Annotated in this window: 56 protein-coding genes (2 of these 56 only partly in view); 32 read left to right on the top strand and 24 right to left on the bottom strand. The window is 61.5% G+C overall.

The genetic code is table 11. The features are described from left to right. The 3 genes in view from truB to rbfA are tightly spaced (at most 57 nt apart) and all read right to left on the bottom strand, a layout consistent with a single transcriptional unit that may run on beyond the window. On the bottom strand, nucleotides 1-871 hold the 5' portion of the coding sequence (gene truB / locus ACOQOQ_RS03585; RefSeq protein ID WP_420568772.1) for a tRNA pseudouridine(55) synthase TruB. 41 nt of this gene lie to the left of the window's left edge; only the first 871 of its 912 coding nucleotides appear in the window; it begins with the start codon at nucleotides 869-871; its stop codon lies beyond the left edge, outside the window. Nucleotides 872-928: 57 nt separating this feature from the next. Beyond that, nucleotides 929-1,666 carry a phosphodiester glycosidase family protein gene (locus ACOQOQ_RS03580; protein ID WP_420568771.1) on the bottom strand — a complete coding sequence of 246 codons (738 nt, stop codon included), beginning with the start codon at nucleotides 1,664-1,666 and terminating at the stop codon, nucleotides 929-931. Then, nucleotides 1,663-2,067, bottom strand: coding sequence for a 30S ribosome-binding factor RbfA (rbfA, locus tag ACOQOQ_RS03575; RefSeq protein WP_420568770.1), 405 nt, complete (start codon nucleotides 2,065-2,067; stop codon nucleotides 1,663-1,665). The genes ACOQOQ_RS03580 and rbfA overlap by 4 nt, the downstream gene beginning before the upstream one ends. Nucleotides 2,068-2,155: 88 nt before the next feature. Here rbfA and dapB point away from each other — a divergent pair, with 88 nt between their 5' ends. After that, the gene (dapB, locus tag ACOQOQ_RS03570; RefSeq protein ID WP_420568769.1) at nucleotides 2,156-2,965 is read left to right on the top strand and encodes a 4-hydroxy-tetrahydrodipicolinate reductase; all 810 of its coding nucleotides are present in this window, start codon (nucleotides 2,156-2,158) and stop codon (nucleotides 2,963-2,965) included. Between the two features lie 36 nt (nucleotides 2,966-3,001). On the opposite strand, the gene ACOQOQ_RS03565 is transcribed toward dapB, so the two are convergent. Next, nucleotides 3,002-3,184, bottom strand: a complete 183-nt coding sequence (locus ACOQOQ_RS03565; protein ID WP_420568768.1) for a DUF1674 domain-containing protein — start codon at nucleotides 3,182-3,184, stop codon at nucleotides 3,002-3,004. A 64-nt stretch (nucleotides 3,185-3,248) separates the two neighbouring features. Here ACOQOQ_RS03565 and ACOQOQ_RS03560 point away from each other — a divergent pair, with 64 nt between their 5' ends. The 9 genes from ACOQOQ_RS03560 (at nucleotide 3,249) to ACOQOQ_RS03520 (ending at nucleotide 13,670) form a co-directional block, all read left to right on the top strand. Next, entirely contained in the window at nucleotides 3,249-4,529 is a 1,281-nt protein-coding gene (locus tag ACOQOQ_RS03560) for an RsmB/NOP family class I SAM-dependent RNA methyltransferase (protein ID WP_420568767.1), read from the top strand. Nucleotides 4,530-4,633: 104 nt separating this feature from the next. Beyond that, a complete protein-coding gene (locus ACOQOQ_RS03555; RefSeq protein WP_420568766.1) occupies nucleotides 4,634-6,367 on the top strand; it encodes a heparinase II/III family protein in 1,734 nt (577 codons plus the stop codon). 21 nt (nucleotides 6,368-6,388) lie between these two features. Next, nucleotides 6,389-7,975 carry a bifunctional phosphoribosylaminoimidazolecarboxamide formyltransferase/IMP cyclohydrolase gene (gene purH / locus ACOQOQ_RS03550; RefSeq protein ID WP_420568765.1) on the top strand — a complete coding sequence of 529 codons (1,587 nt, stop codon included), beginning with the start codon at nucleotides 6,389-6,391 and terminating at the stop codon, nucleotides 7,973-7,975. Between the two features lie 120 nt (nucleotides 7,976-8,095). Continuing rightward, nucleotides 8,096-8,566, top strand: a complete 471-nt coding sequence (lspA, locus tag ACOQOQ_RS03545; protein WP_420568764.1) for a signal peptidase II — start codon at nucleotides 8,096-8,098, stop codon at nucleotides 8,564-8,566. A 52-nt stretch (nucleotides 8,567-8,618) separates the two neighbouring features. Beyond that, nucleotides 8,619-9,131 (top strand): DUF3035 domain-containing protein, encoded by a 513-nt coding sequence (locus ACOQOQ_RS03540; RefSeq protein ID WP_420568763.1) that lies wholly within the window; start codon nucleotides 8,619-8,621, stop codon nucleotides 9,129-9,131. A gap of 89 nt (nucleotides 9,132-9,220) precedes the next feature. Beyond that, nucleotides 9,221-10,555, top strand: a complete 1,335-nt coding sequence (locus ACOQOQ_RS03535) for a M16 family metallopeptidase (protein WP_420568762.1) — start codon at nucleotides 9,221-9,223, stop codon at nucleotides 10,553-10,555. Then, complete coding sequence (locus ACOQOQ_RS03530; RefSeq protein ID WP_420568761.1) at nucleotides 10,552-11,862, top strand: M16 family metallopeptidase; 1,311 nt, start codon at nucleotides 10,552-10,554, stop codon at nucleotides 11,860-11,862. Before ACOQOQ_RS03535 ends, ACOQOQ_RS03530 begins: the two co-directional genes overlap by 4 nt. 51 nt (nucleotides 11,863-11,913) lie before the next feature. After that, nucleotides 11,914-13,023: a THUMP domain-containing class I SAM-dependent RNA methyltransferase gene (locus ACOQOQ_RS03525; RefSeq protein ID WP_420568760.1), complete on the top strand. Its 1,110-nt coding sequence runs from the start codon at nucleotides 11,914-11,916 to the stop codon at nucleotides 13,021-13,023. Between the two features lie 104 nt (nucleotides 13,024-13,127). After that, nucleotides 13,128-13,670, top strand: coding sequence for a VOC family protein (locus ACOQOQ_RS03520; RefSeq protein ID WP_420568759.1), 543 nt, complete (start codon nucleotides 13,128-13,130; stop codon nucleotides 13,668-13,670). A 46-nt stretch (nucleotides 13,671-13,716) separates the two neighbouring features. Here the strand turns inward: ACOQOQ_RS03520 and ACOQOQ_RS03515 are convergent, their stop codons facing one another. From ACOQOQ_RS03515 to ACOQOQ_RS03490, 6 genes are all read right to left on the bottom strand, one after another. Further along, entirely contained in the window at nucleotides 13,717-16,053 is a 2,337-nt protein-coding gene (locus tag ACOQOQ_RS03515; RefSeq protein ID WP_420568758.1) for an aldehyde dehydrogenase family protein, read from the bottom strand. Between the two features lie 4 nt (nucleotides 16,054-16,057). Beyond that, entirely contained in the window at nucleotides 16,058-17,026 is a 969-nt protein-coding gene (gene deoC / locus ACOQOQ_RS03510; RefSeq protein ID WP_420569727.1) for a deoxyribose-phosphate aldolase, read from the bottom strand. Between the two features lie 92 nt (nucleotides 17,027-17,118). Continuing rightward, on the bottom strand, nucleotides 17,119-17,808 hold the full coding sequence (locus tag ACOQOQ_RS03505; RefSeq protein ID WP_420568757.1) for a 2-dehydro-3-deoxygalactonokinase: 690 nt from the start codon (nucleotides 17,806-17,808) through the stop codon (nucleotides 17,119-17,121). A 35-nt stretch (nucleotides 17,809-17,843) separates the two neighbouring features. Beyond that, nucleotides 17,844-19,595 carry a SulP family inorganic anion transporter gene (locus ACOQOQ_RS03500; protein WP_420568756.1) on the bottom strand — a complete coding sequence of 584 codons (1,752 nt, stop codon included), beginning with the start codon at nucleotides 19,593-19,595 and terminating at the stop codon, nucleotides 17,844-17,846. A 24-nt stretch (nucleotides 19,596-19,619) separates the two neighbouring features. After that, a complete protein-coding gene (locus tag ACOQOQ_RS03495; RefSeq protein WP_420568755.1) occupies nucleotides 19,620-21,293 on the bottom strand; it encodes a TIGR01244 family sulfur transferase in 1,674 nt (557 codons plus the stop codon). A 181-nt stretch (nucleotides 21,294-21,474) separates the two neighbouring features. After that, nucleotides 21,475-22,824, bottom strand: coding sequence for a uracil-xanthine permease family protein (locus ACOQOQ_RS03490; RefSeq protein WP_420568754.1), 1,350 nt, complete (start codon nucleotides 22,822-22,824; stop codon nucleotides 21,475-21,477). Nucleotides 22,825-23,122: 298 nt separating this feature from the next. Between ACOQOQ_RS03490 and smpB the strand changes: the two genes are divergently transcribed. From smpB to ACOQOQ_RS03465, 5 genes are all read left to right on the top strand, one after another. Then, nucleotides 23,123-23,602: an SsrA-binding protein SmpB gene (gene smpB / locus ACOQOQ_RS03485; RefSeq protein WP_420568753.1), complete on the top strand. Its 480-nt coding sequence runs from the start codon at nucleotides 23,123-23,125 to the stop codon at nucleotides 23,600-23,602. A 115-nt stretch (nucleotides 23,603-23,717) separates the two neighbouring features. After that, entirely contained in the window at nucleotides 23,718-24,008 is a 291-nt protein-coding gene (locus ACOQOQ_RS03480) for a hypothetical protein (protein WP_420568752.1), read from the top strand. A 133-nt stretch (nucleotides 24,009-24,141) separates the two neighbouring features. Next, nucleotides 24,142-24,999, top strand: coding sequence for a 3-mercaptopyruvate sulfurtransferase (gene sseA, locus ACOQOQ_RS03475; protein WP_420568751.1), 858 nt, complete (start codon nucleotides 24,142-24,144; stop codon nucleotides 24,997-24,999). A 1-nt stretch (nucleotide 25,000) separates the two neighbouring features. Beyond that, entirely contained in the window at nucleotides 25,001-26,185 is a 1,185-nt protein-coding gene (locus tag ACOQOQ_RS03470) for an aromatic amino acid transaminase (protein ID WP_420568750.1), read from the top strand. A 211-nt stretch (nucleotides 26,186-26,396) separates the two neighbouring features. Further along, a complete protein-coding gene (locus ACOQOQ_RS03465) occupies nucleotides 26,397-26,603 on the top strand; it encodes a cold-shock protein (RefSeq protein ID WP_420568749.1) in 207 nt (68 codons plus the stop codon). Between the two features lie 70 nt (nucleotides 26,604-26,673). Here the strand turns inward: ACOQOQ_RS03465 and dapA are convergent, their stop codons facing one another. Beyond that, nucleotides 26,674-27,546 carry a 4-hydroxy-tetrahydrodipicolinate synthase gene (gene dapA, locus ACOQOQ_RS03460; RefSeq protein WP_420568748.1) on the bottom strand — a complete coding sequence of 291 codons (873 nt, stop codon included), beginning with the start codon at nucleotides 27,544-27,546 and terminating at the stop codon, nucleotides 26,674-26,676. A 157-nt stretch (nucleotides 27,547-27,703) separates the two neighbouring features. Between dapA and ACOQOQ_RS03455 the strand changes: the two genes are divergently transcribed. Continuing rightward, the gene (locus ACOQOQ_RS03455) at nucleotides 27,704-29,647 is read left to right on the top strand and encodes a lytic transglycosylase domain-containing protein (RefSeq protein ID WP_420568747.1); all 1,944 of its coding nucleotides are present in this window, start codon (nucleotides 27,704-27,706) and stop codon (nucleotides 29,645-29,647) included. Nucleotides 29,648-29,750: 103 nt separating this feature from the next. On the opposite strand, the gene ACOQOQ_RS03450 is transcribed toward ACOQOQ_RS03455, so the two are convergent. Further along, nucleotides 29,751-30,785, bottom strand: coding sequence for an NAD(P)/FAD-dependent oxidoreductase (locus ACOQOQ_RS03450; RefSeq protein ID WP_420568746.1), 1,035 nt, complete (start codon nucleotides 30,783-30,785; stop codon nucleotides 29,751-29,753). 64 nt (nucleotides 30,786-30,849) lie between these two features. Between ACOQOQ_RS03450 and mnmD the strand changes: the two genes are divergently transcribed. Next, nucleotides 30,850-31,518 (top strand): tRNA (5-methylaminomethyl-2-thiouridine)(34)-methyltransferase MnmD, encoded by a 669-nt coding sequence (gene mnmD / locus ACOQOQ_RS03445; RefSeq protein ID WP_420568745.1) that lies wholly within the window; start codon nucleotides 30,850-30,852, stop codon nucleotides 31,516-31,518. 27 nt (nucleotides 31,519-31,545) lie between these two features. Then, nucleotides 31,546-32,382, top strand: coding sequence for a DMT family transporter (locus ACOQOQ_RS03440; RefSeq protein WP_420569726.1), 837 nt, complete (start codon nucleotides 31,546-31,548; stop codon nucleotides 32,380-32,382). Here ACOQOQ_RS03440 and ACOQOQ_RS03435 read toward each other — a convergent pair. Continuing rightward, a complete protein-coding gene (locus ACOQOQ_RS03435) occupies nucleotides 32,379-33,182 on the bottom strand; it encodes an FAS1-like dehydratase domain-containing protein (protein ID WP_420568744.1) in 804 nt (267 codons plus the stop codon). The genes ACOQOQ_RS03440 and ACOQOQ_RS03435 overlap by 4 nt on opposite strands. 42 nt (nucleotides 33,183-33,224) lie before the next feature. On the opposite strand from ACOQOQ_RS03435, the gene ACOQOQ_RS03430 reads away from it, so the two are divergent. Beyond that, nucleotides 33,225-33,623, top strand: a complete 399-nt coding sequence (locus tag ACOQOQ_RS03430; protein WP_420568743.1) for a VOC family protein — start codon at nucleotides 33,225-33,227, stop codon at nucleotides 33,621-33,623. On the opposite strand, the gene ACOQOQ_RS03425 is transcribed toward ACOQOQ_RS03430, so the two are convergent. The 3 genes from ACOQOQ_RS03425 to ACOQOQ_RS03415 all read right to left on the bottom strand — a co-directional run bounded on the left by ACOQOQ_RS03425 (nucleotide 33,620) and on the right by ACOQOQ_RS03415 (nucleotide 35,865). Then, nucleotides 33,620-34,162: an NADPH-dependent FMN reductase gene (locus tag ACOQOQ_RS03425; protein ID WP_420568742.1), complete on the bottom strand. Its 543-nt coding sequence runs from the start codon at nucleotides 34,160-34,162 to the stop codon at nucleotides 33,620-33,622. The two genes, ACOQOQ_RS03430 and ACOQOQ_RS03425, sit on opposite strands and share 4 nt — an antisense overlap. A gap of 78 nt (nucleotides 34,163-34,240) precedes the next feature. After that, nucleotides 34,241-34,897 carry an OmpA family protein gene (locus ACOQOQ_RS03420; protein ID WP_420568741.1) on the bottom strand — a complete coding sequence of 219 codons (657 nt, stop codon included), beginning with the start codon at nucleotides 34,895-34,897 and terminating at the stop codon, nucleotides 34,241-34,243. A 134-nt stretch (nucleotides 34,898-35,031) separates the two neighbouring features. Then, nucleotides 35,032-35,865, bottom strand: coding sequence for a bifunctional helix-turn-helix domain-containing protein/methylated-DNA--[protein]-cysteine S-methyltransferase (locus ACOQOQ_RS03415; RefSeq protein WP_420568740.1), 834 nt, complete (start codon nucleotides 35,863-35,865; stop codon nucleotides 35,032-35,034). Nucleotides 35,866-35,974: 109 nt separating this feature from the next. Between ACOQOQ_RS03415 and nth the strand changes: the two genes are divergently transcribed. The 5 genes from nth to ACOQOQ_RS03390 all read left to right on the top strand — a co-directional run bounded on the left by nth (nucleotide 35,975) and on the right by ACOQOQ_RS03390 (nucleotide 42,368). Next, complete coding sequence (gene nth / locus ACOQOQ_RS03410) at nucleotides 35,975-36,619, top strand: endonuclease III (protein ID WP_420568739.1); 645 nt, start codon at nucleotides 35,975-35,977, stop codon at nucleotides 36,617-36,619. Next, nucleotides 36,616-37,599: an adenosine kinase gene (locus ACOQOQ_RS03405; RefSeq protein ID WP_420568738.1), complete on the top strand. Its 984-nt coding sequence runs from the start codon at nucleotides 36,616-36,618 to the stop codon at nucleotides 37,597-37,599. The genes nth and ACOQOQ_RS03405 overlap by 4 nt, the downstream gene beginning before the upstream one ends. A gap of 164 nt (nucleotides 37,600-37,763) precedes the next feature. After that, a complete protein-coding gene (locus ACOQOQ_RS03400) occupies nucleotides 37,764-39,728 on the top strand; it encodes a secretin N-terminal domain-containing protein (RefSeq protein WP_420568737.1) in 1,965 nt (654 codons plus the stop codon). Next, entirely contained in the window at nucleotides 39,715-41,163 is a 1,449-nt protein-coding gene (locus ACOQOQ_RS03395) for a GspE/PulE family protein (protein WP_420568736.1), read from the top strand. Before ACOQOQ_RS03400 ends, ACOQOQ_RS03395 begins: the two co-directional genes overlap by 14 nt. Further along, nucleotides 41,160-42,368, top strand: a complete 1,209-nt coding sequence (locus ACOQOQ_RS03390) for a type II secretion system F family protein (protein WP_420568735.1) — start codon at nucleotides 41,160-41,162, stop codon at nucleotides 42,366-42,368. Before ACOQOQ_RS03395 ends, ACOQOQ_RS03390 begins: the two co-directional genes overlap by 4 nt. A gap of 3 nt (nucleotides 42,369-42,371) precedes the next feature. Here the strand turns inward: ACOQOQ_RS03390 and ACOQOQ_RS03385 are convergent, their stop codons facing one another. Then, nucleotides 42,372-42,881 carry a type II secretion system protein N gene (locus ACOQOQ_RS03385; RefSeq protein ID WP_420568734.1) on the bottom strand — a complete coding sequence of 170 codons (510 nt, stop codon included), beginning with the start codon at nucleotides 42,879-42,881 and terminating at the stop codon, nucleotides 42,372-42,374. A 113-nt stretch (nucleotides 42,882-42,994) separates the two neighbouring features. Here ACOQOQ_RS03385 and ACOQOQ_RS03380 point away from each other — a divergent pair, with 113 nt between their 5' ends. Next, nucleotides 42,995-43,507, top strand: a complete 513-nt coding sequence (locus tag ACOQOQ_RS03380) for a hypothetical protein (RefSeq protein WP_420568733.1) — start codon at nucleotides 42,995-42,997, stop codon at nucleotides 43,505-43,507. A gap of 1 nt (nucleotide 43,508) precedes the next feature. Here the strand turns inward: ACOQOQ_RS03380 and gspM are convergent, their stop codons facing one another. From gspM to gspG, 7 genes are all read right to left on the bottom strand, one after another. Further along, nucleotides 43,509-43,997: a type II secretion system protein GspM gene (gene gspM, locus ACOQOQ_RS03375; RefSeq protein WP_420568732.1), complete on the bottom strand. Its 489-nt coding sequence runs from the start codon at nucleotides 43,995-43,997 to the stop codon at nucleotides 43,509-43,511. Beyond that, nucleotides 43,994-45,151 carry a type II secretion system protein GspL gene (gene gspL, locus ACOQOQ_RS03370; protein WP_420568731.1) on the bottom strand — a complete coding sequence of 386 codons (1,158 nt, stop codon included), beginning with the start codon at nucleotides 45,149-45,151 and terminating at the stop codon, nucleotides 43,994-43,996. The genes gspM and gspL overlap by 4 nt, the downstream gene beginning before the upstream one ends. Before the next feature lie 61 nt (nucleotides 45,152-45,212). Continuing rightward, complete coding sequence (gene gspK / locus ACOQOQ_RS03365) at nucleotides 45,213-46,127, bottom strand: type II secretion system minor pseudopilin GspK (protein WP_420568730.1); 915 nt, start codon at nucleotides 46,125-46,127, stop codon at nucleotides 45,213-45,215. After that, complete coding sequence (locus ACOQOQ_RS03360) at nucleotides 46,124-46,777, bottom strand: type II secretion system protein GspJ (protein ID WP_420568729.1); 654 nt, start codon at nucleotides 46,775-46,777, stop codon at nucleotides 46,124-46,126. The genes gspK and ACOQOQ_RS03360 overlap by 4 nt, the downstream gene beginning before the upstream one ends. Next, nucleotides 46,774-47,148 carry a prepilin-type N-terminal cleavage/methylation domain-containing protein gene (locus ACOQOQ_RS03355; protein WP_420568728.1) on the bottom strand — a complete coding sequence of 125 codons (375 nt, stop codon included), beginning with the start codon at nucleotides 47,146-47,148 and terminating at the stop codon, nucleotides 46,774-46,776. The genes ACOQOQ_RS03360 and ACOQOQ_RS03355 overlap by 4 nt, the downstream gene beginning before the upstream one ends. Then, nucleotides 47,136-47,591, bottom strand: coding sequence for a type II secretion system protein (locus ACOQOQ_RS03350; protein WP_420568727.1), 456 nt, complete (start codon nucleotides 47,589-47,591; stop codon nucleotides 47,136-47,138). Before ACOQOQ_RS03350 ends, ACOQOQ_RS03355 begins: the two co-directional genes overlap by 13 nt. Then, nucleotides 47,576-48,022 (bottom strand): type II secretion system major pseudopilin GspG, encoded by a 447-nt coding sequence (gene gspG / locus ACOQOQ_RS03345; RefSeq protein WP_420568726.1) that lies wholly within the window; start codon nucleotides 48,020-48,022, stop codon nucleotides 47,576-47,578. The genes ACOQOQ_RS03350 and gspG overlap by 16 nt, the downstream gene beginning before the upstream one ends. Before the next feature lie 146 nt (nucleotides 48,023-48,168). On the opposite strand from gspG, the gene ACOQOQ_RS03340 reads away from it, so the two are divergent. The 7 genes from ACOQOQ_RS03340 to ACOQOQ_RS03310 form a co-directional block, all read left to right on the top strand. Then, nucleotides 48,169-48,942, top strand: a complete 774-nt coding sequence (locus ACOQOQ_RS03340) for a prepilin peptidase (RefSeq protein WP_420568725.1) — start codon at nucleotides 48,169-48,171, stop codon at nucleotides 48,940-48,942. 85 nt (nucleotides 48,943-49,027) lie between these two features. Then, nucleotides 49,028-50,593 (top strand): tetratricopeptide repeat protein, encoded by a 1,566-nt coding sequence (locus tag ACOQOQ_RS03335; RefSeq protein ID WP_420568724.1) that lies wholly within the window; start codon nucleotides 49,028-49,030, stop codon nucleotides 50,591-50,593. 1 nt (nucleotide 50,594) lies between these two features. Next, a complete protein-coding gene (locus tag ACOQOQ_RS03330) occupies nucleotides 50,595-51,776 on the top strand; it encodes an SEL1-like repeat protein (RefSeq protein ID WP_420568723.1) in 1,182 nt (393 codons plus the stop codon). A gap of 144 nt (nucleotides 51,777-51,920) precedes the next feature. Continuing rightward, a complete protein-coding gene (locus ACOQOQ_RS03325) occupies nucleotides 51,921-52,334 on the top strand; it encodes a hypothetical protein (protein WP_420568722.1) in 414 nt (137 codons plus the stop codon). A gap of 107 nt (nucleotides 52,335-52,441) precedes the next feature. Then, a complete protein-coding gene (locus ACOQOQ_RS03320) occupies nucleotides 52,442-53,578 on the top strand; it encodes a hypothetical protein (protein ID WP_420568721.1) in 1,137 nt (378 codons plus the stop codon). An 81-nt stretch (nucleotides 53,579-53,659) separates the two neighbouring features. Further along, entirely contained in the window at nucleotides 53,660-54,295 is a 636-nt protein-coding gene (locus ACOQOQ_RS03315) for a sulfotransferase family 2 domain-containing protein (RefSeq protein WP_420568720.1), read from the top strand. Between the two features lie 24 nt (nucleotides 54,296-54,319). Next, nucleotides 54,320-54,755: the 5' portion of a hypothetical protein gene (locus tag ACOQOQ_RS03310; protein ID WP_420568719.1), read on the top strand. The gene runs 233 nt beyond the window's last position; 436 of the gene's 669 nt are visible here — the first part of the coding sequence; its start codon is at nucleotides 54,320-54,322; its stop codon lies off the right edge, out of view.

Genomic DNA, 54,755 nt, shown 5'->3' with positions numbered 1-54,755 from the left:
CTTGCAGTTGCCCCACGGCCAGAGGTTTGCCGTTGTAAGAGGCCCAGCAGTCCTCGCCCCACTCAACGTCATGCGCGATGACCATGCCGGGGTTTCCATTGCGCAGACGCACGGCGCCCTGATCGGTGGCCTTCACCTCGGGCAGATCGGCCAAGCCGTCCTCGACCGGGCGTAAGAATTCGTCCAGTTCGGGGGTTTTTGCCATCTCGTCGATCTGCTCGATGGTGATCCCGTCCTCATCTGCATCAAACGGGCCGGACCAGACGCGCCGCAGCCATTCCACGTGGCCATGACAGCCCAAAGCAGCCCCCAGATCCCGCGCGATGGATCGGACATAGCCGCCCTTGCCGCAGACCATCTCCAGCACCACGTGATCGGCGTCGGGGCGATCCTCCATCAACAGTTCCTCGACCCAAAGGGGACGGGCCGCGATCTCGAAATCCTCGTCAGCGCGGGCCAGTTTATAGGCGCGCTCTCCGTCGATCTTCACGGCCGAGAACTTTGGCGGTACCTGCATGATATCGCCCAGAAATTGCGGCAGGGCGTCCTTGATCTGTTCGTCGGTGGGACGATCAGCGCTTTCGGAAATCACTTCGCCCTCGGCGTCATCGGTGTTGGTGGACTGACCCAAACGCACGCAGAAGCGGTAAGCCTTAAGCGCATCGGTGATGTAGGGCACGGTCTTGGTGGCCTCGCCCAAAGCCACGGCCAGAACCCCGGTGGCATCGGGGTCCAGCGTGCCGGCATGGCCCGCTTTGTTCGCGTTGAACGCCCATTTCACCTTGTTCACCACGGCGGTGGAGGTCATGCCCGCAGGCTTGTCCACCACCAGCCAGCCGGAAATGTCGCGTCCCTTGCGTCTACGTCCCATGTGTCACCGATCCTGTTGCAGTCCGAGCGCGCGGGTTAGAGCATGCCGCGCGTACTGTCAATTTGCGGGCGCAACAACACCCACAATCGGCCCCAGCCAGAACCCAGGATCGTCGCGCCCAATCGCGGGTGCGTACATCCGCGAAACCTTGCCATCGAAATACAGCGCGTTGGGCAGGTCCAGCGTATCGCGGAACAGGCTGCCGAATTCATGAAACGTCACCGGGTTGCGCGAGATCGCAAAGACCACGCGTTTACCGTCGGCGGACGTACCCACCCCGTTGCGCACATAGCGCGAGCTACTGTCGGGCAGAAAACGGGGATGCAGCGCGCCGTTGATCACCAGCATCGGGCCGGATTGGGTGGCATCACGGCAGGCGGGTTTTTCGTCGACATAGCGCAGAGTCTCGATCACATCGGCGCGGCCCTGACGAATGCAGAACACTCCGTTGGGCAACAGGCCGAAATTACCGGGGCCGGCATTGGGGATCACCCGCATTTCCAGCTTGCCGTCCTGAATATACAGACCAACGGGCGAGCGGTCGTCGTGGTACATCCCAGCGTTCATGGCGAATTGCAGGGTTTGCCCGTCTGGCAGGCTGTTCTGAACGGCAGAAAACTGCCCCATCACATCCCCGGAGGAATCGCGCAGGAACAGGCGCAGGTTCTCGGCGGCTGCATCCACCTCGCAAATCGTGAAACGATTATAGTCCAGCTGCAGGTCGCGACACTCGACTGCGTTGGCTGCACCGGGCAGCAGGGCCAACAGGCAGAGGCTGGCCCAGGCGCGGATCATTCCTCGTCCGTGTCAAGGTCGCGGCGGACCTCGTCCTGGTTCAGCAGGCGACGAGTTTCCTCCATCCGGTCAAAGGTTTCGTCCAGACGGAACCGCAGCTCGGGCGCGTGTTTCAGTCCGCACTTCTTGCCGATCATGCGGCGCAGTTCCCACTGGTGGCTTGCCAGCAGCTTGACCGCGTCTTCTTTGCCCTCGCCGCCCAGGGGCAGCACGAACACAGTGGCGACGCGCAGGTCAGCTGACAGCCGCACCTCGCCCACGGTGATGGACATGCGGTTCAGATCCGGATTGTGGATCTCGCCACGCATCAGGATTTCGGACATTGTCCGGCGGATTTGTTCCCCCACCCGCAGCTGACGCATACCGGGTCCGGAACCGAAAGAGTTGTTACCTTTGGCCATGGCCTGCATCTACGCCTTCGCAAGGGCTTTGCCAAGCGCAACGCGACGGGCTAAGAGGGCGGGACCGCAGTTTTTTGGAGTAAGATCGATGACCAACCTGCCCGGAATTGTCGTGACCGGAGCCTCGGGCCGTATGGGCCAGATGCTGATGCGCACCATTTTGGACAGTGATAAGTGCAAACTTGTCGGCGCGGTCGAACGTAAAGGCCACGATTGGGTGGGCCGCGACGTGGGCGAATGCATGGGCGGTACGGCCGTCGGTGTGATCGTCTCGGATGATCCTCTGGAGACCTTCCTGCACGCACAGGCCGTGATTGATTTCACCGCCCCCGCCGCCACCGTGGAATTTGCCGCGATTGCCGCCCAGGCGCGGATCGTTCACGTGATCGGCACCACCGGCATGACCGAGGATGATCTGGCCAAGGTGCGCGCCGCCGCCCGTCATGCCACCATCGTGCGCGCCGGGAACATGTCGCTGGGTGTGAATCTGCTGGTGCAGCTGACCAAACAGGTCGCCGCGGCGCTGGACGAGGATTTCGACATCGAGGTGATCGAGGCGCATCACAACAAGAAAGTGGACGCGCCCTCGGGGACCGCGCTGATGTTGGGCGAGGCTGCTGCCGAAGGGCGCGGCGTGTCGCTGGAGGCTGTATCTGATCGTGGCCGCGATGGTATCACCGGTGCGCGCAAGAAGGGCGACATTGGCTTCACCGCCATCCGCGGTGGCGATATCGTGGGCGAACACGATGTTATGTTCGCCGCCGCAGGTGAGCGGATCGTGCTGCGCCATCTGGCCACCGACCGCGCGATCTTTGCGCGAGGGGCCGTGAAGGCCGCGCTGTGGGGCCAGGGTCAAAAACCCGGTGAATATGACATGGTGGACGTGCTGGGGCTGTAAATCCCAGGGAAGTCGTTGGAAAACAGGGCGCCGCGATCAGAAATCGATCGCGATGCCTTTCTTTTCCCAATCGCCAAAGCGAACGGGCTCGGGGCCGTCACGGCCACCCAGCTCCTTGGGCATGGAATTCGCCTCGGCCTCGGCCTTTTTGCGGCGCTCTTCGGCTTCGGCCAGGGCGCGGATGGCGGCGGGGGGCAGGTCCTTCTCAGGCGTGCTCATGGTCTCTTCCTTATACGGCTGCCTGTTGATATACGCCCCTGCAGCTTAATCGCAAGGATATCGGATGACCAAACGCCCCGCCCAATCGCCGCGCATGACCCCGCGCATGGCGGCTTTGAACCTGCTGAACCAGGTTCTGGTCGAGCATCGGATGATCTCTGAGGTGATGGGGCACACCCTGGCCAAGCTGGACCCGGCGGATCGCGCACGGGCACAACGGCTGGCCGTGGATACGCTGCGCGGGCTGGAGCGCGCCGACAAGCTACTGTCGCGTCACCTGAAAAAGAACCCTCCGATGGCGGTCCGTAATATCCTGCGGCTGGGCGCGGTTGAACTGGCCTTGGGCGGAGATGCGCATGGCGTGGTGAACGAGGCCGTCAACATGACCTCTCGCAACAAGCGCATCCAGTCGATGAAAGGCATGGTGAACGCCGTGCTGCGCCGCGTGGCCGAGAGCGCCACCGAGGATTGGGATAACCTGCGCGCCCCGCGCATGCCGCGCTGGCTGCGTGACCCCCTGATCGAGGGGTACGGCCCCGATGATGTCGCCCGGATGGAGCAAGCCCATTTCGCAGGTGCCCCGCTGGACATCTCAGCGAAGTCCGACCCGCAGGCCGTGTGCGACGCTTTGGGCGGGGAGCTTCTGCCGACGGGTTCAGTGCGTCTGGCGGATGCCGGTCAGGTCTCGGCCCTGCCGGGGTTCGAGGCGGGCGATTGGTGGGTGCAGGATGCCGCTGCCGCGATTCCCGCAAAGGTGTTGAAGGTGCAGCCCGGCGAGGCGGTTTTGGACATGTGCGCGGCCCCCGGTGGCAAGACGATGCAACTGGCTGCAGCCGGGGCGGACGTGACCGCACTGGATGTTTCCGCCAACCGGATGGAGCGTGTGCAGGAAAATCTGGACCGTACGGGGCTGACCGCGACCCTGATCACCGGCGACGCGCTGGAGCATACCGGTCAATACGATGCCATCCTGCTGGACGCGCCATGTTCCGCCACTGGAACGATTCGCCGCCACCCGGATTTGCCACACGCCAAGGACGGCTCGGATTTCTGGCAATTGTTCCAGCTTCAGGCGCAGATGCTGGACCACGCGGTCAGTCTGCTAAAGCCTGGCGGGCGGCTGGTCTATGCCACATGCTCGCTGTTGCCGGACGAGGGCGAATGCCAGATCGAAGAGGCCCTTTCGCGCCACAAGGGGCTGACCGTCGACACAGAAGCGCTTGATTTGCCGGGGATTGATCCCGATTGGCGCACACCCGAGGGCGGCTTGCGCCTGCTGCCCGGATATTGGCGCAAACAAGGGGGCATGGACGGGTTCTATGTCGCCTGTCTGCGCAAAGCCTGATCTGGTCTCGCGAATTCATGCCAGCGCTGCCATTCATCGGTGACAGGGCGCGCGGGTGAAGCTATTCTGTCTGCATCCCGCCGTCAGAGCGTGAGAGGCAGAGCATGTTCAAACCTGATCGGATGACAGCGCGGACGACGCGCTGGATGCACCGGCTGCACGCGCGGCTGGCCGGACGGGTGCGCCCTGCCACTGGCTTTGTCAGCCAGCCTGAACCCCGCACCATCGGCAGCTTTGCCCGTGGTCGGCAATTGCTGGCGGGGAATTTCCTGTTTGCGGGTCATTTGGTCGAAGCTCCGAAAACAATGCTGTGGGACATAGACCTGCCCGACGCTCCGTTCGAGGAAGAGCTGCACGGTTTCGTCTGGCTGGACGATCTGGCTGCGGTTGCTGACCACACAACGCGCGAACGGGCGCAGAATTGGCTGTTTGAATGGATCAACCGCTATGGTTCTGGCAAAGGTGCAGGCTGGAGCCCCGATCTGACCGGTCGCCGCATCATCCGCTGGATTCACCATGCCCTGTTCGTGCTGCGCGGTGCCGACAAGGACCAGTCGGACGGCTTTTTCCGCTCGCTTTCCAGGCAGACGGTTTTCCTGTCGCGGCGTTGGCATACCTGCTCGCCCGGGTTGCCCCGGTTCGAGGCGCTGACCGGGCTGATATATGCTGGCCTATCGCTTGAGGGGATGGATAGGCACGTGGACGGGGCCGTGCGGACCCTAGCCAGGGATTGCCAGTCGCAAGTGGATGCCGAAGGTGGCATTCCGACCCGAAATCCCGAAGAATTGCTTGAAGTGTTCACCCTGCTCACCTGGGCTGCTGCCGCGCTGATCGAGGCAGGCCGGCCCGTCCCCCCCGAGCTGCAGTCCGCAATCGAGAGGATCGCCCCGACCCTGCGGACCCTGCGCCATGCCGACGGCGGGTTGGCGCGTTTTCATGGCGGTGGGCGCGGTCTGGAGGGGCGTCTGGACACGGCATTGGCAGCTTCGGGGGTGAAAAACCGCTCGGCTGATGGGCTGGCCATGGGCTATGCGCGGCTGTCGGCGGGCCGAACTTCGGTGATCGTCGATGCCAGTGCACCGCCTGCCGGGCGGGCGTCGTACAACGCCCATGCCTCGACCCTTGCGTTCGAGCTGACCTCGGGGCGGCGGCCACTGGTTGTGAACTGCGGATCAGGCGCCATTTTCGGGGCCAAGTGGCGCAGGGCGGGTCGCGCAACCCCCAGCCATTCGACCCTGTGCCTGGATGGATATTCCAGTGCGCGTCTGGGTGGGCGGCGTGGTGGTGTGGATCTTTTGACCGACACGCCCAAGGAAGTCCCGATCGAGATCAGCCAAGCCCCGGATGGCGTGCGTTTCGAGGGCGGGCATGATGGCTATGGCAAACCTTATGGGCTGACCCATGCCCGCAAACTCGAGCTTACCTTTGACGGGCGCGGCATGGCCGGCGAGGACCTGCTGCTGACCGTGGACGACGCGGGCAAGCGCAGGTTCGATAAATCCCCGCAGATCGTGGCGCTGAAAGGCATCCCCTTCCACATCCGATTCCATCTGCACCCCGAGGTTGACGCGACGGTGGACATGGGCGGGACCTCGATCTCGCTTGCGCTGAAAAGCGGGGAATTGTGGCTGTTCCGGCACGAAGGGGTGGCCGAAATGACGCTCGAACCCTCAGTTTATCTGGAAAAAGGGCGTTTACGGCCCCGTGCGACCAAACAAATCGTTTTATCTGGGCGCGCGATGGACTATGCGACGCGCATCCGTTGGTCCCTGGCCAAGGCGCAGGATACCCCGATCAGTATCCGAGACCTGAACCGGGATGACCCGGACCTGACCTGAACAGATACAAAGAGCTGCCCTATGACTGACCTCTATCCCGTGCGCCGCGCGTTGATTTCCGTTTCCGATAAGACCGGCCTGACCGAGCTGGGCAAAGCCCTGGCCGCGCGCGGTGTGGAACTGCTGTCGACCGGCGGCTCGGCCAAGGCGCTGCGCGACGCGGGGCTTGAGGTGCGCGATGTGGCGGACGTCACCGGCTTCCCCGAAATGATGGACGGCCGTGTGAAAACGCTGCACCCCAAGGTCCACGGCGGCCTGCTGGCGCTGCGCGACAATGATGATCACGTCGCCGCCATGGATGAACATGACATCGGCGGCATCGACCTGCTGGTTGTGAACCTCTATCCGTTCGAGGCCGCCCTGGCCCGTGGTGCTGATTACGCCGAGATGATCGAAAACATCGACATCGGCGGCCCCGCCATGATCCGCGCCGCTGCGAAAAACCACGGGTTCGTCACCACTGTCGTGGATGTCGAAGACTACGACGCGCTGCTGGGTGAACTGGACGCCAATGACGGTCAGACCTCGTACGCGTTCCGTCAGAAGATGGCCCAGATCGCCTATGCCCGTACCGGCGCCTATGACGCTGCCGTTTCGACCTGGATGGCCGGTGCCATCGGTCAGGACACCCCGCGCCGCCGTGTCTTCGCAGGCGAGCTGGCCCAGACCCTGCGTTACGGTGAAAACCCGCACCAGTCCGCGGCCTTCTACAAAGACGGCAGCAGTCGTGCCGGTGTGTCCACCGCGCAGCAGCATCAGGGCAAAGAGCTGTCCTATAACAACATCAACGACACCGACGCCGCGTTCGAACTGGTCGCCGAATTCGGCACCGACGCGCCTGCCTGTGCGATCATCAAACACGCCAACCCCTGCGGCGTGGCCTCGGGCGCAACCCTGGCCGAAGCCTACAGCCGTGCATTCGACTGTGACCGGACCTCGGCCTTTGGTGGGATCATCGCGCTGAACCAGACGCTGGACGGGGCCACCGCGGAAGAGATCGCCAAGATCTTCACCGAGGTTGTCATCGCCCCTGAGGCCACCGACGAGGCCAAGGCCGTGTTTGCCGCCAAGAAAAACCTGCGTCTGCTGACCACTGGGGCACTGCCCGAGCCGAAATCGGTGATCACCACCTATCGTCAGGTTGCTGGTGGTTTCCTGGTGCAGGGCAAGGACAACGGCGCGATCACCCTGGACGACCTGAAGGTCGTGACCGAACGCCAGCCTACGCAACAGGAACTGACCGACCTGCTGTTCGCCTGGAAAGTGGCCAAGCACGTCAAATCCAACGCCATCATCTATGTCAAAGACGGTGCCACCGTCGGCGTCGGCGCAGGCCAGATGAGCCGCGTGGACAGCACCCGTATCGCTGCCCGCAAAGCCGAGGACATGGCCGAAGCGATGGGTCTGGACGCCCCGCTGACGCAAGGCTCGGTTGTGGCATCGGATGCGTTCTTCCCGTTTGCTGACGGTCTGATCACCGCAGCCGAGGCCGGCGCGACCGCGATTATCCAGCCGGGCGGCTCCATGCGCGACCAAGAGGTCATCGACGCCGCAAACGAGCGTGGTCTGGCCATGGTCTTTACCGGGATGCGCCATTTCCGCCACTAAGCAGGCATCACGAAAACGTATCCACACTAACCATTCCGGCGGGTTCATGCTAAACTCGCCGGAAAGGCATTTCTGAGACCCGGAAAACGGGTCCGTAACGGGGCAGAATAGGGCAGGCAAATGAGGCTGGTTTTCTGGGCAGGCTTCTGGACATTCATACTGGACCAAGCCAGCAAGTACCTGGTCGTGCATATGCTGGATCTGCGCACGCTGGGCGAACTGGACGTGGTACCGCCCCTGCTGAACCTTCGAATGGCATGGAATACGGGCGTTAACTTCGGTCTTTTTTCCGAACACGGAGACCTGCTTCGCTGGGCGCTGATCGTTCTGGCCCTGCTGATCGCGGGCTCGGTTCTGTGGTGGGTTTATCGCGACCCACCGAACAAGCTGGGCATGGCTTCGGCCGGGTTGCTAATTGGCGGGGCGCTGGGAAATGTCGTGGATCGTGTCCTTTATGGCGCTGTGGCCGATTTTCTGAACATGTCCTGCTGTGGTTTTGATAACCCCTATGCGTTCAACGTGGCCGATATCGCGATCTTTGTCGGCGCTTTTGGGCTTATCATGTGGGGCGGGGCGAAAAAGCCCTCGTGACCTTGGCCGAAGGATCGGCTAATGCTGGGTCGGAACGAACTGGAGGGTGGTGATGCGACTGTCGCGCGCGGTGATCTTGGTGGCAATTACGGCCCTTGCGGGTTGCAGTAACAGTGGCAAATTGCGCGACCTGCGTTCGTTCACGGGTGGGCCGGATGAATTCTTGGTTGCTCCTAGCAAGGAATTGACGCTGCCTGGCGACTATTCCCAACTGCCTGCGCCCACTCCTGGTGGTGTGAACCGCACTGATCAAGACCCCAAAGCTGATGCCGTGGCCGCGCTGGGCGGCAAACGTTCTGCGCTGGTTGCGACGGGTGTTCCCGCGACGGATGGTGCATTGGTCAATCACGTGGCTCGGAATGGCGTTTCGCCGACGATCCGCGCCGATCTGGCCGAGGAAGACGCGGCCTTCCGCAAGCGGCAGGCGCGATTCACCAACATCCGTCTGGTGCGTGTGGACCGCTATAACCAAGCCTATCGCCGTTTTCGTTTGGATGCCCGTAAGGAAGCCGCCCGTTGGCGCGCAGTTGGCATTCCGACCCCTTCGGCCCCCTATAGTCGCTAAATCTCACATCCGCGTCATGGGACCCGCCATTGGGCTTGAAGCCCTGACCAAGCGGCGTATCTTGCTGTGAAACCAACAGGAGAACGCCCATGATCCGTCTTGCCGTCGCCGCCTTGGCGACCCTGGTATTGACTTCACCCCTGCGCGCAGCCGAGCAGGTGACGGACTTTATGCTGGATAATGGAATGCAGGTCGTGGTGATCGAGGATCACCGTGCGCCCGTGGTGGTGCATATGGTCTGGTACCGCGCAGGCTCGGCCGATGAACCGCCGGGCCAGTCCGGCGTCGCGCATTTTCTTGAGCATCTTTTGTTCAAAGGCACCGATACCTTGGCGCCGGGCGAGTTTTCGGCCACCGTTGCCAAGAATGGCGGCACGGACAACGCTTTTACCAGCTATGATTACACCGCCTATTACCAGCGTGTCGCGGCTGACCGCTTGCCCCTGATGATGCGGATGGAATCCGACCGGATGAAGAATCTCCGCCTGTCCGAATCCGACATCGTCACCGAACGCGACGTGATCCTGGAAGAGCGGAACATGCGCGTGGAAAACAACCCCTCGGCGCTGTACCGCGAGCAGAAGAACGCGGTGCAATACCTGAACCATCGTTACGGCGTTCCGGTCATCGGCTGGAAACACGAGATGGAAGAGTTGAGCCTTGAGGACGCTTTGTCCTATTACGGCACCTATTATTCCCCCAACAACGCCATTTTGATTGTTGCCGGGGATGTGCAGCCAGACGAGGTTCTGGCCCTTGCGCAAGAACACTATGGCAAGATCCCCGCAAACCCCGATCTGCCGAACGAGCGGTATCGCAGCAGCGAGCCGCCCCAAACCGCCGAACGCCGCCTGACTTTCCGCGACGCCCGCGTCGCGCAGCCCTATGTCAGCCGGTCCTACATGGCCCCTGAACGCGACAGTGGCGCGCAAGAGGACGCCGCGGCCCTGACCATCCTGGCCGAGGTGCTGGGCGGCAGCACGACCTCGATCCTGGCCGAAAAGTTGCAGCACGAGGACAAGACCGCGCTTTACACTGCTGCCTATTACCGCGGTGGCTCGCTTGACGATACGACCTTTGATGTGATCGTCGTTCCCGCCCCCGGCGTGACCCTGCAACAGGCCGAGGACGCCATGGACGAGGTGTTACTGGACCTGATGGAGAACGGAATCGACAACGAACGGCTGGAGCGGGTGAAAATGCAGATCCGCGCCTCGCAGATCTATGCCCTGGACAACACCGAGGGATTGGCCAACCGCTATGGCCGCGCGCTTACACAGGGGCTGACCATCCGCGACGTGCAGGACTGGCCGCATGTGCTGCAGGACGTGACGGCTCTGGATGTTCTGTCGGCGGCCCGCATGGTCTTTGACCGCAAACAATCCGTCACTGGCTGGCTGATGAACGAGGAGGTGGGCCAATGATCCTGCGTACGGTTTTTGCCCTTGTTGTCAGTGTGATCGCTCTGCCCGCCTGGGCCGAGGTGAATATCCAAGAGGTCCGCTCGGACGGCGGTTTCACCGCTTGGCTGGTCGAGGACCACTCGATCCCATTTACGGCGCTGGAACTGCGATTTCGCGGTGGCGCCGTGCTGGACGAACCCGGAAAGAAAGGCGCCACCAACCTGATGGTCGGCTTGCTGGAGGAAGGCGCTGGTGATTTGGATGCCCGTGGTTTTGCCACCGCCACCGAAAGCCTGGCCGCGCGTTTTTCCTACAGCGTGTCAGATGACTTCGTCAGCATTTCGGCCGAGTTTCTGACCGAGAACGCAGATCAGGCCGTGGCACTGCTGCGTGACAGCCTGGTTGCCCCACGGTTCGATGAAGAAGCGGTTGAACGAGTGCGTCAGCAGGTCATCTCGGGGATCACATCCGATCAGAAAAGCCCACGTGACCTGGCCAGTCAGGCGCTGCGGCGGTTGATTTACGGTGATCATCCCTATGCCCAGTCCAAGGACGGCACTTTGGAGAGCGTCTCCGCCCTGACCCGCGCCGATCTGGTCACCGCGCATCAAAACGCGTTGGTGCAGGACAGGCTGTATATCGCCGCCGTTGGGGACATCACGCCTGACCAGCTGTCTGCGCTGATGGATAAACTGTTCATCGGGCTGCCAAAATCCGGCCCCGCGCTGCCCGGACCGGCCCAGCTGAACTTTCCGGGCGGTGCTCATGTTGAAAACTTCGAGACCCCTCAATCGGTGGTGCTGTTCGCCCAGCCCGGAATGGATCGCGAGGATCCGGACTTTTTCGCCGCATATATCCTGGACTTGATCCTGGGCGGCGGCGGGTTCGAAAGCCGCCTGATGACCGAGGTGCGTGAAAAGCGTGGCCTGACCTATGGCGTTTACAGCTATCTGGTCGACAAGGCGTCAGCGCAGCTGTGGATGGGTTCGGTCGCATCGGGCAACGACCGGGTCGGACAGGCGATCGAGGTTATCCGCGAAGAATGGCAGAAACTAGCCGAGCTTGGCGTTTCGGAAACCGAACTGGCGAATGCCAAGACCTATCTGACCGGGGCCTATCCGCTGCGGTTCGATGGCAACAGCACGATTGCGAACATCATGGTGTCCATGCAAACGGACAACATGCCAATCGACTATATCGCTACGCGGAATGACAAGGTGAATGCCGTCACGCTTGAGGACGTGAATCGCGTCGCCAAGCGCTTGCTGGACCCTCAGGCGCTGACCTTTGTCGTGGTGGGGCAACCCAAGGGGCTGATGGCGAACTGATCGGGGTAAAATCCGGTCGCTGTGCCGGCGCGAATGGTCTATGGCTGGGCCATGACTGATCGTTTTGAAATTTTTCTTGTGGCCACTCCGGGGCTGGAAGCCCCCCTGTGCGCCGAGGCCCAAGACGTCGGGTTTGCCGATGCTGCCGTGGTGCCGGGTGGTGTGACCCTTCAGGGTGGCTGGCCCGAGGTGTGGCGCGCCAACCTGATGCTGCGCGGGGCCACACGGGTGTTGGCGCGGATCGGCTCGTTTCGGGCGTTCCACCTTGCCCAGCTGGACAAACGGTCAAAGAAATTCGACTGGGGCGCTGTGCTGCGTGCGGACATGCCCGTGCGGGTCGAGGTGACGTGCAAAAAATCCAAGATCTATCACGCAGGCGCTGCGGCTCAGCGGATCGAGGGCGGTCTGACCGCCGCTGGCCTGACCGTGGCGCCGGACGCCCGGATGGTGATCAAGACCCGGATCGACGACAATCTGGTCACCTTCAGCGTCGATACCTCGGGTGAAAGTCTGCACAAACGTGGCCACAAAGAAGCGGTCAACAAGGCCCCCATGCGCGAGACTATGGCGGCGATGATCCTGCGCGAATGTGGCTACACCGAAGGAGAGCCGGTTCTGGATCCGATGTGCGGCTCGGGCACTTTCGTGATCGAAGCGGCCGAGATGGCCGCAGGTCTTGCCCCTGGCCGGACACGCAGTTTTGCGTTCGAACAGCTGGCCAGTTTCGACGCGAACGCCTGGGCTCAGTTGAAGTCGCAGGCGGCGCCCGAACCCTCTGACCCGTTGCAGCGTTACCATGGCTCCGACCGTGACGCGGGCGCGATCCGCATGAGCCAGGCCAATGCCGAGCGCGCGGGCGTGGCTGAATGGACTGATTTCCAGATGAAATCCATTGGTGACATCACCCCGCCTGACGGCCCCGCAGGGCTGGTGATCGTCAACCCGCCCTATGGTGCGCGGATCGGGAACAAGAAGCCCTTGTTCGGATTGTATGGGGCCATGGGCGCGGTTCTGAAAGAACGGTTCAAGGGCTGGCGCGTGGGCATCGTGACCTCGGATAATGCGCTGGCCAAGGCCACCGCGCTGCCCTTTGTGAACCCGGGGCCAACCATTGCGCATGGTGGTCTGAAAATCCGGTTGTTCCGCACCGATCCCCTTTAGGATGGTTTCTCTTTTCGGAAGATCGTCAAAAAAATGCGTTGATGGTTACAAATGTAACAATTATCCCCTCTCTCAACAGTCATCACACCCCGAGGAGAGGCCACATGAAAATCGAACAAATCCACCACGTCGCATATCGCTGTAAGGACGCGAAACAGACCGTCGAATGGTATCGCGACATGCTGAACATGGATTTCATCCTGGCAATTGCCGAGGATCACGTGCCCTCGACCCACGAGCCTGATCCCTACATGCACGTGTTCCTGGATGCGGGTATGGGCAACGTTCTGGCGTTCTTTGAACTGCCCACCAAGCCGGAAATGGGCCGCGATGAAAACACGCCTGTCTGGGTGCAGCACATTGCTTTCAAAGTAAAAGACCGTGATGAACTGGTTGCCTTCAAGGAAAACCTGGAGGCCAAGGGCGTCGAGGTTCTGGGGGTCACGGACCACTCGATTTTCCACTCGATCTATTTCTTTGATCCGAATGGTCACCGTATCGAGCTTGCCAGCCCCGATCCCGAAGAAGACGCGATGCTGGAGCGTCTGAACGAGGTAAAATGGGACATGCTGGAGGAATGGTCGCGCACCAAAAAGGCCCCCAAACACGCCGAATGGATGCACAAGAAAGAGCTGTCAGACGTCTAAGCGTCATTGTTCCGAATACCGAAGCCAGCCCTGAAACGGGCTGGCTTTATCCTTCGCCGTAGGGCACCCAGATCGTTTTCACCTCGGTCGCGGCATTCAGGAAGGTTTGCGCATCTGCCTTACCCCAATCACGCACCTGACCGTTATTGACCCAGGTGCGTTTCAGGTTCCCGGCGCTGGCGGCCTCGATCTGGGCGGAGAGGTCAGCGGACGAAAAACTCCACACCGCATCCACATCCATATGTTTCGCCAGCGTGTCGGCCAGATCACTGGCGGGACCGGTCAGGATGTTCACCACGCCTGCAGGCACGTCCGAGGTGTCCAGCACCTGATAGAAATCAGTCGCGGCCAGCGGAAAGGCCTGGCTGGCGGTCAGAACCACGCGGTTGCCCATCGCAATCGCCGGCGCCATCGTGGACACCAGCCCCAGCAGCGGCGCTTCGTCCGGGCAGATCACACCGATCACGCCGACAGGTTCGCGCATCGCCATCGCCGCTCCGCGCAGGGGCACGGGTTTCACTGCCCCGTCGAATTTGTCCGCCCAGGCGGCATTGGTGAACAGCCGGCTGATGGCGGCGTCGACCTCTTTGTGCCCTTGCCGCCCTCCGACCATCGCATCAATCCGGGCGGCAAATTCATCGGCGCGCGCGCTGAGGTTCTCCCCGATGTAAAACAGGATCTGAGCCCGAAGATGCGCCGTTGCCTTGGCCCAACCGGCAGCCCCGCGTGCGGCTTCGACCGCGTTGCGCACGTCCTTGCGGCTGGCAATCGGAACTTGACCCAGCAGCTTACCGGATTTGCTGTAGACCGATTTGGAATACCCCCCATCGGGCCGTGCCTGTTTGCCCCCGATATAGAGCTTGGGTGTGCGGTCCAGCCCCTCGGGGCCAGCACTGCCTTCGTGTGGCAGGATCGGGGACAAGGTCTTGGGTTTGCCGCTGGGTTTGGTATAGGCGCGCAGGCCTTCCCAGCCACCTTCACGGCCGAACCCGCTTTCGCGGACGCCCCCGAAACCGACGGCGGCGTCGAACAGGTTGGTGGCGTTCACCCAGACCACGCCCGCGATCAATTTCGGAGCGATATCCAGCGCAAGGTTCACATTTTCCGTCCAGACCGTCGCGGCCAGCCCATAGCGAGTGTTGTTGGCCAGCTGCACCGCCTCGGCCGGAGTGCGGAAGGTGCAGGACACCAAAACCGGACCGAAAATCTCGTCCTGCATCAGGGGATGCGCGGGTGTCAGGCCGGTAATCAGCGTCGGAGGATAGAAACAGCCCTCGGGCAGGTCCGTGTCGGCGCGAAAGATCTCTCCGTCCTCGCAGCTGTCCACCATGTCAGTGATTATTTGCAACTGCACAGGGTCCACCACGGCGCCCACGTCGATGCATTTGTCCAGCGGGTTGCCAATGCGCAGCGTGGCCATGCGGGCGCGGAGCTTATCATGGAACCGATCAGCAATGCCTTCTTGGACCAGCAGGCGGGAACCGGCGCAGCAGACCTGCCCCTGATTGAACCAAATGGCGTCCACCAGCCCTTCGATCGCCGAGTCGATATCCGCGTCATCGAACACGATATACGGGGATTTCCCGCCCAGCTCGAGCGTCAGGGCCTTGCCGCTGCCCGCCGTGGCGGTGCGGATCTGGCGGCCCACCTCGGTCGAGCCGGTGAAGGCGATTTTGTCGATATCCGGGTGCGCGGTGATCATCTGCCCCACGGCCCCGTCGCCGGTGATGATGTTCACGACCCCTTTGGGCAGACCGGCCTGACGGCAGATATCAGCGAACAGCAGCGCGGTCAGCGAGGTATACTCGGCCGGTTTCAGTACCACCGTGTTCCCCATGGCCAGTGCGGGCGCGACCTTCCACGCCAGCATCAACAGGGGGAAGTTCCACGGGATGATCTGACCGCAAACGCCGATGGGCGCGCGACCGGGCAACTCGTCCTCCATCAGCTGGGCCATGCCAGCGTGGTAATAGAAATGTCGCTGGGCCAGCGGGATGTCGATGTCGCGCGCTTCACGGATGGGTTTGCCGTTGTCCAACGTCTCAAGCACCGCGAACAGGCGGGCGTGTTTTTGCAGCAGCCGCGCCAAGGCATAGAGGTATTTTGCACGCCTGTGGCCGCCCAGTTTGGCCCATTTGCCCTGCGCCCTGCGGGCAGCGGCAACGGCGGCATCCACATCCGCTTGGGTGGCTTGGGTCAGCGTGGCCAGCGTTTCCCCGGTTGCGGGATTTTTTGACAAAAACCCATCGCCCGGTTCCGTGAATTCCCCGTCGATGAAATGGCCAAACCGGTCGCCCTGATCAATCAGCCAAGCCAGCGCGTCGGCGGCGCTTTCGGGGGCGGGGCCATAGTCCATACTTTCGAAAATATCTTTGACAGTCATGTGTTTAGCCCATTGGATGGCGGTACGAGGCGGAGTAGGCGCCGGTGACGTGGTGTTCCAGCTGACGTTCGATATCGCCCAGCAGGGACGAGGCGCCATACCGGAACAGGTCGGGTTGCAGCCAGCGGGTTCCCAGCTCTTCTTTGATCAGCGACAGATAAACCAGCGCGTCCTTCGCCTTGGAGATTCCGCCAGCTGGTTTGTACCCCACGCGGATGCCGGTACGCTGGTAATAGTCGCGGATCGCGCGGATCATCACCAGGCTAACGGGCAGAGTGGCGTTGATGCTTTCCTTACCAGTCGAGGTCTTGATGAAATCAGCCCCGGCCATCATGCAGACAAGCGATGCCCGCGCGACATTGCGCAGGCTGCCCAGCTCTCCGGTGGCGAGGATCGCTTTGACATGGGCATCACCGCAGGCGGCGCGGAAGGCCTGCATTTCGTCATACAGCGCCCGCCAATTGCCGGTCAGAACGTGGCGGCGCGAGATCACGATGTCGATCTCGTGTGCGCCGGCCTTTACGCTTTCCTCGATCTCGGCGATTCGCAGGTGCAGGGGCGACAGGCCAGCGGGAAAGCCCGTGGACACGGCAGCGACGGGGATATTGGTCCCCTCCAGCGCGGCGACGGCGGGGGCGACCATTTCGTGGTAAACGCAGACGGCCCCGGTGGTCAGGCCCTCCATTCCCAGCGCATTCAGAATGTCGGGGCGTACGGGTTGGCGGGCCTTGGCGCACAGCCGGGCAACGCGGCCAGCAGTGTCATCGCCCGACAGGGTGGTCAGGTCGATACAGGTGATGGCCTTACACAGCCACGCGGCCTGATAGTCCTTTTTCACACTGCGGCGGCCGGGCAGGGTGGCCGCGCGGCGCTCAATCGCCGAGGTATTGGCCTGCGCAGAACGGACCCACTCCAGATCCAGTTCCATCCCCGGATTGCGCGGTTCCGTCACCTGCGGCAGGTGAGTTTGCATCAGCTGGGTGTCGGTCTGCACCGTTGCCTCCCGTTACGGTTTCGCGGGCAGGGTGGCACGGGTGCGGGGCGCTGACAAGGCGGCGCGTGGGGTCAGGTTTGCGCACTGCGCAGCACGTACAGGCCGCGCGCGCTGGGATCATCGTGTTTGGAACAGGGAACGCCTTGGGCGGTCAGCCCAGCAGCATAGGATTGCGCCAGCGCTTGCGGGCCGATCAGCGCAACCTGCTGGCCCAGCCACCACGCGCGCGCGGCCCCCAGTTCGGCGCCGATCATGTGGCCGGTCTGGGCTGCGGGATTGTGCTCAGCGGCCGCCAGATGCGCCGCCAGACGTTCAGGCCGTGACAGGGTTTCGGCGGTAGCCTCGGCGTCCGCCGTTGCTGGTGCCGCCATGGCTGCGATCAAACGCGGAGTCAGAAAGGCCTGAAACCCTACCAGTTCACGGGCCGACAGAAGACACCAATAGGAGTGGGTTTCCGTCAGCAGCAGCACGACACCGTCCCAATCGGGGTGCTCGTCCTGAAAGCCCAGCAATTGCAGCCGCAAAGGCGCGGGCAGGCGCGAGGCACCGTCGATCATATCCAGAAAGGCGCCCTCGGGCAGCAGTTTTGCCGGCACTTTCTGCGTGGCGCGGGCGGGGGCGACGACGAACACGTCTGCCTCGCCCAGTTGCGCCAGAACCGCGTCTGTCGACAGGCCCGAGGCCGGGGTGATGCTGTCAGAGCCAAACCGCCACCCACGGGCGCCGGTCTGGTCTTCGATGATGCCGATCCAATCACTCATGCCCCGCAGATACGCCTTGCGGGGCATAGGGTCAATTATTGTGCGGCCAGCGGGTTCGGCTTGGTCAGTTTGACCACCGCGTCGTACTGGGCCAGAAACACCTCGCCAGTCAGCGCGTCCAAAAAGTGGCTGCGTTTCAGGCGGTCCATCACGGGCCCCTTGACCTCGGTCAGGTGCAAGGTGATGCCCAGATCGTCCAAGCGTTGGTTGATCTCTTCCAGACTTTCCAGCGCGGACATGTCGATTTCATTCACGGCCGAGCACATCAGGACCACATGCTTGATCGGCTCTTCGCAGGCGATGCGGTCAAAGATGTAATCCTCGAGGAAACGGGCATTGGCGAAATACAGGCTTTCGTCGATGCGCAGGGTCACGATTTCCGGATGGGTCGTCACCTCGTGCCGCAGGATATTGCGGAAGTGCTGCGTGCCGGGGACCAGTCCGACCTCGGCCACGTGAGGACGCGAGGTTTTATACAGGAACAGCCCGATCGACAGGATCACACCGGCGGACACGCCCATTTCGACACCAAAACCCAGTGTCAGGAAAATGGTCGCGGCCACTGCGGTGAAATCCACCTTCGAGTAGGTCCAGGTCTTCTGCAGGATAGTGAAATCAACCAAGGACAGAACGGCCACGATGATGGTGGCGGCCAGCGTGGCCTTGGGCAGGAAGAACAACAATGGTGTCAGCAGCAGCGCGGCCAGCAGAATGCCGACTGCGGTGAAGGCCCCCGCAGCTGGCGTTTCGGCGCCTGCATCAAAATTCACGACCGAGCGCGCAAAGCCGCCGGTAACCGGATAGCCGCCCGACATGGCGGCCGCGATGTTGGACGCACCCAGACCCACCAGCTCTTGATCAGGTACGATGCGCTGGCGTTTCTTGGCGGCCAGGGTCTGCGCGACAGAGACAGATTCAACAAACCCAATGATGGAAATCAAAACGGCGGACATGGCCAGCTGCGACCACAGCTCCATATCGAACGAAGGCATGGTCAGCGGCGGCAGGCCCATCGGCACGTCGCCCACGATTTTTACGCCCTTGTCTTGCAAGCCAAACACCCAGGTTACCAGGATGGTCACGGCCACTGCGCCCACGGGGCCGGCCTTGGCAAGGATATCCGCCAGACGCGGGTGCATCCCAAAGCTAAGTAGCAGAGGCTTCAACCCCTTGCGCACCCAGAACAGGAACGCGACCGAGCTAAGCCCGATGGCCAGCGTATAGGGGTTCACCAGGTTTTGATTGCGGAACAGATCGCCCCAAATCTCGATGATCGTGTGCCCGCTGGCATCCACGCCGATGATGTGTTTCAGCTGCGAGCTGGCAATCAGCACGCCCGAGGCCGTGATGAAGCCCGCGATCACCGGGTGCGACAGGAAATTGGCCAGGAAACCCAGTCGGAAAACGCCCATCACCAGCAGCATTACGCCCGAAATAAAGGCCAGCGTGATCGCGGCCATGGCATATTCCGCCGTTCCCTGCAGCGCCAGATTGCCTACGGCGGCGGCGGTCATCAGCGACACAACGGCCACCGGCCCCACGGCCAGCGCGCGGCTGGTCCCGAAAATGGCATAGGCCACCAGCGGCAGGATCGAGGCATACAGCCCCATTTCCGCTGGCAGTCCCGCCAGCAGCGCATAGGCCAGCGATTGCGGAATCAACATGATGGTCACGATGACGGCGGCCACCAGGTCGCTGGTCATCATGTCCTTGTCATAGGTTTTCGACCATTGAAGGATCGGCAGATGCCGTTCCAGCTGGGCGCGTTTCAGTTTGAGCAGACGCATAAGAGGGGTCCTTTGCTGCGGCGCTTAGCGGGCCGAGACTTTTTCAGGTTTCGCCAGCCATTCCTTGCCGCGCAGCATGGCTTTCCAATAAACGGGCGGCAGGATCTGCTCTTTAAGTATCCATGCGGCGCGGGTGGGTTTGGTGCCGTCCAGCAACCATTTCGGGAACGAGGGCAGCAGCGCGCCGCCATAGCCGAATTCGGCCAGAACGATCTTGCCACGTTCCACCGTCAGCGGGCACGAGCCATAGCCGTTGTAGATCGCCGTCGGGGATTTGCCGTCGATGTCATCGACCAGGTTTTCGGCCACAATAGGCGCCTGCATCCGCGCGGCGGCAGCGGTTTTGGCGTTGGGTGCGTTCATCACGTCGCCAAGCGACCAGATGTTGTCATACTGCGTGTGGCGCAGGGTTGCCTGGTCCACATCCACCCATCCCGCGGCATCGGCCAAGGGCGAGACGCGGATGAAATCGGGCGCGACCTGCGGCGGGCAGACATGCATCATGTCGAACTCGACCTCGACCCGTTCGACCGGAGTGTCAGGCTTGGCTACGTCAAACGAAGCCTTCTTCGCAGGGCCATCCACGGCCACAAGATTGTGGAAGAAGTTCAGCTTGGCGTCGTATTTTTCAACATATTTTTCCAGCGCGGGGACGTAGTCTTTGACCCCGAACAGAACGCCGCCCGCATTCATGAAGTTCACGTCGATATTGCTGATCGCGCCGTTCTTGAACCAGTGGTCACTGGACAGATACATCGCTTTTTGCGGCGCACCGGCGCATTTGATCGGCATGGGGGGCTGCGTGAACAGCGCGCGCCCGGATTTCAGGCCCTTGACCAGCTCCCATGTATAAGGCGCCAGATCATAGCGGTAGTTCGAGGTCACGCCGTTCTTGCCCAGCGTTTCGACCAGACCCTCGACCTGGTTCCAGTCCAGTTTCAGACCCGGACAGACGACCAGACGGTCGTATTTCACCACACGGCAGCCATCCAAAATGACGGCATTGTCTGCCGGTTCAAACGCGGCGACGGCGGATTTGATCCAATGCACGCCACTGGGGATCAGGCTGCCCATGGTTTTCGCGGTGGTCTGAGCGTCGAACACGCCGCCACCGACCATCGTCCAGCCGGGTTGATAATAGTGGATGTCCGCCGGGTCCAGAATGGCGATGTCCAGATCGGATTTGCGCGCCTTCAGGCTGGCGGCCACGGCGATGCCTGCAGCGCCGCCGCCCACGATCACCACGTCGAACTTGGCGTCACCTTCGTCGGTGGGAGTCTTACCGCCATTCACGATGCGGCGCACCACGCCTGCCATGTCATAACCAGCGGCTTTGGTCGCCTCGAGGATTTCCGAGGTCGGTTTCTCACCCGCCACGGCCAGCGACCACAGCGTGGTCGAGCGTGTCCCCGTGCGGCAATAGGCCAGTGTCGGGCCGGGCAGTTCAATCAGGGCCAGACCAAAGTCGTCTGCGTCCTCGTCCAGTACCTTGCCGGCGACGATCGGCAAATAACGGGTCTGCAGGCCGGCGGCCTGCGCGGCTGCGTCGATCTCGTCAAAAGTGGGCTGGTCAGCGGCTTCGCCATCCGGGCGGTTGCAGATGATCGACCGAAACCCGGCAGCGGCCAGCGCGGGGATATCCTCGGGGGTGATCTGTTCGGCGACAGACAGTTCTGCGGAGATTTTCTTGGGGTCCATGCGGAGGTGTCCTTTTGACGGGAGTCAGGATGCTTGCAAACATATAGAGTAATATGAATGTATAATTCAATGACTCTGGGCTGAATATTCTCGATTCAAGCGAAATATCTTCCAAAAAGAAAGGGCCCGCTGGAATAGCGGACCCTTTCACAGTGTTTTCTAGTGAATTTAGAGGCTGGTGTCAGTCCAGCTCTTCTGGCAGCACAAGGTTCAGAATGATCGACAGGCCAGCCGCTGGCAGCAGCCCGCTGGTCAGCAGGATCTGCGCGGTTTTCGGCATGTGCTGCAGAGCGGTCGGCACCAGTTGCAGGCCGAAACCAACCGACAGCGAGATCGCAAAGATCACCATGTTGCGGCGGTTCCATTTGACCTCGGACAGCATGTTGATACCGGCTGCGGCAACCATGCCGAACATGACGATCACACCGCCACCCAGCACGTTGATCGGCACGGTCGAGACGATGGCCCCGAATTTGGGGATCAACCCGCACAGGATCAGGAAAATCGCGCCGATGGTGACGACGTGACGGCTCATGACGCCGGTGATGCTGATCAGCCCGACGTTCTGGCTGAACGAGGTGTTGGGCAGGCCGCCGAACACGCCTGCGATGGCAGACCCCAGACCGTCCGCATAGGTCGCGCCCGAGATTTCCTTGTCCGTTGCCTCGCGGCCAGCGCCACCTTTGGTGATGCCGCTGACGTCACCCACGGTTTCGATGGCCGAAATGAAGGCCATGAAGCACATGCCGATGATCACGGCCGAGTTGAACTCGATCCCCCACTTAAAAGGCATCGGCAGGGCAAAAACGGCGGCGCGGCCGATGTTGCCAAAGTTCACCTGCCCCATGGCCAGCGCGACCAGATAGCCAGCAACCAGGCCGATCAGAACGGCTGCGACCGAGGTCAGCCCCTTAGTGAAAAACTTGAAACCCAGCGTAACGATGATCACCACCAGCGCAGGGGTCCACATGGCCAACGAGCCGAATTCGGGCTTGCCCATCAGCGGCACGCCGCCTGCAGCGTACTGGATACCGACCTTGACCAGCGACAGGCCGATCATCAGTACGATCAGGCCAGTGACCAGTGGCGGCAGGGCGAAACGGATCTTGCCGATTACCGTCCCCAAGAAGAAGTGGAAGATGCCTCCGATCACGATGCCTGTCATAAGTCCGGCCAGACCCGCTGTGCCTTGGCCCGCAACGGCGGGGATCATCACGGGCAGGAACGCGAACGAGGTCCCCTGCACGATCGGCAGACGTGCACCCACGGGGCCCATGCCGATAGATTGGAACAGCGTGGCGATGCCGGCGAACAGCATCGACATCTGAATCATGTAGATCAGGTTCGGAAAATCCGGGCTGTTCGAGCCGAAGCCAAAACCCGCCGCGCCCGCGACGATAATCGCCGGGGTCACGTTGCTGGCAAACATGGCCAATACGTGCTGAATGCCCAGCGGTACGGCCTTGGCCATCGGCGGCGTATAATTCGGATCCTTTAACTGGTCCGGAGTTCCTAGTGTGGTGTCAGTCATCCCTCGCTCCTGTGCAGGTGATCCCCTTGTTGGCCGGGGATTGATTGGTTTTGCAGACGCGCAGCCCGCGTAAGGGCCTGGAACGACCCTCAGTTCTTATGCAAAATGTTGTACGGCAGAAAAGTGCCGGGGCATTTTCAATTATTTTTTGAAGCACTTTAGCAGAAGGCCTGACGCAGGGGCGTGCCTAAGCAAGGGGCGCTGACAATTGCGGGTGCCTGATTAACGGGCGATCTGTGCGCCGAGCGATATGATCGGCCAATATGGACAGCGCCCCACGAGCGCGATAGGAGAGCGCATGGCCAAGCAAAACCAGAAATCAGACCCCAACTATAAGATCGTCGCCGAGAACCGTCGCGCGCGCTTTGACTATGCGATTGACGAGGATCTGGAATGCGGTGTGGTGTTGATGGGCTCCGAGGTGAAATCCCTGCGGGAAAACTCGGCCAATATCGCGGAAAGCTATGCCTCGGTCGAGGATGGCGAGCTTTGGCTGATCAACAGCTATATCGCCCCTTATGAACAGGCCAAAACCTGGAAGCACGAGGAACGCCGCAAGCGTAAGCTGCTGGTGTCGAAGAAAGAGCTGTCGCGCCTGTGGAACGCCACCCAGCGCAAGGGCATGACCCTTGTGCCGCTGGTGATGTACTTCAACCACAAGGGTCTGGCCAAGCTGAAGATCGGTATCGCCAAGGGTAAAAAGCACCACGACAAGCGCGCCACCGAGGCCAAGCGCGACTGGAACCGTCAGAAGCAGCGCCTGCTGAAAGATCACTGACGCCTTTCGCGGATTTTTCCCCTGACTTGTGTCCCGCCCCAGCGGATAGCGTTTGGCTGTCAGGGTACGGGTGGCCCGAAACCAAACACATAACGCCCGCATGGAAGGAAATCTTATGGAACTTCTGATCAGTCTGATCGCAGGGGCTGTCGGTGGCAATGTTGCTGGCGGAGTGATGAAGAACGCCAGCCTGGGTACACTGGGCAATTCGCTGGCCGGAATTCTGGGCGGGGGCCTGGGTGGTCAGGTCCTCTCGATGCTGGGTGCTGGCAGCATGGCCGGAATGGCCGGCAGCGCAGGCGGGTTGGATATCGGCGCGATCATCGGTCAGGTCGCCTCGGGCGGCGTTGGCGGCGGCGTGGTGATGGTTGTCATCGGCCTGCTGAAAAAGGCCTTGGCCAAGTAAGGCGCATCCGTAAACCAGCGCGTAACATTTCTATGAAAAACATGTCCGGTGCGGCCTTTTGAGGGGGCGTGCCGGGCTTGCCTAAGGCCCCCCTGCATTGTAGGCAGGGCAGAGCGGACAAATGGGGGCTCAAATGGCACTGGACGATCCCAAAACACTCGTTTCGACTGACTGGCTTGCAGCGCACAGCAAGGATCCGGACCTGCGGATTCTGGATGCCTCGATGTTTCTGCCGGGCACTGATCGTGATGCCAGGGCCGAATACGATCAGCAGCATATCCCCAATGCCCGTTTCTTTGATATTGATGACGTGAGCGATCACCGTTCAGACCTGCCGCATATGGTGCCCCCGGTTGAAAAATTCATGTCCCGCATGCGGGCCCTTGGCGTGGGCGACGGTCACCAGGTGGTGGTGTATGACAGCCAGGGCATTTTCTCGGCGCCGCGTGTGTGGTGGATGTTCAAGCTCATGGGGCAGGACAATATCGCCGTGCTGGATGGTGGTCTGCCCAAATGGATCGCCGAGGGCCGCGAGATCGAAGACTTGCCGCCCATCATCCGTGACCGTCACATGACCGTCCGCCGTCAGGCGCATATGGTCAAGGATGTCACGCAGGTGTCTTCGGCGGCCAAGCTGGGTGACTATGTTATCGTCGATGCGCGCTCGCCGGCGCGGTTCACCGGCGAGGCAGAAGAGCCTCGCGCCGGTTTGCGCTCGGGTCATATCCCCGGTGCGCGCAATGTCTACTATGCGGATCTTCAGAACGAAGATTGCACGATGAAATCCCCCGAGGAGTGCCGCGCCTTGTTCGAGGCCGCCGGCGTTGATCTGTCCAAGCCGATCATCACCTCGTGCGGGTCCGGCGTGACTGCCGCCGTGCTCTGCCTTGCGCTCGAGCGTATGGGGAAAAGCGATTACGCTATTTATGACGGGTCGTGGTCTGAGTGGGGGGCGTTCCCCACCTTGCCCGTCGCAACCGGAGAGGCCTGAAATGTTCGGTAACCTGAAAACCCAACCCGCTGACAAAATCCTGATGCTTATGCAGCTGTTCAAGGATGATCCGCGCCCTACCAAGATCGATCTGGGCGTTGGTGTCTACAAAAACGCAAAGGGTGAGACGCCGATTATGCGCGCGGTGAAGGCTGCGGAAAAACAGCTTTGGGAACAGGAAACCAGTAAATCCTACGTGGCGCTGGCGGGTGATCCCGGTTTTGCCGATGCGATGATCAACCTGGTGCTGGGAAACGCGGTTGATCGCGGCAATGTCTCGGCTGCGGCGACCCCTGGTGGAACCGGCGCCTGCCGTCAGGCGTTCGAGATGGCCCGCATGGCCAACCCCGATGTGCGCGTGTTCGTTTCCAACCCGACCTGGCCGAACCACCTGTCGATCCTGAAACATCTGGGCATCGAAACCGTCACCTATCGCTATTTCGACAATGGAACCCGTGGTGTCGACTTCGAAGGTATGCTGGAAGATCTGGCTCAGGCCAAACCCGGTGATCTGGTGCTGCTGCACGGCTGCTGCCACAACCCTACCGGCGCCAACCTGAACCTGGCTCAGTGGCAGGCCGTTGTGGACGTGTTGCTGAAAACCGGCGCGACCCCGATGATCGACATTGCCTATCAGGGCTTTGGTGACGGTCTGGAGGAAGACGCTGCAGCGACCCGTCTGGTGGCCTCGTCCGTGCCGGAAATGCTGATCGCGGCCAGTTGTTCCAAGAACTTCGGTGTCTACCGCGAGCGGACCGGCATCCTGATGGCGGTCACTGCGGACAAGGGCCTTAGCACCCTGACACAGGGCACGCTGGCCTATCTGAACCGCCAGAACTATTCGTTCCCGCCGGATCACGGCGCGCGTCTGGTGACGATGATCCTGAACGACGATGCCCTGCGCGCTGATTGGGCGGCCGAGCTGGAAGAGGTTCGCCTGTCCATGCTGGGGCTGCGTCAACAGCTGGCGGATGAGCTGCGGAAGCTGACTGGCTCGGACCAGTTCGGATTCATCGCCCAGCACCGTGGTATGTTCTCGCGTCTGGGGGTCTCGCCCGAGGTCGTGAGCCAACTGCGCGATGATCATGCAATCTATGCGGTAGGTGATTCCCGGATCAACATTGCCGGCCTGAACAAGGAAACCGTGCCCGCGCTGGCCAAAGCCCTGCACAAGTGCGGCGTATAAGTTTCTGAAATTATGTGAAAAGAGCGGGTCTTTGTGCCCGCTCTTTGTCTTTAAGCTTGATGTTATGCGGGGATGGCCCCATATCTTCTGGGCTTACGTTATCTATCTCGACCTACTGTTTCCTGCTTCAGCGGCGTTCAGTCTTCGATACAGACCGACTACGCCGGGCAGTCGCACCTACGCGGACTGCATAATCACAGGAGACTACGGAATGGCCACTGGCACCGTAAAATGGTTCAACACCACCAAAGGATATGGCTTCATCGCACCCGACGGCGGCAGCAAAGATGTGTTCGTGCACATCTCGGCTGTCGAGCGTTCGGGTCTGACCGGGCTGCAAGACGGTCAGAAGGTGACTTTTGATCTGCAAGAAGGCCGCGACGGTCGCGAATCGGCGATCAATCTGTCGGCTGAATAATTCGGCTCTATCGCTGAAACGAAAACGCGGCCCATTGGGCCGCGTTTTTTTGTTAAAGATCAGCGTTGGCTTAGATCAGGCCGGCGTGTTTCATAGCGGCATCAATCTGGGCCTTGGTGCTGTCCAGCAGACCGGTCAGCGGTAGGCGAACCTCTTCGCTGCACAGATCCAGTTTGGACATGGCGTATTTAACGCCTACCAGGCCGGGCTCGACAAAGATTGCCTCGTGCAGGGGCATCAGTTTGTCCTGATAGTCCAGCGCTTTCGCATAGTCGCCAGCCAATGTTGCGGCCTGGAACTCGGCGCACAGACGCGGCGCAACGTTCGCGGTGACCGAGATGCAGCCAACGCCGCCATGGGCGTTGAACCCCAGAGCGGTACCGTCCTCGCCGGACATCTGACAGAAATCAGGACCACAGGTGCGGCGCTGCTGGCTGACACGGTTCAGATCACCAGTGGCGTCTTTGACGCCCACGATACGAGGCAGCTTGGCCAGCTCCCCCATGGTTTCGGGCGTCATGTCGATGACCGAGCGTCCAGGGATGTTGTAGATGATGATCGGCAGCTCGCAACAGTCATGCAGCGCGGTGTAATGTGCGATCAGGCCCCGTTGCGTGGGCTTGTTGTAATAGGGCGTCACGACCAGCGCAGCATCAGCGCCGACTTTCTCGGCGTGTTGGATCAGGCGGATGCCCTCCAGCGTATTGTTGCTGCCAGCACCGGCAATCACGGGCACGCGGCCCGCGGCAGCCTTGACCACTTCTTCGACCACGGTCTCGTGTTCGCGATGGGTCAGGGTGGGGCTTTCGCCGGTGGTGCCGACGGGGACGAATCCATTGGTGCCTTCACCGATGTGCCACTCGATCAGCTTCTTGAGCGTCTCCAGATCCAGCTCGCCGTTCTTGAACGGCGTGACCAGGGCGGGAAAAGACCCTTTAAACATGACACGCTCCTTTCGCGTTGAGGCGGGTAGAGACCCGGAGAAAAAACAGGCAACCCTTCGCGCAAACCGGGAAACTGCCATCTTCGTGATTTGCAGGCGGTATGGCGCGGGATTAAGCTTGGGTTGTCTATCCTCTGTTCCTTCACAAAGGCAAGAGATGTTCCGCGATTTTGCCCTGTTTTTAGTCATTTGCCTGTCTGTTTCCCCCGGTTTTGCCGAGGGTCCGAAACCGCTTGCCAGCGCTTTGTCGGCAGCGCGCGACGGGAATTGGCAGAACGCTGCTGCCATCGCCGAGCGTGCGGGCCCGGCCGCCCTGAGCCTGATTTCATGGACCAGGCTGCGCAGTGGCGAGGGCACGCTGCCCGAAGTACTTTCGTTTCTGAAAAACCATCCTGACTGGCCCGGACTGGCATTGATGCGCAAGCGGGCCGAGGCCGGACTGGAGCAGGCAGACCCGACCCAGGTGCAGGCGTTGTTCAAGTTCGGACCGCCCCAGACCGGGGCGGGAGTGTTGGCATTGGCCCAAACGATGCAGGCGCAGGGGCAATCCCCTGACACGATGCTAATCAAGGCCTGGCAGGAAATGGATCTGGACGCAGATTCGCACAAGGCGTTGATCGCGCAATACGAAGCGCTTTTGCGACCCCATCACGAGGCCCGCCTGGACATGGCTCTGTGGCGCAATTTGCGCGGGGATGCGGCCTTGATGTTACCGCTGGTCGATGACGGCTGGCAGGCGCTGGCCAAAGCGCGCATGGGGCTGCGAAAACAGGCCAAGGGCGTGGACGGGCTGATCAGCGCTGTGCCCGCGCGACTGCGTGACGACCCCGGCTTGGCCTACGAAAGGTTTCAATGGCGCGTCCGCAAGGGACGTACGTCGGACGCGGCAAAGCTTGTAATCTCGCAAAGTCGTTCCGCATCGGCTCTGGGGCAACCGGCCCGCTGGGCAGGCTGGCGCCGGTATCTGGTCCGCGATCTGATGCGGGACGGTCAGTATCTTCAAGCCTACCAGGTTGCTCACGCTCATTTCATGACCCCCGCTGATGGCTATGGCTATGCGGATCTTGAATGGCTTTCGGGGTATCTGTCTGTCCGCTATCTGAACGAGCCCCAACGCGCACTGGACCATTTCCAGCGCTTCCGTTCTGCGGTTGAAACACCCATCTCTCTGGGCCGTGCCGGGTACTGGATTGGGCGCGCGCAAGAGGCCATGGGCAATGCCGAGGCCGCCCAGGCCGCCTATGCCGAGGGCGCACAGTACCAGACCAGTTTCTATGGCCTTCTTGCAGCGGAACGGGGCGGCGTGCCCTTTGATGAAAGCCTGGCGGGCGGACAAACCCCCGCCGATTGGCGGCAGGCCAGCTTTGCCCGTTCGGGCGTGTTTCAGGCCGGAATACTGGCCCTGAACGCTGGCGAATTGTCCCTGGCTGAACAGTTCTTCCGCCACCTGGCCGCCGGGCTGGATGCTGAAGGGGTGGCCCAGTTGGGGCAGATGGCCATTGATCTGAAAGAGCCGCACCTGCAGGTGATGATCGCCAAAACGGCCGCGCAGACCGGAGTGACCTTGCCGGGACCGTATTACGCCCTGCACCCGATGCAGCGTCTGAACCTGCCCGTTCCGATGGAACTGGCCCTGTCCATCGCCCGCCGCGAAAGCGAGTTTGATCCACAGGTGATCAGCGGCGCCGGGGCGCAGGGTCTGATGCAGCTGATGCCCGGCACCGCGCGGCAGGTCGCCCAAGGTCTGGGGGTTGAACATGAGCCCGCCAAAGTCCTGAGCGATTGGGGTTATAACGCCATTCTTGGCAGCACTTACCTGCAAACCCTGGCCGAGAAATTTGACGGGAATATCGTCATGATTTCAGCGGGTTACAATGCCGGACCCGGTCGCCCTGAGCAATGGATTGAACGGTTCGGAGACCCGCGAAACGGCAATGTCGACGTGATCGACTGGATCGAGAAAATCCCATTCACCGAGACGCAGAACTATGTGATGCGCGTGGCGGAATCGCTGCCTGTTTATCGCGCTCGGTTGGGAAAGGCGCCCCACCCTGTGCCGTTCAGCGCCGAGCTGACGGGCGCGACGATCCCCGTTCAGTGATTTCTCAAGGTGTCGTTAACCAGAATCAGGGTCTTCTGTCACGGCAGTCCCGCCGACGGTAAGCATCGACGCTTGTTCGACCGGCCCAAGGCGGGCGACGTGGTCAGAAACTTGCCTCGGGCTTAAAACCTTCGGGAATGGCGTCATGGTCGTTCAATATCAGATCGGCCATGACTTCCCCAACTTTCGGCGCCATGCCGAAGCCGATCTTGAAGCCGCCGTTCGCAATGAAATGCGCAGGGTTCAGAGGGTGCCGACCAAGAACCGGAGCACGCGATCGCGCGCGGGGGCGGACGCCTGCCCAGCGCTCTAGCACCGCGGCGTCCTCAAGCGCGGGCACGGCAGCGCGCGCGCGGATCAGGACGTCGTCCAGCTGAGCGTCCGTTGTGTTCGGGGCGTCATAGTCACGCTCGCTGGTCGAGCCGATGGCGACGGTGCCATCGGCATGGGGCACGATATGGACAGCGTCTGCGTAAAGCTGGGGAAGGTCGCGGCGGTCCAGTTGTAGCAGCGCAGCCTGGCCTTTCACCCCGTTGCCAAACGCGCGCGGCCGGGTCGCCGATATCCGCTCGAGGTCGGCAACACCGCAGGCCCAAAGGACGTGACCCTGGGCAGAACCGTCGGACAGAATCGCCGCGCCCTTCGCCTGCAACGCCGCGACCAGCGCCGCGCAGGCCATTCGGGGATGCATTCGGGCGCTGAGCGTATCGCGGATCAACCATCCCGTGGAGCTGAACGGCGCCCAATCGGCGCCTTCATCGGCAGGCATCACTTGCCAGTCGGCCTGGCCCTGCCACAGCTCCGCAGAGCTGGTTATGCGGGCGCGGGCAAGCTCAAGTGCGCGCGGGTCCGCGATGGGTTGCAGCCGTCCCAGCCGGGCATATCCGCTGCTTTTCCCGCCTGTTTCACTCACATCGGCCCAGTACTTTTCTGCCATGATCAGGCTTTCGAACTGGAATTGCTTCTTTTCGTTCCAGTTCTCGGGAACGTGCGGGGCCAGGGCGCCGACCAGGCCTCCGCTGCTGCCGGCACCGGGGCCATGCGGGTCGATCACCTGAACTTTTGCGCCGCGCTGCACGCAGGCCCATGCGACGGACAGTCCAAAGATCCCGGCCCCGTAAACGGTCACATCTACCATTGCCATTTCCCTCGGCTCTCTGCATTCTCGGCGCGTTTTCACCGGCTTTCTAAGGGATCAGCGGATGCAAGACCAGCGCGCCGAACTTGAGTGGCGGGAGGGCGGTATTCCCGTCTCGACCCGTTTTGACGATCCTTATTTCAGTCTCGAGAATGGTCTGGCCGAAACCAACTATGTTTTCCTGAACGGAAACACCCTGCCGGACAGGTTTTGCGATGGGTTTCATATTGCCGAGCTTGGGTTCGGCACGGGGCTGAACCTGCTGGCGGCAGTGAAGGCGTGGCGTGACAGTGGCCAGACCGGTACGCTGAATTTCACCACGTTCGAGGCATATCCCATGACCGGCCCCGAGATGATCCGCGCGCAAGAGGCGTTTCACGAACTGGGGGCGCTGCCGCAGGAATTTGCGCCGCATTGGCCTGCTAAACGACTCTCGCTGCCAGGGTTGGAGTTTCGGATGATCGTGGGCGATGCGCGGCAGACTTTGCCCGCGTGGGATGGCGTGGCGGATGCGTGGTTTCTGGACGGGTTTTCACCCGCCAAGAACCCCGAGCTGTGGGATCCCGCGCTGATGCAGGCGGTCCATGACCACACGGCCCCCGGCGGGACCGCAGCGACTTATACTGCCGCCGGCTTTGTACGCCGCGGGCTGGCCGATGCGGGTTTCGAGGTCGAGCGCCGCACTGGGTATGGCCGCAAGCGCCACATGACCGTCGCCCAGAGGAGCAGCTGAGTGGAACGCAACACGCGCCTGGGCATCATGCTGATGATCGCGACGACCTTTGTCTTCGCGATGCAGGATGGCATCTCGCGCCATTTGGCGGGCGAGTATAACACGCTGATGGTGGTAATGATCCGCTATTGGTTCTTTGCGGCTTTCGTGGTCGCCGTGGGTGCGCGCAGGGCTGGCGGCGTCAGGCAGGCCGCTGCGACCTCGCAACCCTTGTTGCAGACCTTCAGGGGCGTTCTTCTGGTGGCCGAGATTTGCGTGGCTGTTTGGGGGTTTACCGTTCTGGGCCTAGTCGAAAGTCACGCCGTTTTCGCCTGCTACCCGCTGATGATTGCCGCGCTTTCGGGGCCCGTTCTGGGCGAGAAAGTCGGGTGGCGTCGCTGGCTGGCGATCGGGGTTGGTTTCGTTGGCATCCTGATCATTCTGCAGCCCGGAGTGGGGGTGTTTGACCCCAAGGCGGTGATTCCGTTGCTGTCAGCGTTGATGTTCGCGGTTTATGGGCTGACGACCCGCTTTGCGGCGCGCAAGGACAGCGCGGCCACCAGTTTTTTCTGGACCGGGACCACGGGGATGGTGGCAATGACCGCCGTCGGTATCTGGTATTGGGAGCCGATGACTGGCGACGATTGGATTTGGATGGTGATTCTGTGCATCTCGGGCGCGTTGGGGCATTTCCTGCTGATCCGCTGCTATGAAGTGGCCGAGGCCAGCTCGGTCCAGCCTTTCGCCTTCTTGCAGCTGGTGTTCGCCTCGGCGCTGGGTGTCGCCGCCTTTGGCGAAGCGATCCACACCAACGTGGTGATTGGCGCATTGCTGATCGTGGCCGCCGGTCTGTTTACCTTCTGGCGCGAGCGGAGCGCCAGCTAGTGCGCCTCGGCGCTCATATGCATCTGACCGTCCGGGCCGCGCACCCACATCTGCGACCCCTTCATGCACAAAGTGGCCGAATGCGGAAGTGTCAGCGGCGCGGTCGCTCGGAAGCTGAACCGCCGCAGCTCCCCTAATTGCCGCTGGGCGAACAGCATCAGAAGCTGCGCCAATAACGGCCCATGGGTGACCAGATCGTCATAGCCCTCGACTGATCGCGCATAGGGCACGTCATAGTGAATGCGGTGCCCGTTGAACGTCAGCGCCGAGTATCGGAACAGCAGCGTTGGATTGAAATCGAAGGTCTGGCTGGCAGTTTCCCCGCGCGGCGCCTGGGGCAGCGCAGGCTTGGGCGCGGCCGGGTTGGGATCTTGGCGATAGACCAGATCCTGCCATTCAGTGACGCGAGTCAGCCCGGCCTGGATAATCTCGTGCCGAAGCGTCACAAAGCCCAGTGGGCCAGTGCGACCTTCTTTGCGGGTGACACTTTCAAGTGTGGTCAGCTTTTCAGCCGGGGTGCCGGCGTGCAGGGGGCCGTGAAATTCCAGCCGTCCGCCCGCCCACATGCGCCGCGGAAGACCCAGGTCGGGGATCAGGTCCAGCCCGGTCCGGGGATGCCCGTCGCGGCCAAGGTTTTCGGGTGGCTGCGGCGCCCAGAAATAGATCTGGTGGAAAAAGGGCGGCAGCGTGTCGCCTTGGCCTATCGTGACCGGCAGGTCCAATGTAGCCTCAAGCGCCCGGGCGCGGGCCGGGTCCATCACATCGCTTTGGCGGGTTTGGGTCAGGACGTCTTCTTGCATGGGCAAAGCGTAGAAACCAAGGGGCCAAGGGGCAATCGAGAAATGACACCCAAGCTGAAAACATTGGATCACCTGGTACTGACGGTTGCGGACATGGATGCCTCGATCCGGTTCTATCAATCAGTTCTTGGAATGCAGGCGCACGCGTTTCAGGCCGCAGATGGCGGCACCCGCTGGGCGCTGAGTTTCGGCCAACAAAAGATCAACCTGCATCAGCAGGGCGCCGAGTTCGAACCCAAGGCTCATCGCGCAACGCCCGGATCGGCTGATCTGTGTTTTCTTAGCGATACGCCGCTTGAGGTTTGGCTGGCCCATTTCGCGGACCATGAAATCGAGGTTCTGGAAGGCCCAGTGCGCCGGTCAGGCGCGACGGGGCCGATCCTCAGCCTGTATCTGCGCGATCCCGACCAGAACCTGATCGAGGTCTCGAACGAGGCTTAACTGCGGATGATCTCGGTCTTCAATGCTTGCATCAGCGCGGCGACATTGGCCACGTAGCGCTCGTTTTCAAGCTTGCCGCTTTCGAATTCCTTGGACGCGCTGGCGATCATCACGAATGGACCGTTGATCAGGCGCGGTTGCAGCGGGATCAGGCAGGCGCGGGTCATGTATTGCGCCGTCTCTCCGCCCGAGCGGCCGTTCGCAGCCGACATGAGGGCCACGGGTTTGTCCTTCAGCACCGACCCCTCGACGCGGCTGATCCAGTCCAGAGCGTTTTTCAGCACCCCGGTGATGCCCTTGTTGTATTCAGGGGACGAGATGATGATCCCATCGGCGTTCAGGATCTGCTGGGCCAGGGTTTGCACTTGGGGCGGGATGCCTTGTTCAGCCTGCAAGTCACCATCGAAAAGCGGCAGGCGCAAATTGGCATCGGTGACTTCGGCGGGGCCGAACTGGGCGACGGCCTCGGCCAGAAGTTTTCGGTTGAACGAGGTTTTGCGCAAAGACCCGCATAGGGTCAGCAATTTGGGGTCAGACATGGGAGCCTTTCATAAGAAAAGAAAACGCCCCGGTCCGGTGGGACGCGGGGCGTTTCGTGGACTTGGCCATATAATGGGTCAGTTTGCCAGGATGACAATCTCGACCCGGCGGTTTTGGGCACGACCTTCGGCGCTGAGGTTCGAGGCAACGGGATCGTCCTCGCCGCGGCCGATGGTCTGAACGCGGCCCGCGGACACGCCATTGCCGATCAGGATATCCGCAACGGCAGCTGCACGGCCCCGGCTGAGATCCTGATTATACGCGGCCGAGCCGGTGTTGTCGGTGTGGCCGATCACCTGCACCGTGGTGTCCGGGTAACGGTTCAGGCTTTCGGCGACGGATTGCAGGTCGTCGCGCAGCACCGATTGCACATAGGTGCTGTCGGTGGCGAACAGGATGTCCTGGGGCAGGGTCACGACCAGACGGTCGCCCTCGTTGATGATGCGCACGCGGCCGTCCAGGCTGTCGCGCAGTTCGGCCTCTTGCTTGTCCAGACTGGAACCGATGGCGCCGCCCGCAGCCGCACCGGCCACACCGCCCAGCAGCATGCCCTTTTTCTTGTCCTTGGCGATCAGCGCGCCCGAAAAAGCGCCCAGGATACCGCCCAGAACGGCGCCTTCCTTGGCATTCTTGTTGGGGTCGGTGCCGCTGAGATGTGCGGGGGTGGTGCATGCGGTGGTCAGCAGCAGGGCTGTACCGGACAGGATCATCACGGCTTTGTTGGCTCGGATCATTTTTTGCCTCGTATTATTAGGGTCCGATGATACGGATTGGCCGCAGTATACGCGGCCCCAAGCCGACCCCCAAGACACGTTTGTGTAACTCTGGGCGGGAAATCGCGCATGAGTTTCCCCTTATGAAAACCCGATCAAGGGGCCTCGGCCCGGGCGGTTTCAAAGGCCAGCATGGCGCGTTTGATTGGCAGACCCCAGTGATATCCGCCCAATCCGCCCGACTTGCGCAAGGCTCGGTGGCAGGGGATCAGCCAGCTGACCGGATTGCGGCCCACGGCAGTGCCGACAGCGCGGACGGCCTTGGGGTTGCCGATGGCATGTGCAATCTCGGAATAGGTCGTGACCTGCCCCGAGGGGATTTGCAGCAGCGCCTCCCATACCTTGATCTGGAAGGGCGCACCGATCATGTGCAGCTGGGTCTCGCCTTTTTGCGCAAAGGCCGCATCGACCCATGGCTTCAGGCGCATCGGGTCCTCGACGAAGTTCGCCTTGGGCCAGCGGCTGACCATGTCCTGCATCGCGGCCTCGGTTCCCGTTTCGGCGGCGAAGGCCAGCCCGCACAGGCCCTTGTCCGTGCCCATAACCAGCGCCAGATCGAACGGGCTGTCGTACCAGCCCCAATACACCGTGACCCCGTCGCCCGCGCGGGCATAGTCGCCGGGGCTCATGGCCTCCCACCGGATGAACAGGTCATGCAATCGGCCATTGCCAGACAAGCCCACGGAATGGCTGACCTGAAGCGTGGTCATATTCTGCTGCAACAGCGTCTTTGCGTGGTCCAGCGTCAGGTATTGCTGATAACGCTTGGGCGACACGCCGACCCATTGCGAAAACAGGCGCTGAAAATGCGAGGGGCTCATATCCATCCGCGCGGCCAGATCGGCCAGGGACAAGCCCGGTTCAGCGTCGATCAGATCGAGCGCCCGACGCATGACCTGATAGTGATAGCCTGCTTCCATATCCGACATGTGTTGCCCTTTCCTTTGGCGCGACGATACCGCCGCACAGCGGGCATATCGACCCGAAACTTGCGGGAAAGGGTTGAGCGGCGCGCAAGGCCGGGGCATAGGTGGGCGCATGGCAAAGCAGCTTGATTATCACACGATCCGCGAGATCTTTACCCGCTTTCAAAACAGCGAACCCGAACCCAAGGGCGAGCTGGACCACGTGAACGCCTATACGCTGGTGGTGGCCGTGGCCCTTTCGGCCCAGGCGACGGATAAGGGCGTGAACAAGGCCACGGCCGAATTGTTCAAGATCGCCGACACGCCGCAGAAAATGCTGGATCTGGGCGAAGAGCAGCTGATCGAGCATATCAAGACCATTGGCCTTTATCGCAACAAGGCCAAGAACGTGATGAAAATGGCCCGCATTCTGGTCGATGAGTATGGCGGCGAGGTTCCAAATTCCCGCGCGGCGCTGGAATCGCTGCCCGGTGTCGGGCGCAAGACGGCCAATGTGGTGCTGAACATGTGGTGGCACTATCCTGCGCAGGCCGTGGATACGCATATTTTCCGGTTCGGCAACCGCTCGGGCGTGTGTCCGGGCAAGGACGTGGTTGCAGTGGAGCGTGCGATCGAGGATCACATCCCCGTCGATTTTCAGCAGCATGCACACCACTGGATGATCCTGCACGGACGTTATACCTGTGTCGCCCGCAAACCCAAATGTAACGCCTGCCTGATCCGTGATCTGTGCATGTTCGAGGATAAGACCCCATGAAGAATTACCAAGTTGTCGGCATCGGAAACGCCGTCGTTGATGTGCTCAGCCAGGCCGATGACAGCTTTCTGGACCTGATGGGCATTCAGAAAGGCATCATGCAATTGGTCGAACGTGAACGCGGCGAGATGCTGTATGGAGCGATGACGAACCGGGTGCAGGCCCCGGGCGGATCGGTCGCAAATACGCTGGCCGGGTTGGGAAATCTGGGCCTGAAAACCGGGTTTATTGGGCGGGTGCATGATGATGCGCTGGGCCGGTTCTATGCTGACTCGATGGCTGCTGGAGGAACCGATTTCGTCAATGATCCTGTGGCCGGGGGCGAGCTGCCGACCTCGCGCTCGATGATCTTCGTATCGCCGGATGGCGAGCGCTCGATGAACACCTATCTGGGGATTTCGTCCGAGCTGGGCTCCGAAGACGTGTCCGATGATGTGGCCGGTCAGGCCGAGGTGCTGTTTCTGGAAGGCTACCTTTACGACAAACCCAAGGGCAAAGAGGCGTTCGAGCGTGCGGCAAAGCTGTGCCGCGACGCTGGCGGTAAGGCCGGGATCGCCTTGTCCGATCCGTTTTGCGTGGAACGTCACCGTGATGATTTCCGGCGTCTGGTCAAAGACTTGGACTATGTGATCGGCAACCAGCACGAATGGGAATCGCTGTATCAGACCGACCTGAGCAGCGCGCTGGAGCAAGCCGCACAGGATGCAGGCACCATTGTGTGCACGCGCTCCGGTCATGATGTGGTACTGGTGCGCGGCGAAGAAGAAGCTGTCGTGCCGGTCACGGAAATCACTCCCGTTGATGCCACTGGTGCGGGCGATCAGTTCGCCGCCGGGTTCCTGTATGGCTATGCTACCGGTGCTTCGCTGGATGTGGCTGGCCGCATGGGCTGTATCGCTGCGGCCGAGGTCATCAGCCACATGGGCGCCCGCCCCGAGGCCGATTTGCAGGCTCTGTTCCGTTCCGAAGGGTTGATCTGACTTGCGACAAGTGTCGCCATGAAACCACGAAAGGCCGGGCAAAACCGGCCTTTGCGTGGAAAACTCTGCCATTTTTCGTGTAATCTTGTATTGTAGCAAAAAACAGGCAGGGCGGGGATCGCAGGTAACAGGCGGCCCGACAGCCCACAGGTAGAGAGCAGGTTATGACTTACCCTTCCGTTCTTCGGTCCGTGCTGGCCGTCGGAGGGCTGATCCTGACGGTTGGGATCGGTCCTGTTTTGGTGTCTGTGCCCACGGTGGCGCGGGCACAGGTGACGCTGGATTTACGCGACGCGGACATCAGGGCTTTTGTCGAGATTGTTTCCGAGGCAACGGGCCGCCGGTTTGTGCTGGACCCGGACATTCGTGGGCAGGTGACGGTTCTGGTCCCCGATCAGCTGACCAACGCCGAGCTGTACGAGGTGTTCCTGACCGTGCTGGAGCTGAACCGCCTGACCCTGATCGAGGGCCCGGGCGCGGATCGGATCGTGCAGATGAACACGGCGCGCGAGCTGGCCTCGGGGCCCAGTGTGCGCGGCAGTGATGGCACCTATGAGACCCGCGTGATTCAGCTGAAACACGCGCCTGTCAGTGAAATCGTCGAAGTGTTGCGCCCGCTGCTGCCGGCCGAGGCCGTGCTGTCGGTGGTGCCGGGAACCTCGATGATGATCCTGTCCGATCGTGGCCAGAACTTCCGCCGGATCGAGGCGCTGGTGCGGCGGCTGGACCAGCCGCGCGAAGACCCGATCCAGATGATCCGTCTGCGCAACGCGAATGCTTCTGAAGTGGCGCAGGTGATCACCGCGATGGACATCCTGCCGCCGGGGGCCGCGCTGACGGTGGACCGGCGCTCGAATGCGCTGGTGGTGTCGGGGCCCGATGCCCTGCGTGAAAAGATCCGCGTGCTGGCCGGCAGGCTGGACACGCAACAGAACAACGTCACAAGTACGGCCATCAGCCTGAAATTCGCAGATGCGGCCGGCATGTCTGACGTGGTTCTGCGCGCAATCGATAACCAAAGCGGCAACCAGGCCCAGGGCGAGGTTCGGATCGTGCCCGAGCCTCAGACCAACACATTGCTGATCACCGCGCCCCAGGACCGGATGCAGGACATACTGAAAATGGTGCGGTACCTTGATCAACGCCCACGTCAGGTGCTGGTCGAGGCTGTTATTTTCGAAATGTCCGTTTCTGGTTTTTCGGATCTGTCCGCGCAATTTGCCGGGATCCTGAACAACGCGGTCATTGGTGGTGCTCAGTTCTCGCTGCAAGGGCGGCCAAATCTGACCAACCTGGTGTCCTCGGTGCTGAACGGGCAGACGCTGGATGTCGGCTCGGGCGGGATTCTGGCTGGGGTGCCGGATGACGGGGAACGCGGCGTTGCCGGGCTGATTACGGCTATTGCTTCTACCCAAAGCACGCGGTTGTTGTCGACGCCTTCGATTATGACGCTGAACAACAAAGAGGCCGAGATCGTGGTGGCGCAAAACGTGCCCTTCGTGACCGGGTCTTATTCGACCGTCAGCGATAGCGCCGTTGAGAACCCGTTCCAGACCATTGAACGTCAGGACGTTGGCCTGACCCTGAACGTGACCCCGCAGATCAACGCTGACCGCACCGTGCGGATGGAAATCAAGCAAGAGGTGTCGAACCTGACCAGTTCGCAGGCGTCCTCAGGGGGCGAGATTACCTCGAAACGGGCGCTGTCGACGACGGTGCTAGTGCATGATGGAAACGTAATCCTGCTGGGCGGTCTGTTGGAAAACGGCGCGGGGTCCACCCGTCAGCGCGTTCCGGGTCTTTCCAAGCTGCCGCTGGTGGGAGGACTGTTCCGCGCCAAGAACGCCGACAAGAACCAGCGCGTCCTGCTGGTGCTGCTGCGTCCGCAGGTGGTGAACTCTGAGGCCGAGGCGCGCAAGCTGACCCGCCAGATCGCCCGAGAGGCAAAACAGGCCGCCGCCGCAATCCAACCATTGGACGACCAGACGTTTCCGCGTACATCTGGGGGCGGGCTGCCCTTTGACGGGGCGGATTTGAACCAACCATTTGACGCTGGATTCATTGATGACGTCGCACAAAGCCGAAACTTCCCCCCTCTTCCAACCCGGCTCCGGTTTGGCGGGCAGTAAGCTTCCGTTTGTCTTTGCGCGCGATCAGCAGGTGGTGATCGCGGGCGGGCAGGTGTTGTTGGGGCCACAGGCCACGCAGACCGGTATGCGCGAGGCGCAGCGGCGGCTGGGCGCTGATCTGACGGACGTTCTGACACTGGACGAGGCCGGTTTTGCCGAGGCCCTGTCGCGCGCCTATGACGCCGCCGAGGAACCCGCCGAAGACGGTGTGGTGTTCGAACTGGAAGAGGCTCAGTCCAGCGCCCGCCAGCGCGATTTGATGGAGGATTCGGGGGATGCTCCGGTCATTCAGCTGGTGAACCGGCTGTTGCGCAAGGCCGTGCAGAACGGTGCTTCGGATCTGCATTTCGAACCGCATGAACAGGGTTTGCGCGTACGGATGCGCGTGGATGGCTATCTTCAGGAAATTATGAACCGCGCGGATGTGCCGGTTCGGCGGATCGTCTCGCGGCTGAAGGTTATGTCCGGATTGGACATCGCCGAGACTCGGCTACCGCAGGATGGCCGTATCCCGTTGGCCATGGGGGGGCGGATGATTGACACGCGCGTATCCTCTTTGCCGGGTCACTATGGTGAGCGGATCGTACTGCGAATTCTGGATCGTTCGACCGGGCTGATGCCGTTGCCCGCGTTGGGGCTTTCCTCGGCTCAACAGAGGGTGTTGCAGCGGCTGGCTTCGATGCCAAACGGGATCATTCTGGCCACCGGGCCGACCGGTGCGGGCAAGACAACGACGCTTTATTCGCTGCTGCTGCTGGCCAACCGGGACGAGCGAAACATCGTCACCATCGAAGATCCGATCGAATACGACCTGCCTGGCGTCAGCCAGTCGCAGATCAACTCTGAGATCGGGATGACCTTTGCTGCGGGCCTGCGCGCCACACTGCGTCAGGACCCCGATGTCATCCTTGTGGGCGAGATCCGGGACCCTGAAACCGGACAGGTTGCCGCTCAATCGGCGCTGACCGGGCACTTGGTCTTTTCGTCACTGCACGCCAACAGTTCGGTTGGGGCGGTGGTTCGTCTGCGCGATTTGGGGCTGGATAACTTTCTGATTTCGGCCACGTTGCGCGGGGTGATTGCCCAGCGCCTGCTGCGCAAGCTTTGTTCTAACTGTAAACGTCCGCACACACCCAGCAATGAAGAGGCCGCTCGGTTCACACGGCATGGCCTGCCCGTCCCCGAGCGTCTGTTTGAACCGGGATCGTGCGAGGCTTGCGGAGGTTCGGGCCATGCCGGGCGGGTCGGTATATTCGAGATCCTTGAGGTGGATGACACCCTTCGCGGCGCGATTGATCGCGGCGCGACCGAGACCGAGCTGCGCGCCCAAGCTCTTGCAGCTGGCGAAACACTGGTCGGGCAGGGGCTAAGCATGACGGCCAGCGGTTCCGTCAGCCTGACCGAAACCCTGCGCGTTGTGGGGGATGTCGCATGAGGGCCTATGCTTACGTCGCCTATACCTCTGGTGGGAAGCGTAAAAGCGGGACGGTCGTAGCCGAGACCGAGGCGGATGCCTCGGCGCAACTGGCCCGGCAAGAGCTGTTCGTATCAAAGATTTCCGAGGCGCGAACCAAGACCGCTGGCCCGTGGTTTTCGCGCAAGGTGCGCCTGTCACAGGACCTGCAAGCTGTGTTTACCCGCCAGATGGCTGTGCTTCTGGCTGCAGAATTACCCGCCGAAGCGGCGCTCGAGGCGGTGCGCAACGGGGGGCATCCGGCTTTGGATGCCGTGGCCGCTCAGGCTCGGGCGGCGGTGCTGGATGGCGCGCCCTTGTCCGAAGGGTTAGAGCGCACTGGCGCCGGATTCGCCCCGTATTTTCTGGCCGCGCTGAAAGCAGGCGAAGCGGCGGGCGAAACTGCGCTGGTCTTTAACGAGCTTGCCGACCATCTGGAAAAGCTGGGCGCGGACAAGGCTCAGATTTCGACCGCATTGGTTTATCCGGCTTTCGTGGCCGCGGTTTCCTTGCTGGTGTGTGCGATCCTAATGGTCAACGTCGCCCCCGAGATTGTCGCGATGTTCGAAATGTCCGGCCGCCCCCTGCCAGCGCTTACGCGCAACGTGTTGGGAGTGTCGGACTGGATTCGCGCCAACTGGATTGCGATTGCTGTGGTTCTGGCCGGGTTGGTCGTGTTGGGGGCGCTGACCCCTCGGGTCGAGTGGCTGAGGGATTTACGGGACCGTATCGTCCTGCGCCTACCTCTGTTTGGGCGCCTGACGCGCCTGTCAGTATCCGTGCAATACATGCGAACGCTGGCGCTGATTCTGGGCAGTCGCCATGCGGTGCTAAGCGCCGTGGACAGCGCGGTAGACGTACTGACGATCAAGGCGTTTCGAGCCGAGGGCACGCAGGTTTCAACCGCGGTTCGCCAGGGCGAGGCTTTGTCCCGCGCGTTGGATCGGCTGAGCTTTCTGCCTCCAGTGGCCAGACAGCTTATCGCGGCGGGCGAGGCCTCGGTAAGGCTGGCGCCCATGACCGAGCGCGCAGCAGCGCTGGTCGAACATCGCCTGTCTACCGAGCGAAAACGTATCGCGGCCCTGCTGGAACCGATGCTGATGATGCTGGTCGGCGCGATGGTTCTGGTGATCGTTCTGGCGGTATTGTTGCCGATCTTCGATCTGCAGGCCGTGGTGGCGGGCTAAGCCTCAGGGTTTGTCAGGAAAGGTCAGCAGCTCGGGTTCGTCGTTGTCGCGGGACACCCAGACGCCCTCTTCGTCAATGCGCGTTATGGTGACATATGGCACCAGCTCGTCCCCTTGGCGCAGCAGACGGCTTCCGGTGGGGTGATCGACGGTAGCCCACACGCCCGTTTCCGTGCGAACAATGCCCTTCAGTGTATACCCCAGCGATGACAGCGGCGGTTTGGGCGCCGACGGTGGGGCGCTGGCCTGTGGCGGTTGCGCTGCCTGCTGTGGCATGGGGGGCTGAGGTTCGCCAAAGAGGGCGGGCCAGAACCGGACCGGTGCAGGAACCGGCGCATTGTCGGTGGTGGCGTCGTTGGCCGGGCGCGGACGCTGCGACGCGGACTGGGTCGTATTAATCAAGATCGAGCTGGCCTGCGCAGGCGCCAGTCCGGACATCACCCACAGAGCATGGCCTGCCAACCCGGCCAAGCCAAGAAATCCAAGGGTAAATAGTGCTGCCAGCAGCCGCATAGGGCCTCCTGCGAAAATGACTTTGGCATTCTTTCAGCCAGTGGCGATGATAGACGCCTTGGGCGGGTTGTGCTATGAACTTAACTATCAAATAAAAATGATACGAGCAGACAATGCAGGCAATCCCTTTTTCCAAACTCGCGTTGGCCAGTGTTGCTGCGCTGTTTCTGGTCGGCTGCGAAATGGACTCGGGCGGCAATGGCGGGTTTCAGCGTCAATACAACAGCGCCCGACTTGCCCTGGAAGAGGGTAAATACGACAAGGCCAGCCGTATTTATGCCCGTCTGATGGATCAGGCTGGCCCGCTGCGGCCGCGCATTCAGCTGGAATATGCCCACAGCGAGCTTCGGGCGGGGAACTGGGCCAATGCTGCGCAACTGGCGGCCAACTTGGCGCAAAGCCAGAAGGACCAGGATCGAGCGGCCGCGTTGTCCGTATTGGGCACGGCGCAGCACGAACAAGGGCTAGCTCATCTGCAAAACGGTGAGAATGATGCTGGAAAGCAGATGCTTCAGGCTGCTGATGCGACCCTGTCAGATGTTTTGAAATCCCACCCGCAAATGGATCCGTTGGGGTCGCTCGAGGGGCGCCGTGCGGCTATTCGTGCCCGCCTGAAGCGGCTGTAACCTAGCGCGGAGACAGGATCAGCGAGGCCGCTACCTTGGACGGCGTGTCAGTCCGTTCCGTCCGATAGCTGTCCAGCGCATAGCCCCAACCGGGGTGGCTGGAGGATAGCCAGGTGGCGAAACGGACGAAATCCACCTGATCGAACACCAGTTCGACCCCGCCGTTGCTTCTGGCACTAAGCGCGGTGACCTGATCGCGAAGTTTTGCGTCGATCAGGCTTTGTTCGATGCCGGCCAGACTCAGCGCTGGGCCATCGGGTTGGGTCGCAACCGGCGTCAACGAGCCTGCCTCGGCGGCGCGGTCCTGTACCCAAAGGTGAAGCGCCTGCGCCTGAACGTGTGCGCGCTCGGCAGCTTTGCGACCCTCGGCCATGGGCAGCAACAAGCCAAAGATAATGGCCAACGGCAGAACCACGCCGACGCAAAGCGCAATCAGCATCCGTTCGCGCGGGCTGAGAGGCAGCAAAAGGGCGATCAGTCGGTCGCTCATTGCGAGGCCTCCTGCGGTTGGATGCGATATTCGGCGCGTACACCCTCGGTGTCCGTCGAGGCGCGGGAATCCACCAGGTCGACCTGCATTCCTGCGGTGCGCAGGGCCTGACCCAGACCCTCGGTCGCGGCGAAATCGGGCAGACGCAGGATCAGGACAACCCCCTCGACTGCGGTATAGCTTAGCTGCTGCGGCACGGCCCCGAATTCATGGGTGACCTGCGCGACGCGGCGGCCCAGTTCGACCGGGTTCAGTTGGGTGTCCGGTGTGGCGGCGCCACGGCGATCAGCCAGCGCACGCGAGACCTGCAAACGAATATCCAGCAGCGGGCCAAGACCCGGAAAGGCGCGTTGCACGTCTTGTTGGGTTTGTTGGGTTATTTGGGCGGTCTGGCTTTGCAAGCTGCGGGTCTGAATTATCTGTACCGCGCCAAACAGCGTGGCCGCCACCAGTCCGGCCAGCAAGGGCCAGCGCCACGGCAGCACGCGATTGGCCAGCTGCACCCGCGCGGCCAGAGGATCGGCGCGCAGATCGCAGGACAGCTCATCATGGGCTAGAACGTTGGGCGCGGGCAGATCAAGCGCGCTCAGATCCTCGGGGGTGCGGGCCACGGGCAGGTTCTGCGCATCGGCCCACTCGGCGATCTGAGGCAGCTCTGACAGCAGGAACAAGGCCTTGGGGCGTGGTCCGTCGCCCAGCGCCTTGTCCAGCATTGCAACGGTTAGTGCGGGCCGCGCCGAGAATCCGTCGAACGCACCCAGACGCACCCGTATGGTTCCGTTCTGATCCTGATCCAGGCACCAAAGCTCAGGATCGCAGGGCAATGCCAGATAGTCAGGCAACACAGCGCGCCCGCCAAGCGATTTCCATTGCGCCAAATGACCCGGATCGGTGATCAGAATGCGGGTCCATGCGTCAGCGGTTCCCTTGGGCGCAAAGGGGCGCATCTGCACGTCCGAGGCAGGCAACCCCATACGGTCAGACAGTTGCCGACGGGCGACCTGTTCGCGCGCAGCGCCGCGCAGTCCTGCAGGCAGGTCAAGCGAGATCATCGGAACCTCGGTGCCCGGTACAAGAACGATCTGATCGGGCGCGGCGGGGGCGTCCTGATCGGCGCGAACAAAGCGGGGCGTTATGTCTGGCGATGCGGTCAAGCTTGGGCCTTTGTTGCGTTTCGGGGGTACTGTGACGCTTGGGCGCGATAAGTGCAATGCGCTAGGGGCGCTGGGTGACGCGCCATTGCGTGGTGGTAACGGCGGGCACACCCTTGCGCCGCAACACGCTGCGCCTTTGGGCGTGATGGCCGTTCAGTGTGGCGGTGATGCGGGCCTCGAACCACTGCGAACGGATGCTGAGGTTTTCGGGCTGCAGCGCCCCTGGGTCGGGCTCTTCGCCTTCGCCCACAGGCAGCCCTGCCATGCCCATGAAATCCTGAACCGAGGCAAAGGGGGATTGCCGACGCGCCACCAGCAACGTGTCCAGGGCAGCGGGGGACAAATCCGGCAGGAAGGCGCTTAGCACCAGCGGATCGGCTGTGTTGACGTTCAGGGTGCTGTCACCTGGCAGGGCCGTCAGCACCGATTTCAACCGCTCGCGGCCGCGATCTGACAGGCCCGGTGTGCGGTCCAGTTGCTGGACCATCAGCAAGGCGCCCCCGACCGGGTATTCTGGTGGGTCAAGTGCCAGGTAGGCCGCCTTGTTCTTGGGGCCGCGCGGGTCGACAAGGTTTCGCAGCAGCTGCTCGTCACGCTCGGATACGCCTAGCGCGCGCATCAACCGGCTTAGGGCCTGATGCGCGCTGGAAAAGGACGGATCGGTCAGCCAGTTAAGGTTGAACTGTCCTTGAAGGTCTTGAATCTGCCCCGATACCCGGCCCCGTTCCAGCGGAATGTCATAAAGGGCGTCCACCTGTTGGCGTGTTTGGGGCCGGCCGTCGGCGCTTCTGGTCAGGGTTTGGGTTGCGAAGGCCTCGAATGCATCAAGGTTCAGGTCAAGCTGCGCCGCCGTTCGCGCCTGGCTTAACCGTTCGCGCCCGGCGCCGGCGGTGGTCAACAGCAACGCCGCGACCGAGGCAAGGGCCGCGATCAGCACCAAAGCATTCAGCAGGACAAATCCTCGGGTACGCCTCATTGCAATGTCTCCAGCAGGCGAATGGGCCCCAGCCCGTCCAGATGCAGCGTGATCTCGATCGCAAGGGGCAGGGCGCTGGAATACAGCTCGGGGGCGGCGCCCGATCCGTCGGAATCGGCCGAGGTTTCGGGCAATGGGGGCGGCGCCAGTGCGCTGAGGCCTGGTTGCCATCCCGAGGGACCCCAATGGCTGCGAAGCTCCAGCTGTTGCACGCCTTCCAGCACCAGAACTTCAGGTGTAAGGGCGCTGTTGTCGGCGGGCGTCAGGCTGCCCCAACTGCGGCGCCACAGCGTGCCAGAGCTTTGATCCAGACGGTAGACGATGCGATGAAAACGCGGCTTGGGGGACAGGTCCAGCCGCTGTTGACCCGCAACAGACAGCGCGAAACCGCTGGCCGTCTGGCGGGCCGAGGATCGCGGCGCAGTTTGTCCGGGCGGGTAAAATAGCATCGGCACTGCGGCGGCCAGATCAGCGCGCAGCAAGCTGGTGCCGAATTCCAGCGCGGCGGCTTTTTCGGACCGGGTTAGCAGACCGTCCCGCTGGCGCAGCATTCCTGACATCGCTTGGGCCCCCATCACTGCGATCAGCGCGAAAATGGCCATGGCGGCGACCAGCTCGATCAGGGTCAGGCCACGGGGTGCGCGGGTCATTGCAGGCCTCCGGGCAGGCCGGGGGGCAGGTACGCCACCAAAGAGGCGCCGGGCCCCAGTTCTGATTTCGCGGTGACGGTGGTCATGACCAAACCGGCCTGCGTGGTCTTGCGGGTTTGCGACAGGGTGATCTGCATGCCGCCCTGAACGACCGTGTCGGGCAGCGCGGCGTAAGGGCCCAGCAGCTGCAGTTCTTGCGTGCGATTGCGGGCCGAGATGTCCGCCAGAAGGCGGGGCAGCTCGTTCCCGATGGCCAGGCGCGCCTGATCGGTGCTGCGCAATGCTGCCAGGCTGCCGATGGACAGAACGGCCACGGCGACGATCAGCTCCAGCAGGGTCAGGCCACGATCGCGGCGGGTCAGCCTTGGCATGTCAAAGGTCCCCAGCCATCGGTCTGGCAGCTGCTGCCGTCCTGAAACCGGATCGAATAGGCCGTGGTGCGACCGGTCGGCAAATAGATGACCTGCGGCACGTCAAAGCGTGTGTTGCGTGCGCTGCCGGGAACGTCCACGGCGACGCGGCCGGCCCAGCTGATGCGCGTTTCCGAGATGTCCCAGCCCTTGGTGCCATAGTCTGCTGTGAACATGCCGCGGGGATCAAAGCGCAGCCCCCGCACCTGCTGACCCGAGACAGCAAGGCCGCGCATTCGTTCGTGGGTTTTGGCAAACAGTGCCCGATCCGACTGGCCCGAACTGCCTGAACGCCCGACAGCCAGCGTAGCACCGACGGCCAGCACCGAGATGATCGCAACAACCACCAAGAGTTCGATCAGCGTGAAGCCTTTTGGCGTGGACTGGCTTATTGGGCGCTCCATGATCCGATATCCGCGTTTGCCCCGTCGCCTCCGGGGGCGGCATCGGCGCCATAGGTGAAGATGTCGAAATCTCCGTGAACGCCGGGCACAAGGTACTGGTATGGTTGTCCCCAGGGATCAACCGGCAGGCGGTCCATGTACTGGGTCCAATTCGCCGGAGCGGGATCCAAGGCGGGCTTGGTAACCAGTGCGGCCAGGCCCTGCTCGGTCGTGGGATAGCGGAAATTGTCCAGCCGATACAGCTGCACAGCGCTGGAAATCGCGGCAAGGTCGGACTGCGCCCGCGCAACCCGAGCCTGATCAGGGCGGTCAATCACGCGCGGCACGATCACCAGCGCCAAAACGGACAGAATGACGACCACCACCATCAATTCCAGTAGCGAGAATCCGGCTTCGCGGTCGTTGTTTGGGGGGCAATCGGTTTGGGTCATTGAAAAAATCCATGCTGTATGGCGGCATGATAATCACAGTTCTTGGGGGCGTCCACAGGGGGATGGCTTGGGTGATGTTTTTGGGGCGATGGACAAAGCGACCGTCGGAGTGAATAACGAAGGCGACCCTCTTAGGCAGGCTCGCGATGATATTGTCAGACCCCATGTTGTTGTTGCTGGTGCTGATCGGCCCCTTTGTAGGGTCGTTCCTTGGCGTGCTTGCAGACCGATTGCCGCGCGGGCAGGGGGTGGTGTGGGGGCGCTCGGCCTGCCGGCGGTGCAAGGCGCCGCTGCAGGTTGTCGATCTGATCCCCGTGCTGTCCTTCCTGTGGCTGCGCGGCGCGTGCCGACACTGCGGCGCTTCGATCGCGCCATGGATGCTCTATACCGAGATCGCCGCGGCCGGTGCTGCTGTTTTGGCCGCGATCGCTGCGCCTAGCACCGCGCTGGCATGGATCTGGGCGGTTTGGCTTTGGTTGCTGCTTGTCTTGGCGGTGTGCGATTTGACCCGGTTCCGTTTGCCCGACCCCCTGACTGCGGCGTTGTTCGCAACGGCGATGGTCCTTGCGGTAATGCCAGCGGGGATCGGGCTGCAGGCTGCTTTGATCGGGGCTTTGGCTGGCGCGGGCAGTTTTGCGGCTCTGCGTTGGGGATACCAAGCGCTGCGTGGCCGCGAGGGACTGGGCTTGGGCGATGTTAAGTTGATGGCGGGTCTGGGCGGCTGGGCAGGACCTTGGGATCTGCCCCTGCTGGTGTTGATCGCCGCAATCGGAGGGCTGGTTTTTGCCCTGATCGCCAGCCTTGGGCGCGGGGATAGTGGGGTCTTGCTGGGGCAACGCGCCCTGCCTTTCGGGGCCGCCCTGTGCGGAGCCGCGGCTGTTTTGTGGCTGTTGCGGGCCGGGGCGCTGACAATACTGTGACACCGTTGATCTTGCGGGGTGATCCTCCTAGGGTGAGCGCACATAAAGCATGATTTGACCTAAATTTTTTGGAAAAGACCCCACGATGCTGTCTACTCGTACCAAGTTTGGGATAGGTGCCGTTGCGCTGGCCCTTTTGACCTTGCAGCCGCTGACAGTTCAGGCGCAGCAAGACGGGGCACTGCCCGAAATGTCCGCGATCGAACAGGCCTGGAAGCGCGAGGATTTTGTCTTTGTCCGCGCGGGCTTGCAGCAGTTGGCCGAACAGACAGACAACCCCTTGGCGCACTATCGCTTTGGCCGGGTCCTGTTAGAGGGGCGCGGCGGGCCGGTGGATGTTCCCGGCGCGGTGGTGTGGCTGCAGCGTGCGGTAGATGCAAACCATCGGCAGGCGGCAACCCTGTTGGCGCGTGTCTACCTAAGCCAAATGCCCGGCGGACCCGAACGGAACGAACCCAAGGCCGCCGAGCTGTTCAACAAGTCCGCAACGCGTGGCGATGCGGAAGCTCAGTATTATCTGGGGCTTCTGTATCTCAATGGGGTTGGCGTCGAAAAACAGCCTCGGCAGGCATTCAACTGGATGCTAGCCGCCGCCGAGCAGCAGTATCTTGAGGCCCAGTATGAACTGGCCCGCATGTATTCCAAGGGAATCGGAACGGGTGAAAACCCGCAGGAAACCCTGCGTTGGCTGACCCGAGCGGCCGACGACGGCCATGCCGGGGCGCAATTCTTTCTGGCGCTTGCGATGGACAGCGGCAAGGGCGCCCCCAAAAACCGCGATGCGGCTTTGGGGTGGTATCGCCGCTCCGCCGAAGCTGGCCACATGCCAGCGCAACGTGTTCTGGGTCAGAAGTACCTGAGCGGCGACGGGGTCAAGGCTGATGTGTCCGAGGCTACGCGCTGGTTGAAAGCGGCCTCAAACGCAGGGGATCTGGTTTCAATCTACCTGATGGGGACGGTCTATCGTGGCGATTACGATCTGCCCGCAAACCCCGAGCAAGCGTGGGAACTGTTCTCGCTAGCATCGGAAAATAACTTCGCCATGGCCACCACGGCCCTTGCGGGCATGTTAGAGAACGGCCAGACCGGAGCCCCTGATCTGGAGCAGGCAGTGAAACTGTATCGCACGGCTGTTTCGCAGGGCGATCCGCAAGCCGAGTTAATTCTTGGCCGCCTGGCTGGTGAGGGCAAGCTGGAAGGTCGGGCGGCGCCTCATCGGGTGATCCCATGGGCTTTGGCGGCAGCCGACGCGGGTGATGAAAAAGCCTTGGACTGGCTGGTTGCGCAAGCAGACGGCGGTTTGCGGGCTGCGCAATCGGCCTATGGCCAGTGGTTGGTCGAACAAGGCGAATCCGAGGGGGCCGTCAAATATCTGCGGCAAGCGGCCGAAGCGGGCGACATCAATGCGCAATACCAATTGGCGATGATGCTGACGACCGGGGACGGCATCGGGCAAGATTACGTGTGGGCTCATGCCTGGATGAACATCGCTGCTGCGGGCGGACATCAAGAGGCCGCGCAGAAACGCTCGGTTCTGAATGATTTGATGACGCCAGAGCAGGTAGCCGAGGCCCAGGCTCAGGCCCGCGCTTTTTTCAAGGCCGCCCGGCAAGATGGCCCGGTTACGAACGCAACGGATCAGGGGCGTTAACATGATGGGCGCACGGATCACCTCCTTGGTCTTTGCGGCGTTGCTGATGTGCCAACCCGTCGCTCTTTTGGCGCAAGAGGCTGACGCCGATCTGGTGCAGGCCGCGCAAAGCGGCCAGGCCGAGGCGCAATATCAATTGGGAATGCAATATGGCCGGGGCGAAGGTGTTTTGCAGAACCACGCCCGCGCGGTTGAGTGGCTGACCCTTGCAGCCCGGCAGGGCCATGCCGCCGCGCAAAACCGTCTGGGGCAGCATTTGTTTGTGGGGATGGGGGTCGAACAGGCCCCTGAGGCCGCGCTGGAATGGTTCGCCAAGGCGGCCGCCTCGGGGAAGGCGGATTTCCAGGCGGATTACGGTGACGCATTGATCGGAATTGGCCGCGCGCAAGAGGCCGCTGCGATGTTCCAGCTGGCCGCTGATCAGGGGCACCTGAACGCGATGACCAGCCTGGGCGTTTTGTATCAAAGCGGCAATGGCGTGCCCAAGGATCCGCAGCGCGCGCGTGCCCTGTTCGAAGGTCCTGCCGCCGCCGGAGTGGCGCGGGCGCAAAACAACCTTGGATCACTTTATGTGCGCGGTGACGGGGTGGCTCAGGACTATGAACGCGCCGCGCAGCTGTTTCAAAGCGCAGCCGAGCAAGGCCTGAAGGAAGCCATGACAAATCTGGGTGTCATGTATGAAAATGGCTTTGGCGTGCCCCTTGACGAGGCGAAGGCGCACGAGCTGTACCGGATGGGTGGTCGCGGCGAAGAAGCAAGCGACAAGACGCTGACCTTCCCCCTGTACGAACCCCGTCTTCAGCCACTGGATGCTGCGCAGGAAATCTCGGACGGGCTGCAGTCCGCCGCCCGGTTGGGGGACCCGGTCGCACAGTTCCAATTGGCTTGGTTGCTGTTGCAGCGCGAAGAGCTTTCCCAGCAAGACCTGAACCTGATTGTTCAATTGATGCAAAGCTCGGCGCAGGCGGGGCTAAGGGGCGCGCAGGCTAATCTGGGATGGATGTATTTTCAGGGCATCGGGGTGCCGCAGGACTATGTTTTGGGGCATATGTGGCTGCTGCTGGCCAGTGCAAGCGGGGACCCGGACCTGAAGGCGCTAAACGCGCAGTTGTCGCGCGACTTGCTGGCGTCGCAGATCGAAGAGGCACAATCCCTGGCCGCATCCTATGTACAATCACAATGATAGTGGCCTTTTGTTTCTGATCGACAGGCAGAGGCGAAAATTTCCCTTCAAAATATTTGGAAATGCAGCGTTTTTGGGTTAATGTTCTCTTAAGATTTATAACTTTTCACGCAAATCGATTCATTTTTTCGGGAGGTTCCAACCATGAAGATCAAGTCCGGCTTGCTTGCTGTGGCCCTCTTTGCTGGTCTGAATACATCAGCGTTTGCCGCATCTCCTGAGCCGGTTCAGCAGAATAATTCGAATGCCGTTTGGTTCGAAAACTGGACGGGTTTGAAGATGGCGCAGATGGTAGTGACGATGCCAAACGGCAAGGTCGAAACCGTCATGGCGGACTCGGGTACCCCGGTGTTCCGGCTGACTGGCGACCCCATTTTGGACGGCGTTTACCGTTATGAAATCAGCGCGGCCACCGACGAGATGGAAGAGATCGTCAATCCCGTCGACAACGGTCGCGGCGAGGCCGCAAATGACCAACGAAACAAATCCTTTTACATGACGGGGCACTTTGTGGTGTCGCGCAATGTGATTATCACACCTGAAGATATCAAAGAATAACAGATCTGGCGTTAAGCCGGCCTAGAAACAGAGAGAGACGGACCCATGAAACAAACATTCTCGAAAACCTTTACCCTGCTGGGGACCAGCGCTAGCGCGTGTGCCTGATGGCAGCGACCGCCTCGGCGGACCAAGTCATTGCAGACGATCTGATCGTACAAGGCAGCGCCTGCGTTGGCCTTGACTGTGTGAACGGCGAAAACTTTGGCTTTGACACACTGCGGCTGAAAGAGAACAATCTGCGGCTTAATTTCGACGATACGTCGGCCTCGGCCAGCTTTCCCAGCAATGACTGGCGCCTGACCGCGAACGATTCCAGCAACGGCGGCGGCAACTATTTCTCGATCGATGATGCGACCGCTGGCCGTCAGGTGTTCCGCGCTGATGCGGGTGCCCCTGCGAACTCGCTGCGTGTTGACAGTCAGGGTGACGTGGGTCTGGGCACCGGAAGCCCGGTCTTGGAACTTCACATCGCGGACGGTGACTCGCCGGCGATCCGCCTGGAGCAGAACGGTTCGTCCGGTTTCACCGCGCAGACCTTTGACATCGCTGGCAACGAAACCAACTTCTTCGTGCGTGATGTCACTAATGGCAGCGCCCTGCCCTTCAAGATTCAGCCCGGTGCCGGCACCAATACGCTGTACCTGGCCAATGACGAGCAGGTCGGTATTGGCACCGCCACCCCGGATGCAGGTCTGCACGTCACCAATGGTTCGCTGCTTGTTGAAAACAGCGACACGGGCGCAGCACCGACCGAGATGCTGGAAGTGCGCGGCGGTAACCTGTTGATCGAGAACAGCACGCCCGCGAACTTCACTTTGGACCACACTGGTGACTCCGCTGCGGCCTTCCGCGTGCAGGTGAATAACTCGGCCCGCTTCTCGTTCGTTGGTAGCGGCGCGATCGAACTGGAGCTGACCGAAACCGGTGATCTGACCGCGTCGGGTTCGATGTATGCTAACAGCTTTGTTGCGTCGGGCACCACGCTGAACGTGCCGGACTATGTCTTTGCAGATGACTATGACCTGATGCCGCTGTCCGAAGTGGCCGCGTTCATCGACGCCAACAGCCACCTGCCCAAGATTCCCTCGGCCGCGGAAATCAACGCGGGCGGTCTGGATCTGACCTCGATGCAGCTGTCGCTGCTGGAAAAGGTCGAGGAACTGACCCTGTACACCCTGGCCCAGCAAGAGCAGATCGCTTCGCTGGAAAAGCGCCTGGAAGAAGTGACCTCGGTCCAGTAAGGCCGGACTACGGTTGAACATTTTAAGGATTCGGCGCCAAATCGGTGCCGAATCCATTTTTCTTTGAAGAACGCGCTGCGAATGTATTCCTCGAAACACGCCTTTCTTTACCTGCATGTCAGTAAGACGGGCGGCAATTCCATTCAGCAGGTTCTGTTACCCTTCTCTGACGACGAAAAGATTTTGCGCGGCCATCAGGACGGCGTGGACCGGTTCGGTCTAAAGGGCAGCCTGACCCCGTCGAAACACGCAAGCCTGGCCGAATACGAGGCGCTGCGCCCCGGGGTGTCGCGGGAATCGCGTGTGATCATCTCGGTTCGGGATCCGTTTCAACGTGCTTTGTCCGGGTATTTCTCGCCGCATCGCTGGATGCATGAAGACCCGAGTGGCGGCTACACTATGAAAACCCCACACTGGGATGAAACTGCATTTTTCGAGTTTCTGGACGCTGGCGGCGTGCAAGCTGCCACCGATTGGTTGCGCCTGGAGGATGGCCCTTATCAGCCCGATCATGTCATCCGGTTCGAAAGCCTGCAGGACGATCTTGCGCATGTTGTTTTGGCCTTGGGGCTGCCAGAGGCCTCGGCCCGCCTGCCGCATGTGAACAAAAGCGCCGCAAATGCGCAGCTGCGGGCCAAGCTGGGGGCGGACAACACGCTTCGGAACCTTGTGCTGGACCGCTACCGTGAAGATGCGGAACTGTTCGGCTATGGCTGACCAGATCAACAAGGACTGACGTCGATGGCTTTGGTTTCATTCAAGCACAAACTGATCTTTGTAAAGACCACCAAAACGGCGGGCACCAGTATCGAGACTGACCTTTCGCAGCGGCTGGAGCCGGAGGCAATTGTAACGCCGATCTACCCGCCCGAGGATGGTCATGTTGCGCGCAATCACCTTGGGGCGGACGGTAATCCGTTGTTTTTCAACCATATGTCGGCAAAACAAATCCGTGAAATCTTGGGCGCTGAGACCTTTCAATCGATGACACGGATCTGTGTCGAGCGCGAGCCGGTGTCGAAATGCATCAGCCATTTTCACATGCTCAGAAACTCGGCTTTGCATAACCCCGAAGGCGCTTATCAGCTGAACTGGGACGAGTACGTGAACAAGGGGGATTTTCCCACCGATCTGCCTAAATACACTTTGATGCAGGATGATCAGCCCGTCAGCCTGG

This window comes from Thalassovita sp., from assembly GCF_965218685.1.
In the GTDB taxonomy this organism is placed as follows: domain Bacteria; phylum Pseudomonadota; class Alphaproteobacteria; order Rhodobacterales; family Rhodobacteraceae; genus Thalassobius.
The sequence above is the reverse complement of the archived record's forward strand: the minus strand, read 5'-3'. Positions and strand labels throughout refer to the sequence as shown.

Excerpts from the sequence above, each read along its gene's own strand:
- ACOQOQ_RS03580 (WP_420568771.1), bottom strand. The coding sequence starts at position 1,666 with ATGATCCGCGCCTGGGCCAGCCTCTGCCTGTTGGCCCTGCTGCCCGGT.
- rbfA (WP_420568770.1), bottom strand. The coding sequence starts at position 2,067 with ATGGCCAAAGGTAACAACTCTTTCGGTTCCGGACCCGGTATGCGTCAG.
- dapB (WP_420568769.1), top strand. The coding sequence starts at position 2,156 with ATGACCAACCTGCCCGGAATTGTCGTGACCGGAGCCTCGGGCCGTATG.
- ACOQOQ_RS03565 (WP_420568768.1), bottom strand. The coding sequence starts at position 3,184 with ATGAGCACGCCTGAGAAGGACCTGCCCCCCGCCGCCATCCGCGCCCTG.
- ACOQOQ_RS03560 (WP_420568767.1), top strand. The coding sequence starts at position 3,249 with ATGACCAAACGCCCCGCCCAATCGCCGCGCATGACCCCGCGCATGGCG.
- ACOQOQ_RS03555 (WP_420568766.1), top strand. The coding sequence starts at position 4,634 with ATGTTCAAACCTGATCGGATGACAGCGCGGACGACGCGCTGGATGCAC.
- purH (WP_420568765.1), top strand. The coding sequence starts at position 6,389 with ATGACTGACCTCTATCCCGTGCGCCGCGCGTTGATTTCCGTTTCCGAT.
- lspA (WP_420568764.1), top strand. The coding sequence starts at position 8,096 with ATGAGGCTGGTTTTCTGGGCAGGCTTCTGGACATTCATACTGGACCAA.
- ACOQOQ_RS03540 (WP_420568763.1), top strand. The coding sequence starts at position 8,619 with ATGCGACTGTCGCGCGCGGTGATCTTGGTGGCAATTACGGCCCTTGCG.
- ACOQOQ_RS03535 (WP_420568762.1), top strand. The coding sequence starts at position 9,221 with ATGATCCGTCTTGCCGTCGCCGCCTTGGCGACCCTGGTATTGACTTCA.
- ACOQOQ_RS03530 (WP_420568761.1), top strand. The coding sequence starts at position 10,552 with ATGATCCTGCGTACGGTTTTTGCCCTTGTTGTCAGTGTGATCGCTCTG.
- ACOQOQ_RS03525 (WP_420568760.1), top strand. The coding sequence starts at position 11,914 with ATGACTGATCGTTTTGAAATTTTTCTTGTGGCCACTCCGGGGCTGGAA.
- ACOQOQ_RS03520 (WP_420568759.1), top strand. The coding sequence starts at position 13,128 with ATGAAAATCGAACAAATCCACCACGTCGCATATCGCTGTAAGGACGCG.
- ACOQOQ_RS03515 (WP_420568758.1), bottom strand. The coding sequence starts at position 16,053 with ATGACTGTCAAAGATATTTTCGAAAGTATGGACTATGGCCCCGCCCCC.
- deoC (WP_420569727.1), bottom strand. The coding sequence starts at position 17,026 with ATGCAAACTCACCTGCCGCAGGTGACGGAACCGCGCAATCCGGGGATG.
- ACOQOQ_RS03505 (WP_420568757.1), bottom strand. The coding sequence starts at position 17,808 with ATGAGTGATTGGATCGGCATCATCGAAGACCAGACCGGCGCCCGTGGG.
- ACOQOQ_RS03500 (WP_420568756.1), bottom strand. The coding sequence starts at position 19,595 with ATGCGTCTGCTCAAACTGAAACGCGCCCAGCTGGAACGGCATCTGCCG.
- ACOQOQ_RS03495 (WP_420568755.1), bottom strand. The coding sequence starts at position 21,293 with ATGGACCCCAAGAAAATCTCCGCAGAACTGTCTGTCGCCGAACAGATC.
- ACOQOQ_RS03490 (WP_420568754.1), bottom strand. The coding sequence starts at position 22,824 with ATGACTGACACCACACTAGGAACTCCGGACCAGTTAAAGGATCCGAAT.
- smpB (WP_420568753.1), top strand. The coding sequence starts at position 23,123 with ATGGCCAAGCAAAACCAGAAATCAGACCCCAACTATAAGATCGTCGCC.
- ACOQOQ_RS03480 (WP_420568752.1), top strand. The coding sequence starts at position 23,718 with ATGGAACTTCTGATCAGTCTGATCGCAGGGGCTGTCGGTGGCAATGTT.
- sseA (WP_420568751.1), top strand. The coding sequence starts at position 24,142 with ATGGCACTGGACGATCCCAAAACACTCGTTTCGACTGACTGGCTTGCA.
- ACOQOQ_RS03470 (WP_420568750.1), top strand. The coding sequence starts at position 25,001 with ATGTTCGGTAACCTGAAAACCCAACCCGCTGACAAAATCCTGATGCTT.
- ACOQOQ_RS03465 (WP_420568749.1), top strand. The coding sequence starts at position 26,397 with ATGGCCACTGGCACCGTAAAATGGTTCAACACCACCAAAGGATATGGC.
- dapA (WP_420568748.1), bottom strand. The coding sequence starts at position 27,546 with ATGTTTAAAGGGTCTTTTCCCGCCCTGGTCACGCCGTTCAAGAACGGC.
- ACOQOQ_RS03455 (WP_420568747.1), top strand. The coding sequence starts at position 27,704 with ATGTTCCGCGATTTTGCCCTGTTTTTAGTCATTTGCCTGTCTGTTTCC.
- ACOQOQ_RS03450 (WP_420568746.1), bottom strand. The coding sequence starts at position 30,785 with ATGGTAGATGTGACCGTTTACGGGGCCGGGATCTTTGGACTGTCCGTC.
- mnmD (WP_420568745.1), top strand. The coding sequence starts at position 30,850 with ATGCAAGACCAGCGCGCCGAACTTGAGTGGCGGGAGGGCGGTATTCCC.
- ACOQOQ_RS03440 (WP_420569726.1), top strand. The coding sequence starts at position 31,546 with ATGCTGATGATCGCGACGACCTTTGTCTTCGCGATGCAGGATGGCATC.
- ACOQOQ_RS03435 (WP_420568744.1), bottom strand. The coding sequence starts at position 33,182 with ATGCAAGAAGACGTCCTGACCCAAACCCGCCAAAGCGATGTGATGGAC.
- ACOQOQ_RS03430 (WP_420568743.1), top strand. The coding sequence starts at position 33,225 with ATGACACCCAAGCTGAAAACATTGGATCACCTGGTACTGACGGTTGCG.
- ACOQOQ_RS03425 (WP_420568742.1), bottom strand. The coding sequence starts at position 34,162 with ATGTCTGACCCCAAATTGCTGACCCTATGCGGGTCTTTGCGCAAAACC.
- ACOQOQ_RS03420 (WP_420568741.1), bottom strand. The coding sequence starts at position 34,897 with ATGATCCGAGCCAACAAAGCCGTGATGATCCTGTCCGGTACAGCCCTG.
- ACOQOQ_RS03415 (WP_420568740.1), bottom strand. The coding sequence starts at position 35,865 with ATGTCGGATATGGAAGCAGGCTATCACTATCAGGTCATGCGTCGGGCG.
- nth (WP_420568739.1), top strand. The coding sequence starts at position 35,975 with ATGGCAAAGCAGCTTGATTATCACACGATCCGCGAGATCTTTACCCGC.
- ACOQOQ_RS03405 (WP_420568738.1), top strand. The coding sequence starts at position 36,616 with ATGAAGAATTACCAAGTTGTCGGCATCGGAAACGCCGTCGTTGATGTG.
- ACOQOQ_RS03400 (WP_420568737.1), top strand. The coding sequence starts at position 37,764 with ATGACTTACCCTTCCGTTCTTCGGTCCGTGCTGGCCGTCGGAGGGCTG.
- ACOQOQ_RS03390 (WP_420568735.1), top strand. The coding sequence starts at position 41,160 with ATGAGGGCCTATGCTTACGTCGCCTATACCTCTGGTGGGAAGCGTAAA.
- ACOQOQ_RS03385 (WP_420568734.1), bottom strand. The coding sequence starts at position 42,881 with ATGCGGCTGCTGGCAGCACTATTTACCCTTGGATTTCTTGGCTTGGCC.
- ACOQOQ_RS03380 (WP_420568733.1), top strand. The coding sequence starts at position 42,995 with ATGCAGGCAATCCCTTTTTCCAAACTCGCGTTGGCCAGTGTTGCTGCG.
- gspM (WP_420568732.1), bottom strand. The coding sequence starts at position 43,997 with ATGAGCGACCGACTGATCGCCCTTTTGCTGCCTCTCAGCCCGCGCGAA.
- gspK (WP_420568730.1), bottom strand. The coding sequence starts at position 46,127 with ATGAGGCGTACCCGAGGATTTGTCCTGCTGAATGCTTTGGTGCTGATC.
- ACOQOQ_RS03360 (WP_420568729.1), bottom strand. The coding sequence starts at position 46,777 with ATGACCCGCGCACCCCGTGGCCTGACCCTGATCGAGCTGGTCGCCGCC.
- ACOQOQ_RS03355 (WP_420568728.1), bottom strand. The coding sequence starts at position 47,148 with ATGCCAAGGCTGACCCGCCGCGATCGTGGCCTGACCCTGCTGGAGCTG.
- ACOQOQ_RS03350 (WP_420568727.1), bottom strand. The coding sequence starts at position 47,591 with ATGGAGCGCCCAATAAGCCAGTCCACGCCAAAAGGCTTCACGCTGATC.
- gspG (WP_420568726.1), bottom strand. The coding sequence starts at position 48,022 with ATGACCCAAACCGATTGCCCCCCAAACAACGACCGCGAAGCCGGATTC.
- ACOQOQ_RS03340 (WP_420568725.1), top strand. The coding sequence starts at position 48,169 with ATGATATTGTCAGACCCCATGTTGTTGTTGCTGGTGCTGATCGGCCCC.
- ACOQOQ_RS03335 (WP_420568724.1), top strand. The coding sequence starts at position 49,028 with ATGCTGTCTACTCGTACCAAGTTTGGGATAGGTGCCGTTGCGCTGGCC.
- ACOQOQ_RS03330 (WP_420568723.1), top strand. The coding sequence starts at position 50,595 with ATGATGGGCGCACGGATCACCTCCTTGGTCTTTGCGGCGTTGCTGATG.
- ACOQOQ_RS03325 (WP_420568722.1), top strand. The coding sequence starts at position 51,921 with ATGAAGATCAAGTCCGGCTTGCTTGCTGTGGCCCTCTTTGCTGGTCTG.
- ACOQOQ_RS03320 (WP_420568721.1), top strand. The coding sequence starts at position 52,442 with ATGGCAGCGACCGCCTCGGCGGACCAAGTCATTGCAGACGATCTGATC.
- ACOQOQ_RS03315 (WP_420568720.1), top strand. The coding sequence starts at position 53,660 with ATGTATTCCTCGAAACACGCCTTTCTTTACCTGCATGTCAGTAAGACG.